General features: G+C 63.4%; 47 protein-coding genes and 2 tRNA genes (1 of these 49 running past the window's edge). 20 read left to right on the top strand and 29 right to left on the bottom strand.

The features are described from left to right. On the top strand, positions 1 to 1,325 hold the 3' portion of the coding sequence (locus WH303_RS05600; protein ID WP_339517334.1) for a sensor histidine kinase. 334 nt of this gene lie to the left of the window's left edge; only the last 1,325 of its 1,659 coding nucleotides appear in the window; its start codon lies off the left edge, out of view; its stop codon occupies positions 1,323 to 1,325. A gap of 297 nt (positions 1,326 to 1,622) precedes the next feature. On the opposite strand, the gene WH303_RS05595 is transcribed toward WH303_RS05600, so the two are convergent. Beyond that, on the bottom strand, positions 1,623 to 3,206 hold the full coding sequence (locus WH303_RS05595) for a THxN family PEP-CTERM protein (protein WP_339517333.1): 1,584 nt from the start codon (positions 3,204 to 3,206) through the stop codon (positions 1,623 to 1,625). Between the two features lie 353 nt (positions 3,207 to 3,559). Between WH303_RS05595 and WH303_RS05590 the strand changes: the two genes are divergently transcribed. The 3 genes from WH303_RS05590 to WH303_RS05580 all read left to right on the top strand — a co-directional run bounded on the left by WH303_RS05590 (position 3,560) and on the right by WH303_RS05580 (position 9,094). Then, positions 3,560 to 5,476, top strand: coding sequence for a DUF11 domain-containing protein (locus WH303_RS05590; protein WP_339517332.1), 1,917 nt, complete (start codon positions 3,560 to 3,562; stop codon positions 5,474 to 5,476). A gap of 854 nt (positions 5,477 to 6,330) precedes the next feature. Further along, entirely contained in the window at positions 6,331 to 7,695 is a 1,365-nt protein-coding gene (locus WH303_RS05585) for a DUF6923 family protein (RefSeq protein ID WP_445228256.1), read from the top strand. A 316-nt stretch (positions 7,696 to 8,011) separates the two neighbouring features. Then, the gene (locus WH303_RS05580; protein ID WP_339517331.1) at positions 8,012 to 9,094 is read left to right on the top strand and encodes a hypothetical protein; all 1,083 of its coding nucleotides are present in this window, start codon (positions 8,012 to 8,014) and stop codon (positions 9,092 to 9,094) included. A 182-nt stretch (positions 9,095 to 9,276) separates the two neighbouring features. On the opposite strand, the gene WH303_RS05575 is transcribed toward WH303_RS05580, so the two are convergent. Beyond that, positions 9,277 to 10,083: a sulfite exporter TauE/SafE family protein gene (locus tag WH303_RS05575; protein WP_339517330.1), complete on the bottom strand. Its 807-nt coding sequence runs from the start codon at positions 10,081 to 10,083 to the stop codon at positions 9,277 to 9,279. A 105-nt stretch (positions 10,084 to 10,188) separates the two neighbouring features. Here WH303_RS05575 and WH303_RS05570 point away from each other — a divergent pair, with 105 nt between their 5' ends. The 4 genes from WH303_RS05570 to WH303_RS05555 all read left to right on the top strand — a co-directional run bounded on the left by WH303_RS05570 (position 10,189) and on the right by WH303_RS05555 (position 15,217). Next, positions 10,189 to 10,977, top strand: a complete 789-nt coding sequence (locus WH303_RS05570) for an AraC family transcriptional regulator (protein ID WP_339517329.1) — start codon at positions 10,189 to 10,191, stop codon at positions 10,975 to 10,977. 114 nt (positions 10,978 to 11,091) lie between these two features. Further along, the gene (locus tag WH303_RS05565) at positions 11,092 to 11,391 is read left to right on the top strand and encodes a DUF705 domain-containing protein (RefSeq protein WP_339517328.1); all 300 of its coding nucleotides are present in this window, start codon (positions 11,092 to 11,094) and stop codon (positions 11,389 to 11,391) included. Between the two features lie 178 nt (positions 11,392 to 11,569). After that, positions 11,570 to 12,934, top strand: a complete 1,365-nt coding sequence (locus WH303_RS05560; RefSeq protein WP_339517327.1) for a chloride channel protein — start codon at positions 11,570 to 11,572, stop codon at positions 12,932 to 12,934. Between the two features lie 1,002 nt (positions 12,935 to 13,936). After that, entirely contained in the window at positions 13,937 to 15,217 is a 1,281-nt protein-coding gene (locus WH303_RS05555; protein ID WP_339517326.1) for an IPTL-CTERM sorting domain-containing protein, read from the top strand. A gap of 209 nt (positions 15,218 to 15,426) precedes the next feature. Here WH303_RS05555 and WH303_RS05550 read toward each other — a convergent pair whose 3' ends face one another. Continuing rightward, complete coding sequence (locus WH303_RS05550) at positions 15,427 to 15,774, bottom strand: PRC-barrel domain-containing protein (protein ID WP_021025362.1); 348 nt, start codon at positions 15,772 to 15,774, stop codon at positions 15,427 to 15,429. Between the two features lie 210 nt (positions 15,775 to 15,984). On the opposite strand from WH303_RS05550, the gene WH303_RS05545 reads away from it, so the two are divergent. Then, positions 15,985 to 16,635 carry an IPTL-CTERM sorting domain-containing protein gene (locus WH303_RS05545; protein ID WP_339517325.1) on the top strand — a complete coding sequence of 217 codons (651 nt, stop codon included), beginning with the start codon at positions 15,985 to 15,987 and terminating at the stop codon, positions 16,633 to 16,635. Between the two features lie 46 nt (positions 16,636 to 16,681). On the opposite strand, the gene WH303_RS05540 is transcribed toward WH303_RS05545, so the two are convergent. The 3 genes from WH303_RS05540 to WH303_RS05530 all read right to left on the bottom strand — a co-directional run bounded on the left by WH303_RS05540 (position 16,682) and on the right by WH303_RS05530 (position 18,078). Continuing rightward, a complete protein-coding gene (locus WH303_RS05540; protein ID WP_021025364.1) occupies positions 16,682 to 17,218 on the bottom strand; it encodes a Dps family protein in 537 nt (178 codons plus the stop codon). 240 nt (positions 17,219 to 17,458) lie between these two features. Then, entirely contained in the window at positions 17,459 to 17,668 is a 210-nt protein-coding gene (locus WH303_RS05535) for a helix-turn-helix transcriptional regulator (protein ID WP_021025365.1), read from the bottom strand. After that, positions 17,668 to 18,078 carry a hypothetical protein gene (locus tag WH303_RS05530; RefSeq protein WP_339517324.1) on the bottom strand — a complete coding sequence of 137 codons (411 nt, stop codon included), beginning with the start codon at positions 18,076 to 18,078 and terminating at the stop codon, positions 17,668 to 17,670. The genes WH303_RS05535 and WH303_RS05530 overlap by 1 nt, the downstream gene beginning before the upstream one ends. 284 nt (positions 18,079 to 18,362) lie before the next feature. Here WH303_RS05530 and WH303_RS05525 point away from each other — a divergent pair, with 284 nt between their 5' ends. Next, on the top strand, positions 18,363 to 19,562 hold the full coding sequence (locus tag WH303_RS05525; RefSeq protein WP_339517323.1) for an IPTL-CTERM sorting domain-containing protein: 1,200 nt from the start codon (positions 18,363 to 18,365) through the stop codon (positions 19,560 to 19,562). A 48-nt stretch (positions 19,563 to 19,610) separates the two neighbouring features. Here the strand turns inward: WH303_RS05525 and WH303_RS05520 are convergent, their stop codons facing one another. The 5 genes from WH303_RS05520 to WH303_RS05500 form a co-directional block, all read right to left on the bottom strand. Next, positions 19,611 to 21,014, bottom strand: coding sequence for a phospholipase D-like domain-containing protein (locus tag WH303_RS05520; protein WP_339517322.1), 1,404 nt, complete (start codon positions 21,012 to 21,014; stop codon positions 19,611 to 19,613). Between the two features lie 59 nt (positions 21,015 to 21,073). After that, positions 21,074 to 21,433 carry an arsenate reductase (glutaredoxin) gene (gene arsC, locus WH303_RS05515; protein WP_339517321.1) on the bottom strand — a complete coding sequence of 120 codons (360 nt, stop codon included), beginning with the start codon at positions 21,431 to 21,433 and terminating at the stop codon, positions 21,074 to 21,076. A 13-nt stretch (positions 21,434 to 21,446) separates the two neighbouring features. Next, entirely contained in the window at positions 21,447 to 21,851 is a 405-nt protein-coding gene (locus WH303_RS05510; protein WP_133855284.1) for a hypothetical protein, read from the bottom strand. 53 nt (positions 21,852 to 21,904) lie between these two features. Then, the gene (locus WH303_RS05505; protein WP_339517320.1) at positions 21,905 to 23,290 is read right to left on the bottom strand and encodes a phosphatase domain-containing putative toxin; all 1,386 of its coding nucleotides are present in this window, start codon (positions 23,288 to 23,290) and stop codon (positions 21,905 to 21,907) included. A 371-nt stretch (positions 23,291 to 23,661) separates the two neighbouring features. Continuing rightward, positions 23,662 to 25,296 carry an ABC transporter permease gene (locus WH303_RS05500; protein WP_339517319.1) on the bottom strand — a complete coding sequence of 545 codons (1,635 nt, stop codon included), beginning with the start codon at positions 25,294 to 25,296 and terminating at the stop codon, positions 23,662 to 23,664. Between the two features lie 253 nt (positions 25,297 to 25,549). On the opposite strand from WH303_RS05500, the gene WH303_RS05495 reads away from it, so the two are divergent. Continuing rightward, complete coding sequence (locus WH303_RS05495; RefSeq protein ID WP_339517318.1) at positions 25,550 to 26,593, top strand: ABC transporter ATP-binding protein; 1,044 nt, start codon at positions 25,550 to 25,552, stop codon at positions 26,591 to 26,593. A gap of 28 nt (positions 26,594 to 26,621) precedes the next feature. On the opposite strand, the gene WH303_RS05490 is transcribed toward WH303_RS05495, so the two are convergent. The 8 genes from WH303_RS05490 to WH303_RS05455 form a co-directional block, all read right to left on the bottom strand. Continuing rightward, a complete protein-coding gene (locus WH303_RS05490) occupies positions 26,622 to 27,377 on the bottom strand; it encodes a lysophospholipid acyltransferase family protein (RefSeq protein WP_339517317.1) in 756 nt (251 codons plus the stop codon). Positions 27,378 to 27,409: 32 nt separating this feature from the next. After that, entirely contained in the window at positions 27,410 to 27,859 is a 450-nt protein-coding gene (gene ruvX, locus WH303_RS05485) for a Holliday junction resolvase RuvX (protein ID WP_021027280.1), read from the bottom strand. After that, the gene (locus tag WH303_RS05480) at positions 27,856 to 28,464 is read right to left on the bottom strand and encodes a YqgE/AlgH family protein (protein ID WP_021027281.1); all 609 of its coding nucleotides are present in this window, start codon (positions 28,462 to 28,464) and stop codon (positions 27,856 to 27,858) included. The genes ruvX and WH303_RS05480 overlap by 4 nt, the downstream gene beginning before the upstream one ends. Positions 28,465 to 28,586: 122 nt before the next feature. Then, positions 28,587 to 34,874: a hybrid sensor histidine kinase/response regulator gene (locus tag WH303_RS05475; RefSeq protein WP_339517316.1), complete on the bottom strand. Its 6,288-nt coding sequence runs from the start codon at positions 34,872 to 34,874 to the stop codon at positions 28,587 to 28,589. Positions 34,875 to 35,040: 166 nt separating this feature from the next. Beyond that, positions 35,041 to 37,308 (bottom strand): methyl-accepting chemotaxis protein, encoded by a 2,268-nt coding sequence (locus WH303_RS05470; protein WP_021027283.1) that lies wholly within the window; start codon positions 37,306 to 37,308, stop codon positions 35,041 to 35,043. A gap of 38 nt (positions 37,309 to 37,346) precedes the next feature. After that, a complete protein-coding gene (locus tag WH303_RS05465) occupies positions 37,347 to 37,874 on the bottom strand; it encodes a chemotaxis protein CheW (RefSeq protein ID WP_021027284.1) in 528 nt (175 codons plus the stop codon). Between the two features lie 3 nt (positions 37,875 to 37,877). Beyond that, positions 37,878 to 38,243 carry a response regulator gene (locus WH303_RS05460; RefSeq protein ID WP_021027285.1) on the bottom strand — a complete coding sequence of 122 codons (366 nt, stop codon included), beginning with the start codon at positions 38,241 to 38,243 and terminating at the stop codon, positions 37,878 to 37,880. A 9-nt stretch (positions 38,244 to 38,252) separates the two neighbouring features. After that, entirely contained in the window at positions 38,253 to 38,639 is a 387-nt protein-coding gene (locus tag WH303_RS05455; RefSeq protein ID WP_021027286.1) for a response regulator, read from the bottom strand. A gap of 293 nt (positions 38,640 to 38,932) precedes the next feature. Here WH303_RS05455 and thiD point away from each other — a divergent pair, with 293 nt between their 5' ends. Then, a complete protein-coding gene (gene thiD, locus WH303_RS05450) occupies positions 38,933 to 39,859 on the top strand; it encodes a bifunctional hydroxymethylpyrimidine kinase/phosphomethylpyrimidine kinase (RefSeq protein ID WP_339517315.1) in 927 nt (308 codons plus the stop codon). 121 nt (positions 39,860 to 39,980) lie between these two features. Beyond that, a complete protein-coding gene (gene hemL / locus WH303_RS05445) occupies positions 39,981 to 41,276 on the top strand; it encodes a glutamate-1-semialdehyde 2,1-aminomutase (protein ID WP_339517456.1) in 1,296 nt (431 codons plus the stop codon). Positions 41,277 to 41,361: 85 nt separating this feature from the next. On the opposite strand, the gene WH303_RS05440 is transcribed toward hemL, so the two are convergent. From WH303_RS05440 to dusB, 5 genes are all read right to left on the bottom strand, one after another. Next, complete coding sequence (locus WH303_RS05440; RefSeq protein WP_312990270.1) at positions 41,362 to 42,072, bottom strand: Bax inhibitor-1/YccA family protein; 711 nt, start codon at positions 42,070 to 42,072, stop codon at positions 41,362 to 41,364. A gap of 146 nt (positions 42,073 to 42,218) precedes the next feature. Continuing rightward, positions 42,219 to 42,707: a c-type cytochrome gene (locus tag WH303_RS05435; RefSeq protein ID WP_339517314.1), complete on the bottom strand. Its 489-nt coding sequence runs from the start codon at positions 42,705 to 42,707 to the stop codon at positions 42,219 to 42,221. Positions 42,708 to 42,812: 105 nt separating this feature from the next. Then, positions 42,813 to 44,411: a bifunctional phosphoribosylaminoimidazolecarboxamide formyltransferase/IMP cyclohydrolase gene (gene purH, locus WH303_RS05430; protein ID WP_339517313.1), complete on the bottom strand. Its 1,599-nt coding sequence runs from the start codon at positions 44,409 to 44,411 to the stop codon at positions 42,813 to 42,815. 78 nt (positions 44,412 to 44,489) lie between these two features. Next, entirely contained in the window at positions 44,490 to 44,723 is a 234-nt protein-coding gene (locus WH303_RS05425; RefSeq protein ID WP_021027292.1) for a Fis family transcriptional regulator, read from the bottom strand. Next, positions 44,720 to 45,793 (bottom strand): tRNA dihydrouridine synthase DusB, encoded by a 1,074-nt coding sequence (gene dusB / locus WH303_RS05420; RefSeq protein ID WP_339517312.1) that lies wholly within the window; start codon positions 45,791 to 45,793, stop codon positions 44,720 to 44,722. The genes WH303_RS05425 and dusB overlap by 4 nt, the downstream gene beginning before the upstream one ends. 318 nt (positions 45,794 to 46,111) lie before the next feature. Between dusB and WH303_RS05415 the strand changes: the two genes are divergently transcribed. Further along, positions 46,112 to 46,645, top strand: a complete 534-nt coding sequence (locus WH303_RS05415; protein WP_339517311.1) for a YqaA family protein — start codon at positions 46,112 to 46,114, stop codon at positions 46,643 to 46,645. 34 nt (positions 46,646 to 46,679) lie between these two features. On the opposite strand, the gene WH303_RS05410 is transcribed toward WH303_RS05415, so the two are convergent. The 5 genes from WH303_RS05410 to WH303_RS05390 all read right to left on the bottom strand — a co-directional run bounded on the left by WH303_RS05410 (position 46,680) and on the right by WH303_RS05390 (position 52,039). Beyond that, a complete protein-coding gene (locus WH303_RS05410) occupies positions 46,680 to 47,672 on the bottom strand; it encodes a tripartite tricarboxylate transporter substrate binding protein (RefSeq protein WP_445228255.1) in 993 nt (330 codons plus the stop codon). A 50-nt stretch (positions 47,673 to 47,722) separates the two neighbouring features. Next, positions 47,723 to 48,592, bottom strand: coding sequence for a carboxylating nicotinate-nucleotide diphosphorylase (nadC, locus tag WH303_RS05405; RefSeq protein ID WP_339517310.1), 870 nt, complete (start codon positions 48,590 to 48,592; stop codon positions 47,723 to 47,725). 150 nt (positions 48,593 to 48,742) lie between these two features. Further along, positions 48,743 to 49,654 carry an NUDIX hydrolase gene (locus WH303_RS05400; protein WP_339517454.1) on the bottom strand — a complete coding sequence of 304 codons (912 nt, stop codon included), beginning with the start codon at positions 49,652 to 49,654 and terminating at the stop codon, positions 48,743 to 48,745. A 319-nt stretch (positions 49,655 to 49,973) separates the two neighbouring features. Then, a complete protein-coding gene (gene ychF / locus WH303_RS05395; RefSeq protein WP_339517309.1) occupies positions 49,974 to 51,068 on the bottom strand; it encodes a redox-regulated ATPase YchF in 1,095 nt (364 codons plus the stop codon). A gap of 89 nt (positions 51,069 to 51,157) precedes the next feature. Then, a complete protein-coding gene (locus WH303_RS05390) occupies positions 51,158 to 52,039 on the bottom strand; it encodes an MOSC domain-containing protein (RefSeq protein WP_339517308.1) in 882 nt (293 codons plus the stop codon). Between the two features lie 248 nt (positions 52,040 to 52,287). Between WH303_RS05390 and WH303_RS05385 the strand changes: the two genes are divergently transcribed. From WH303_RS05385 to WH303_RS05360, 6 genes are all read left to right on the top strand, one after another. Next, positions 52,288 to 53,445 (top strand): FAD-dependent monooxygenase, encoded by a 1,158-nt coding sequence (locus WH303_RS05385; RefSeq protein WP_339517307.1) that lies wholly within the window; start codon positions 52,288 to 52,290, stop codon positions 53,443 to 53,445. A 192-nt stretch (positions 53,446 to 53,637) separates the two neighbouring features. Beyond that, the gene (locus WH303_RS05380) at positions 53,638 to 54,351 is read left to right on the top strand and encodes a DsbC family protein (RefSeq protein ID WP_021027301.1); all 714 of its coding nucleotides are present in this window, start codon (positions 53,638 to 53,640) and stop codon (positions 54,349 to 54,351) included. A 110-nt stretch (positions 54,352 to 54,461) separates the two neighbouring features. Beyond that, positions 54,462 to 56,297 (top strand): M61 family metallopeptidase, encoded by a 1,836-nt coding sequence (locus WH303_RS05375; RefSeq protein WP_339517306.1) that lies wholly within the window; start codon positions 54,462 to 54,464, stop codon positions 56,295 to 56,297. Between the two features lie 148 nt (positions 56,298 to 56,445). Further along, positions 56,446 to 57,225 (top strand): enoyl-CoA hydratase, encoded by a 780-nt coding sequence (locus tag WH303_RS05370; protein WP_021025456.1) that lies wholly within the window; start codon positions 56,446 to 56,448, stop codon positions 57,223 to 57,225. A gap of 154 nt (positions 57,226 to 57,379) precedes the next feature. Then, a tRNA-Met gene (locus WH303_RS05365) sits at positions 57,380 to 57,456 on the top strand. 138 nt (positions 57,457 to 57,594) lie between these two features. Continuing rightward, positions 57,595 to 57,671: transfer RNA gene (locus WH303_RS05360), tRNA-Met, on the top strand.

Genomic DNA, 57,671 nt, shown 5'->3' with positions numbered 1-57,671 from the left:
ACTTTGACTACAACACGACGGCGCGTGTTTATAGCCATTGCGCAGCGCAAACGCTGATCGCATGGATGACGCTTCACACCCTCTTGGCAGTGGGTAAAGAGCGGGCCGAAGGCGTCAACCCCGAAGTGGTGGTGGTGACTGCACTGTTCTTGGTGGGGCATGGTGCTCGAATAGCCGGCACCGCATTCTTCCCCATGCCGCAAGATTTTCTGGCTGCAGGCAACTTCCAGACGCTGCTTGCCTTTGGGCTGATGCTGATTCACATCAATTACGCACTCGCGTTCGGGAACATGCACGCCTTCGCTCTGCAGGCAGATCTGAGCGCAGCGCTCGCAGCGACCAGGGCCAGCGACCGGCAGAAAGTCGAACTGCTGGGATACATCAGCCACGATTTACGTGCCCCTCTGGTCACCATCAGTGGGTACTCCAAACTGTTGCTCGCCGATGTGCCAGAAGCGCATAAAAAACCGCTCCAGACGATCCAGCGCAGTGTCAAATACCAGCTCGACCTGATCGATGAGTTGCTGGAATACACCAAGGGCGAGCTGCAGCCTTTGCGGGTGCAGCCGGCCACCATCGACCTTCCTCAACTGCTCGACGGTATTTCTGAATTCGCCGTTGCGCTGTGCGCGCAGCAGGACAACCGCTTCCGCTACCAGCCCTCGCATCGGCTCCCTCAGCAGATCGTGCTGGACGGCAAGCGCATGCAGCAGGTGCTGCTCAATCTGCTCTCCAATGCCGCCAAGTTCACGCACGGTGGCGTGGTCACCCTCTCCGTCACAGCCAAGCCCGTGGGTGATTTCTGCACACTGCACATCGCTGTCAGTGATACCGGAATAGGCATGGACCTCAACCAGGGCGTCGATATCTTTGGCGCCTTCCAGCAGATACAGGCCCAAAGCGGTAGCAACGGGCTGGGCCTGTTCATTGCGCAGCGTATTTTGGCGGCCATGGGTGGTACGTTGAGCGTGACCAGCAAGCCCGGCGAAGGTACGGAGTTCTCCTTCGCGTTGTCGGTGCCGGTGCTTCACACATCCGAATCGGAATGGCCCATCATCGTGCCAAGAGGCCCAGAGCGAGATCACACCTGCGTTGCGTCAGCATTGCCAGCAATCCCCATGCCCGATGATCCGGCTCTCGAGGAACTGGCCCACCTCGCCGTCCAAGGCCGTCTCACAGACATTGAAAACTGGATTGAACGCCATGGCCAAGATCCCCTCCATGTGCCGATGACGGCCCTCGTCAAAGACATGCTGGAGAATTTCGATTTTTCCGGCATACAAACGCTGGCATTGCAGCGTGGCGGGCATGCAAAGCATCCATAGACAGCGATAGAACACCTGCTTCGCCCCCGGCAAAGTCATGGCTCAAATGGCGTCAGACTTCATCGAAACAAGCCGGTTGCTGCCCGCAAAAAACCCTCAAGTGCTGCGCGGCACCTCGCCCATTTGAACTGCATTTTGGGATTGGTGAATCGGTCTGGACAGCGTTCATCCAGCGACTGCTCCTGGCCAACCGGCGGCTGTCGCAGACTGACCCATTGCCATGGCTCTAGACCCATCACCAGGGTTCGCAACGCCAGCGCACACCACGGTGCAGCCTCGCGGGCGGCCCTGCCGCGCTCATCGCATGCGGCCGCCTGCCACAAGCCGTGGCCGGCGCCACACCACAAGCCCCATCAAGGCCGCCAGCACCACCAGCGCAAAGCCTCCGAGACCAGGCACGGGCGTGGGGTTGCTGGGATTCGTAGGGTTGGTCGGCGTCGTGACCTGCGGGGCAACCGCCGCGCTCGATGCATTGTTGCCCGCCGCTGCATCGCCCCCGCCATTGCTGTCATTGTCCGCACCAGCCCCGCCCACCACCGTGATGCTGGCGTTGCCGGCCATCGTAAAGCTTAGTGTGCAGCTGAGCGTGCCATTGGGCGGCAGATCAGCGGGCGCACTGCAGACAGGTGTGGGGCTGCCGGGCAAGCTGGCGGCGTTGGGGATGGCGCAAAAAGCCTGCAGTGCCGTGCTGCTGCCGGTATTGGTACAGGTCGTTGTGCAGCTGACAGTGGCCCCCTCGGCTGCCGTGGCAGGGCTGCAGACGGTGGTGCTTTGCATGTCGGTCACTGCGCGCAGCGCAAACAGATTGCCGGTCGATCCATCGGACGGCACGCTGATGGCAATGCTCTGCGCAGCCGTGCTACCCGCCACGCTGGTGTCGAGCGCACCGGGCGCGCCACTCGCCCCGGTCGTGCCCTGTTGTGTATAGGCCGCTTGGTAGCCCGCGGGCGGCGTTGTCGTGATGGCGCAGTCCGCCCCGGCCGGTACATTCTCAAAACTGAAGCTGCCATCCGCTGCTGCATCGACCGGGCCTGCGCTGTAGTCGGGGCCTGTGCACAGCAAAGACACCGCCAGCGCCATACCGGCATCCACACTGTTGCCATCGTCTTGCGTGTTGGCGGGGTCGCTACCCTCTGCATATACCCGGCCCGAGACATTGGCCACCTGGGTCAGGTTCATCATGAAGGGGATCGCGTTGACCATGTTCTCCTGGGTGGTAAAGCCGATGCAGCCAACCTCCGCGCCTGCTGCCTCGCAAATCTCCGGATCCAGCGGAATGGCTGCAGGCTCAGGGAAAAAGCTGAAGGTGAACTCCTGGCCATCCATGACCACCGTGCGATTGACCGAGCCGTCCAGCACCCAGATATCGCTGCAAGGGTCTCCGCCTTTCACTACGCAGGCGGTCGGGTCACTGCCGTTCGGGGTTTCTGAAAACTTGATGGTGTAGACGAAGGTCTCATAGGTGTAGGGATCGCTACTGCCTTTGGCTTTGAGGCCGAGCGTGGTGCTGATCGTGGCGCTGGTCAGGGTCGCAAAGTTCAACGCCACCACGTTATTGGTATGGGTGTAGACATTGGCGTATTGCGCGGCGCCATTGGCCACCAAGGTGCCCGTCTGCGCACTGGCTGAGACACCGATGCCGCTGCGCCCCTCACCGGCAGGGCCACTGGGGCAAGCTCCCCAGGTGATATCGGTGGCGGAGACCAGTTCGCAGCCATTGTTGTTACCTGGGCCCGCGCCAATGAACGTGGTAGCGCCCGTGGTCGTCACAAACTCGGCCGTGACCGTGTAGTCCCATTCCAGGGGCGCGGCAGTGGCACTGCCGATGAACAAGGCGCCAAGCAAACCCAGGACGGTGACGCTTATGCTTCGATGCAACATATTGAACCCCGCAACGAACTGTAGATATTCATTTTTCAACGAAGAAAAACGAGTCAAGAAAATCTACATGCAATGTAGTGGCTTCGCCATCGGGATATGTTAATTTTTAAAAATTACAATCAGAAACACAACGCTATCAAACGAAATAATGGAGTATTGAAAGAAATATCAATAAATCCAAAAAATATTTAAATTAAGCAAAGATGCAGTTTGAAACCATCTGCTAGATTTCTCCCTGTTTTGCGGCTCACATATACACGATAGACGTAAGTTATACTAAATAATATTCAATTGATTTAGTTTATCTTGCGGGTGCGTATGGGATATTTTTCAATTGGGATGGAGTTTTCAGGATGAAATTAATTCACAGACAGGCTGCTCTTTTTGCAGTGTCGCTTGCAGGGCTGACGGCTGCCGCTGGCGTACAGGCTGCGACATTGGCTTGTGGTGCGCCCTTACGCATTCACACCGCTAAGGCGACCTGGTCAACGGATGCCCAATACGTAGCCCCTCCAAGTGGCACCGCCACAGGTGCGGCAGCCATTGTGGACGACTACCATTGGCGCGGCTGGTTTGATAAAGCGACTGCGGTGCATACCAGCGGTGCAGGCGATCTTGCAGGCACTCCGCTCCAAGGGGATTGGATTTCCTTTGGCGATGCCCAATACCCGACGGGTGCAGGTGCGACTACGGGTGTCGGACCCTATCCGGAAGTGAACGCGCGCGGTGTGGTGGCAAATGGCGCCTGGGTTGAAAATAGAATTACTTTCTACTACAACGAGCCTATTACTATTCCTAGCAATATCAAGCTTTCCAGTATCAAGATCATTGGTAGTGGAGGAGTGGATGACAGTTCGGAATTTGTTGTTCGCCCCGCTAGCCCGCCCTCTGGCAGCACGACCTGGTTGCAAATGCAGAATCTGGGCATGAGCTATGGCTCTCCAGGAACTATTAATCTGGACGGTAATAACAACGGTCTGGGTTTCTATTATGGCGACAACACCATCGGTTTTGTTGTATATAACACTGCGTCGACCACCGCCAGCTCTGGAAATCCAACCGGCCTCATCGCAGATTTTGAAATCACGGCCGACTGCCAGGAGGAGCCGCCCGCCCAACCCGCCACCATTCTGGCTTGCCCCGCTGGCAGCCAAGCGGGTGATGAAGTCCGTGTTGGCCCATTTACCACCAATGCCAGAGACTGGAAATGGACGCAGCGCATGAATGCGGCGGGCACCGCCCTGGAGAACGTCGAGCAGCCTCTGTTTGACAGCTACCGGTATCGCAGCTATTTCGATCCAGCATCGCTGGCAACGGCCACCGACGCCCGCTGGATCAGCCCAGGAACGACCAACCCTGCGAGCAGCGACATTCCTGGTGTGCCTTACCCAGCAGCTACCGGCCAGTCTCGTGGCATCCAGGACGGCTCCACGTTCGTAATGAACCAGCCTGTCAATATTGGCAGCAATGTCGATTTGGCCAGCATCAAGCTCACCGGGCGGTTTGCCTTTGATGACTACGGAAGCTCCGTTTATGTGAAGCCTGCAGCGGGTGCGGAATCTGCTGCTGGACCCACCTATCTTCCCAATGGCTATGGTGCATTCCAGACCTATACCACGTCTGCAGCGCTTGGTTTTGCACGCGGCAACAACACCGTGGGCTTCCGGCTGGATGGCGGGCAAGAAACCAACGACTGTAGCGGTGGAACATGTGCATTGGGCGCCATTGCCGAGTTCTATGTCACCGCAGCCTGCACGGGTGAGCCCCCAAGCGCCGACCTGTCCATCACCAACGCCAGTGCCGCTGCCAGCGTAGCACCCGGTGCCACGGTGACCTACACCGTCACCGCCAGCAATGCCGGCCCGGTGGAAGCCACGGGCGCCACGGTCACCAACACCCTGCCTGCCGCACTGACGGATGCCACCTGGACCTGTGTGGGCGCAGGCGGCGGTACCTGCAGCGCATCGGGCAGCGGCAATATCAATGACACGGTCAACCTGCCTATGGGCGCCAGCGTGACCTACACCGTCACGGCCAAGGTCGCTGCAAATGCCACCGGTTCGCTGGCCAGCACGGCAAGCATCGCGGCTCCAGCGGGCATTGATGACCCTACTCCGGCCAACAACAGCGCAACCGCCAACAGCGTCATCGCCACCGCTGGCCCTGCCACCCCAGTCCCTGCATTGGACCTGGCTGGCCTGGCGCTGCTGGGCGGATTGAGTGCCGGTATCGGTGCCTTGGCACTGCGCCGCCGCCAACGCAACCAGTGATGGCTAGAAGCCTCAGGGCTTGAAGACTTGCCGAGTTACTCACAATCGCCTCCAGCTGGAGGCGATTTTTTTATTCCAAGACCTTTCGAAAATGCAATACCCACAGCCGACTCGGCCATTGCTGACAGGCCGCCCCAACAAACCGGTATGACGAGCGGCATTTGCCAAGATATTGACCAAGCGCTTTAGCCAGACAAGACACCGCCCTCTTTGGGCTGCCTCTGCACAAGCCTCACCAAGCGCGACGGACACTGATCGGGATAAAACGCACAAGGCGCCCCTTAAAGGCGAACCGGAGGTATTGCCGAGAAAGACATGGGATTGGATCCCCCGAGAGCACGTTCAGACCATGGCAGGAAGTTGTGCAGAAGTTCCCAAGGCCCACAGCCTATATCACATCCCTGCCGTGAACCGGTATTCGGCACGCATCACGCAGCGGACCATCCATCTGCCTCAAAAAATAGCTGGATAACCCCATCCCCGCTGCACTGTGAAGCCGCACCGCCCCATCATTCGCACCCGCTTGGTTGAAAGGGGGTATTGACAATGCCAAATCCCAAGTTATCTATAAAAATCAAAAAATCAAAGGAAATTAAATAAAAACAAAGAAAATGGATAAAAAGCAAAGATTTTGAATTTGCATACCATCCGATTTGAAACAGCTAACAAAAAAATCCTACCCATGTCCACCTGCGCCTTGACCATGTTTTAGGTGTATGGCATTGTAAACAGCGTGACCGAGTGAATAGAAGGACATAGGGTTCCGCTATCGCGATCCGTCCCTCATTCACAGCCAAGAGAACTTGCATTTTTGTTTTATTACTGCATCCGCTTCAATTCAGTAAAGGGTGAATATGACCGATTCTAAGAAAATGCCGCCTGGCCCAGCCTTTCCAGCATTTTCGTCGCCGCTGACGAATTCTCCCGCCCATAAAAAGACATTCAAGCATCTGCTTATCTCGGCCGCTTTGGTATTGCCAGCCGTATCGATGGCACAAGTCGCCTGCGATGGCCGGCTTTTTCTGTCGCAAAACGCACCGACCTCGTTAAACAGCGTGTCTACGGATACCAATCCAATGGTGTTTACCGGCATTGGGGGGGCTTCTGCGGTTTCCTACAACGCCTTGGGTTATTCCCCCACCGATGGCCAGATCTATGCGATGCGGACCGATGCCAATGGCGATAATCTGCTCAGCGTCAACCAGAGCACCGGAGCTGTCACCGTTGTGGGCGCTGTGACGGGGCTGCCAGCGAGTCCCGCTTACAACTCGGGCACAGTGGGCAGCGATGGCACCTACTATGTCAAACCCTTTGGCAACACCTCGGTGATTTATGCCATTGATACGAGCGCACTGACCGCTACCACCATCACCTTGGATACAGCATTCACGGCCTCGGACATCGCCTGGGTCGGTGGCGCTTCCGGGGGCTTGTATTCGGTGTCCGACACAGGCCAGCTCTATGCCATCGATGTGGGTACTGGAGCCGTCTCGGCCATGGGTACGCCAGACGGCACCGGTGGTGTGCTGGGCGCGCAGTTCGGTGCCACCAACGGTATGTTTGGCTCGGCCAACAATGGCAGCGGTTTTTACCAGATCAACCTGCTCACCGGTGTCAAAACGCTCATTGCCGGCTCGCCCGGATCGGGCACCAACGATGGCGCCAACTGCCCGAATGCGCCCATCCAGTTCCCTGCGGATTTGAGCATCACCAAAACCAACGGCCAAACCACCTATGTGCCGGGCACCAATGTCGTCTACACCATTACCGTGCGCAACAACGGTCCGTTCACCGCCGTAGGCGCCAAGGTGACGGATGTATTGCCCAGCGGCATCAGCACCGCCTCTTGGTCCTGCAGCGCTTCGGCCGGCGGAAGCTGTGCTGCCAGTGGCACAGGCAGCATTGATGACACCATCAATCTTGCGGTGAATGCGACTGCGACCTATACGCTGACCATGGCCATCCCAGCCGGTTTCACGGGCAATCTGGTGAACACCGCCACGGTCGAAGCCGATGGCTCCAGCGCCAGCGCAGTCAATACCAATCCCGACCCGGACCCCTCCAACGACACGGCAACGGACACCGATACCCCTGCCACTGCTCCCCCCGTTGCTGCACCTACCCCCGTGCCCACGATGACTGCGCTGGGCCTGCTCATGCTCTCTCCATTAATGGGTTTGGCGGGCTTTATGGGCTTGTCTCGCCGTCGCAAGGTATGACCTCCGCATATGGGCGTACACGCTGATCCCAGCTGCGACAAAAGAGCTTCGTAAGTGCCTTATTGGCCCCAGCGAGGCTCTTTTTTTGGAGCTCGTGCAGCGGAAAGCGACAAGACCTTCGATCACGCAGCAACACCCCTGAGGGATTCTCTGCATCACCCTCGCTCAATGGGCCAGCCCTCTCCCATGCTTTCACTGGAAAAAAATGAAAAATCCAATACTCGCAAAGTTAGCAACCGTGGCCTGCTTCGGGGTTGCAGGCCACGCCATAGCCGCAGATTGCGTCAATGGCGTCAATGCAGCGGGGACCTGCACCGTGCCTGCAGGGGTAACCCACATCAGCTTTGAGGCCTGGGGTGGCGGCGGTGGCGGGGGCTCGAATGACCAGGGCTGGAACGGCATCGCAGGGGGCGGCAGCGGCGGCGGCGGCGGGGCCTATTGCAAAGCCCGTCTTGCCGTGACTGCAGGCAACGAGCTGCTGGTCATCGTCGCGGCCGGCGGCGCGGCTGGCTTGGTCAACAGCGCAGATTGGACAGCCACCGGGACGCACAGCACGGGAGGCGGGTTCTCCGCAGTGTCGGGCCCCGGTGTGCTCGGTGTCACGGCCCATGGCGGCGGTGGCGGCGGCGGCAGCACCGTGGACCTCAACTATTACGATGGCGCGCGCGGCTTACCAGGTCAAGGTGCGACAACGCACAGCGGCGGCACGGGGGGTGCTGGAGGTGCCAATTTCCTGGGGCGCCCTGGCGGCCTGGGCGGAGGCGGCGGCGCTGGATCCATTGGAGGATCGGGTGGTGCAGGTGGCAATGGCGCCAATGGAGTGGACGGAAGTAGCGCACCTGATTGGGATGGCAGCTGGGAAGGGAACGGCATAGACGGATCAAATGGGACGGACGGCGGCAATGGCGGGGATGGCGGCAACGGCGGTGACGGTGCGATAGCAGGGATAGGCGGCGCTGGCGGACAGGCGGGCTACGAAGGCCATGGTGGAAACGGTGGCTCGGGCTCTCCCGGCTATGGCTACGGAAACATAGGTACCAATGGCGTACCTGGAGTGCCCGGCATGCCGGGAGCAGACGGCCTGATCCTGACAGGCCCATTGGCCGTGGCAGCATGCGAAGGAGAAAGCATCGCAGGCGCCAATGGATCGGGGGCAAGCGGCGGCGCTGCCGGAGGACTCAACATCGGGGCCGGCGCTGGCGGCGACGGTGGGCAACCGGGGCAGGCCGGTATGGTCCGCATGACTTTTGTCGTGGAGCCGGATCCACCAACAACGCCCGTGGAGCCCGCTCCCGTGCCGACCCCTGTGCCCACGATGACAGCCTGGGGCCTGCTGGCGCTCTCGCCCATCATGGCGCTAGCCGGCTTCCTGGGATTCTCCAGGCGCCGCAAGGTCTAGGAACCCTTTGCAACACCGTCTGCTGTGGTCTGAACGCAGGCGCGGGCCATCCGCGCTGATCCGATGGGACAAGGGTCTGGCAGAAGATGCCAAGGAATAGACCGCTTTGGGGTTCTACCGCTGGTTTGCGCAACCCCATCGCTGCGCAAACCCTCTGCCGGCGCCCATTTATCCAGCGGCCGTCAATTCACCACCATGGCCAAGAGCACCGCACACAGCAAGGCGATATAGACCTTGGCATGGATACGGTCCGGGATCTTGCCAATCCAGCGCGACGCCAGCCGGATGCCCAACCAGGAGCCCGCCACCAGCACCAGGCAGGCGCGCACATCGATGTAGCCCAGATGCCATGCCCCCAACGGCGCCGTGTTGGACGCCAGCAGCGCGTAGGTGGCGGTGCCCACGATGGCCATCGGCAATGACAGCGGATTGGCTGCCGCAGTAGCGGCCGTCATGCTGGCGCCGCGCCGGCGCATCAGTGGGACGGTCATGACACTGCCGCCGACTCCCAGAAAAGCGGCAATTGCGCCGATAAAGAGCCCCAGCGCAGCGGCCGCTGGCCTGGCCAGAGGGCGCATGCTGCTGCTGCGCTCCTGGGTAAAACCGGGCCGCAGCAGGCTGTCGAGAATCGTCACCGCGAGATAGCCGACAAACGCCCAGCGGATCCAGCGGCCGCTCAGCATCAGCGCAGCCATCGCCCCAGGGACGGCCCCGAGCGCCACGTAGCCCAGCAGCGGCCGCACCTGGCCCCAGGGCACTGTGCCGGCCTGGTGGTGCCGCCAACTGGCCAGCCCCGCGCCAAAGACCATCACACAGGTGGATGTGGCCACCGCGATGTGCATGGCGGCAAGCCCCAGCGCACTGTCTGCGCCATACACCCCCACCAGCACCGCATACAGCACCGGAACGACGACAAAGCCGCCACCAAAACCAAACAGCACGGTGGTCACACCGGCCAGAACCCCAAAACACAGTAGCAGCAAATACATGGACAAGGACCATCAACGGTTGCAAAACGCCACGATAGAGCGCCAGACTGCGGCTGACTTTCGATAAAAAGCCAAGTACCCTTGCATTTGGGCCAAAATCGGCCGATGCACAACATCCCTCTCGCATCGGTAGATGCCGTGGCCCGGCCGCTCTTGGCCATCAGCACCGACTACGCACCTGGCACCCTGCTGGACACCCACAGCCACCGGCGCGCGCAGGTGCTGTACGGCATGAGCGGCCTGATGGAAGTGGAAACGGACGACGGCGCGTGGGTGATCCCGCCCTTTAGCGGTGTCTGGATTCCCGCTGGCAAGCCCCACCGGGTGCGCATGCAGGGCGTGAGCACACGCAGCCTGTATATCGAGCCCGCCGCTGCACCCCGCCAGGGCCGGCATTGCGAAGCGCTGGTGGTCAGCGCGCTGCTGCACCAGCTGCTGCTGGCCTCGATCACGATGGAGGCGCTGTATGACGAGCAAGGGCGCGACGGTGCCTTGGCCCAGTTGCTGATGCACGAAGTGCGCCAGGCGCCCACCATGCCCTTGTTCGCCCCCATCCCGCAAGACAGGGCGCTGGCTGCGTGCTGCCAGGCCTTCTTGAAGGCGCCACAGATCCAGGCTGCGCCTGAGGCATGGGCTGCGCAGCTGCACAAAAGCCTGCGCAGCTTTAACCGGCATTTTCGCCAGCAGACCGGCATGAGCTTTGGCGCCTGGCGGCAGCAAGCCTGCCTGCTCGCGGCCCTGCCCCGGCTGGCGGGTGGGCAGTCGGTCACCCAGGTCGCGCTTGATCTGGGCTATGACAGCCCCAGTGCTTTTTCCACCATGTTTCGCAAGCGCTTGGGCAGGGTGCCCAGTGGCTTTAGCAGGGCTTCGTCACCCAGCGGAAATGGGGAGTAGAACGCACGGGCTCTGGCTGATAGGGTGCGAATGCAAGCAGCGGTAAACGGGCTTATCCAGCGACCATGCCTTGGTCTAGGATGCAGGCTTCATCAACGCTTGAGCACCTGACCTATGCAGAAGAAAGTGGTATTTGTCGATGTCGACGACACCTTGGTGCGCACGGTCGGCACCAAGAGGATTCCTATGCCTTCGGTGATCAACCAGGTGCGGCGCCTTCATCAAGACGGTGCCGTCTCGTATCTCTGGAGTTCTGGCGGCGCAGACTATTGCCGCAATACCGCCGATGCGCTGGGAATTGCCCAGTGCTTTTCCGGCTTTCTGCCCAAACCCACCACCTATCTGGACGACCAGCCTGTGCAGGAATGGCGCGATTGCCAGCACTTCTATCCCATGCAGGCTTCGCAGGCCTAAGAAACTGTTCAAAGTCTCCTCGCGCCGCAGCAGGGCTGAATGACAAAGCCCCAAACGCGACAGACACAGGCACCTGCGGCGGCTCCAAAGCCTGAGCGTTATGGTCACGGGTTGGAGAGTAGCCTGACTGACCAAAGTCGAATTGACTAGACTGGCACCCTCACTCCATGAGGGCGCAATGCAGCAAGAACCCGATTTTGTACAGAACCTGAGGCAAGAATTCGGGGATGGATGGCGCTGGGTGGAGCGTTGCATTGTGCTGGCCTACGCAGCCGCAGCGGGCCTGTGCGTGGTCGGTTTCACGATGGTGGCTGAAAAGGCCTTTGACTGGTTCATGCACATCTACCACTGGCAAGGGGGCTGGGCGGTATTGCTGTGGACGCCATGCCTGACGGCAGCCATTGTCTGGGCCACACGCCGCTGGGCACCGGGCGCTGCGGGCTCGGGCATTCCGCAGGTCATGGCCGCGCAAGAGACGGCGCTCAATGACCAGCAGCGCAGCCGCTTTGTCTCGCTGTGGCTGTCCGCCTGCAAGATTGCGCTGGCAGGCCTGGGGTTTCTGGCGGGCCTGTCGATTGGCCGCGAAGGGCCGTCCGTGCAGGTGGCCGCCGGCGTCATGCACCATGCCAAGCGCTGGTTTGGTCCGCGCTCGGGCATCACCAGCCATGCGCTGCTGGTGGCAGGCGGTGCAGCGGGCATTGCAGCCGCCTTCAATGCACCGCTGGCGGGGATCGTTTTCGCCATCGAAGAGCTGTCCCGCAAGCTGGAGTCGCGCGCCAGCGGCCTGATCATTGCCGCCATTGTGCTGGCCGGTCTGATGGGCGTCTCCGCATTTGGCAACCTGAACTACTTCGGGCGCATCCAGGTGCCCAGCCTCAACTGGCACGCACTGCTGCCCGGCATCTGTGTCGCCTTGAGCTGCGGCGTCTTGGGGGGCCTGTTTGCCAAGCTGATGGCCGCGTCCCTGACCGGCGCGCCAGAGCGCCTCAACCGCTTGCGCGCGCAGTATCCCATCCGCTTTGCAGCTGCTGGCGGCTTGCTGATTGCCGTCATCGGCCTGGCCACCAGCGGCGCCACCTTTGGCGCCGGTTCGGAAGAAGTCAAGCACATGCTGGCGGGAGAGGCCGAGTTGCCTGCGCTGTATGTGACGCTCAAATTCATCGCCACCTGGCTGTCTGCCTGGGTGGGCGTGCCTGGCGGTATCTTCGCGCCCTCGCTGTCGATCGGCGCAGGTGTGGGCCACAACGTCTCGCTGATGATGGGCAGCGACATCGCCCCCGCCTTGATTGCGATGGGCATGGCCGCGTTCCTGGCCGCTGTCACGCAAGCGCCGCTCACGGCTTTCATCATCGTGATGGAGATGGTCGATGGGCACTCGATGGTGCTGAGCTTGATGGCCGCCGCGATGCTGGCCAGCCTGGTCTCGCGCATGATCGCCAGGCCGCTGTATGAGACCCTGGCCAACTACATGCTCAGCCAGGTACAGAGCACGCAGCCTCCACCAGCGGAACAGGCCGTGCAAAAGCCAGCCGCTTCATCCTGATCATCCAGATCGCACGCAGGTCCTGGCCAGTGGATAGCGCAGTCCCACCTACGAGGCCAAAGCGGCCAGCACCCGCGCTTTAACGCGACTCGCGCCAACGCGTGGATAGGGGCCAGCTGCGCCTTTGATAGGCGGGTACCCGTGTTGGCTCAGCCAAGCCAGGATGGCCGCACATCGCCCAGAGCCGATCAGCGGCTGACACCCTTTGCGCTTGCCAGCGGCCAACTATGCCCTTGGGTGGACAAGCTAACCCTGCTGTCACGCCCAGGGTCCTCTCTGTGATGGCTACCAGAGCACCCAGCAACCATCTCCGGCGGGCGTCAACGCTGAGAGCGAGCACGGGACCCACTGATGGTCAAACAGCACCGTACCTCGTTCACTCCAAAGGCATCGCGCAATTATTAACCAAGCATTATTAATTGTTTTGGTTTATCTCGCCACTCCATAAAAGATGCGCGCGATTGTGAACAATATAAATCTCTATCGCCATTTTCACCTTTACTATTTAAAAAAAATACAAATAACAAAGCTATTTTAATAAAACCAAAGACGTATACATGGCCTCGCGTTGTACAGTTCTAACTGTAATTTTTTGCTGCACAGCCAAGACCTTAGGAGTCAAACCGCTGATCACTCCACGCCCATCAGATTCAAATATTTTTTATATTTAGTCATTTGATTATTAACAGGGATCAGCAAATTATCTCCACAGGATTATCTGGGTGTACATATGACGCCCTGGTAAGCATGGCTGTCTTGAATCGATGGCAGGCATTTTCTCAACCAAGGCAAATCCTCGCCTCACCTAGAGAATGGAATTCAATCATGCGAAAACAAATGCTGACCCTTGCCGCTGTGCTTGCGATGGCGGTGCCCAGTTTGTCCAGCGCCGCGTTTGTATCAGGCAGCGTTATCTATAACCAAAGCGCCATCTACTCTGGAACATCAGAAAATTTGAGATATGACGCTGACGGGACGTTGTACAGCGATGCCTCGGTACTTTTGATTTGCATCGATCACAGCACACAGCCACCCTTTGACTACAAAATCGATCCTGCTCTATTCGACACGGAAGCCGGCGCCAGCGCCATCAAGGGCGCCTCCGGTGCAGCAGGCGAGGCGGCAATCTACTGGCTGCTCGACAAGTACTACCTCAGCTATTACAAAAATGGCGACAACAATCATCGCCGCGCGCTCCAGTACGCGCTGTGGGAGCTTGGCAACGACTACGACGGAACTGCCGAGAGCATCAACATCAATGCAGGCTCCTCGCGTCCCGCTTTAGAGAACGTCCTTTTATATGGCGGCACGGACCAAGCCGTGTTTGTCAACGCCTACAACACCTTGTACGACGATATGAAGGCCAATCTGCCGACACTGCGTACCTCGTACCGCTCCAACACCTACACGATGGACCTGTTTCGCAATCGCGATCCGGCGTACCAGCACATGGTGGCCTTGATCGAACGCGCACCACCGAACACCGTACCCATTGCCGAGCCGACGATCACCGGCACACCGAAGGTCGGCTCCACCGTGACCGGCAGCTACAGCTATGCGGACAACAACAACGACATTGAAAACCCCAGCGGCACCACCTACCAGTTTGTAACCAGCCCCAACCCCAGCATCAGCAGCTCCAGCGACGGCACGGTGGTGGCGAGCGGCACCACCGGGGGGGCGAGCCAGACGCCCACCTACACCTTGCAGCCAGCGGACCAGGACAAAAACGTCTTTTTCTGCGTCAAGCCAGATGCCCAAACCGGCGCAACGCCAGGGCTGGAGGTCTGCACCAGCGCGCTGGGCCCGGTGACCGAGCTGCCTCCCAATGTGGTGCCCACTGCCGTCCCGGCCATCACCGGCACACCGCAGGTCGGCTCCACCGTGACCGGCAGCTACAGCTATGCCGACAACAACAGCGACGTTGAAAACCCCAGCGGCACCACCTACCAGTTTGTGACCAGCGCCAACCCCAGCATCAGCAGCTCCAGCGACGGCACGGTGGTGGCGAGCGGCACCACCGGGGGCGCAAGCCAGACGCCGACCTATACCCTGCAAGCCGCAGACCTGAACCAATATGTCTTCTTCTGCGTCAAGCCTGCCGCACAGACCGGTGCAAGCCCTGGGCTGGAGGTGTGCACCAGCCCTGTAGGGCCGGTCACCACCCGCGTGGTGCAGCAGGCGCCTACACCGGTGCCAGGCTTGGGCCCCTGGGCGCTCCTGGGCTTGACACCGCTGATCGCGCTGCTGGGGATCCGGCGCCAGCGCAAGCACATCGGCTAAATACCAACGCCGACCACGGATAGCCACCGCAAGGTGGCTTTTTCATGTCCACGCATGCTGGGCAGATGTGCCAGCGGCTGGGGTAGCCTGCATATCCGACTGGAGGCATGACCTGGTCGGGCACGGGTACCCCGGCGCAAAGACCACCAAGGCAAAAGCGCCGGCGCTGCCTTGCACAGCACACGGCGCTTTGCACGAGATGACTGAGATTAGGTCGTAGCCTTCGGGTACACAAATTGGGGCAGGCCCTGCAAGGTTTCCTTGCTGGCGTCTGGCAGCAGCAAGCCGTATTTGCCCAGCTTGAAGCGGGAGAACTCGATGGCCACGTCATAGGTGCCCAGGCCCATAAAGCCGCCGATGCCGACAATGGCAAAAATCAGATTGTCTTCCTTGCCGACGATCACATCATCTACGGTGCCAATTTCTTGGCCATTGGTGTCGTGCACCGGCTCACCGATGAACTCCTTTTTGACGCTCCATCCCGTTGCCAGCACCTCCGCCCCCCGGGGCGAGATCGCAAAAGGTGTATGGATGGTGACTGTTTCTTGGTTATCCATATATCCACCACAAAAAAATTGATGCAGGCTCAAACTGTAGCAATCTTTACCTGTGCCGATCCTCTCGCCAGCGCGGCTCTCAGCAAAAAGGCGTGGCGTCTGACAATGGCGCCTAACACAGCTTCAACGCGCATGAAATCCCCAGAATACGGGATAGTAAATACTTGCAAATGCGATACATTTGTTTGCATTCAACACATGGAGATTGCGATGAAGACATTGCTGTGCGCCAGCGCCCTGGCACTGGCCGTTGGAGGCTTTGCCTCGGCCGCGAACGCTGCCTTGGTGCAGTGGACCCTGACGGATGTGACGTTCGTCGATGGCGGCACCGCCTCTGGCTCCTATGTGTTTGATGCGACCACCCAGACCTTTAGCCAGATCAATGTGACCGCCACGGGCACGGAAGGCATACCGGCTGCCAGCTTCAGCAATACCTGCAATGGCTCCAACTGCGACGCCTACCTGTCCGATCCTGCACAGAACATGATCTTTGTGCCTGCTGACACCAGCGATCTGACGGGCAAACAAGTCATTTTGTTGGACTTGCAAAGCCCGATGACAGATGCCGGCGGCACGATTGCGATCAAGCCGCCTGAAGGAGAAGTGGAAGTCACGGTGGCACTACGGAACAAGGCCTTTTCTACCTTCTGCCCTGATGCCACCTGTTCAGGCCCGGGAGCCATGCGCTTTATCGCCTCGGGTGAGGTGGTGGGCCGTGCGGTGGTGGTGCCTGCCGTAGCTCCCACCCCGGTGCCCGCCATGGCTCCATGGGGTCTGGCCTTGCTGTCGCTGCTGCTGGCACCTCTGGGCTGGATGCAGCAACGCCGCCAACGCGTAGCGGCAAAGCCAGCGCGGGGCTGAGCCACGCAAGGTCCCCGGTTACTGAACCGGGGACAGCCTGGGGCGCTTAACCCGCGTTGCGGCTGGATTCAAACAGGAACCAGGTGCGGCGCTCGGTTTCGTCGATCCAGTTTTCCAGCAGGCTGGACGAGGCGATGTCGCGGTGCTCGTCGGTCACGTTATGGGCTTCGCGCAGGCGGGCCGCGAGCTGCTGGTTGTCCTCGCGCAGCTCGGCCAGCATGTCGAGCGGATCGACATAGTCGGCATCGTTGTCGCTGATGCGCTGCAGGCGCGCGATATGGCCGATGGAGCGCAAGGTGGTGCCGCCCACTTTGCGGATGCGCTCGGCAATCGCGTCGGTCATCGCATAGAGCTGGTCGGCCTGTTCATCGAGCAGCAGGTGGTAGTCACGGAAGTGCGGGCCGCTCATGTGCCAGTGGAAATTCTTGGTCTTCAGGTAGAGCGCAAACACATCGGCCAGGATGCCGTTGAGGGCCGCGCTGATGTCCTTGGTGGCTCCGGCATCGAGATCACTGGGGGTGAGCAACGGGGCCTTGCGGCGTGCCTTGATATCCGTTTTACTGCTGCGTTCAGATTTGGCCATGGTGCACCTTTCACATAAGGGTTGAAGACAAGCGAAGCGAGAGCGGGTGGCGCCACCAACAAGTATCCGGCCCGATGATGGCAGCCAGATTGCGGTGCGCATGTTGTTCAGCTCTCTTATTCAGAGAGCCACTAGCTTCATACCAAAGCAGAGAAAACCCTGTCAGCCAATGCCGACGATATGGGGCTATGCACGCCCGTGCTTGACGCAGATCAGCGATCTACGCCCGGCGCGCAACCGTCAGCCCGGCGCGCTGCGGTAAGGGTTCTGAAAGATCGCCTCGACTGGCAGCTCAAACACCACGCTGATGCGGTAGGCCAGGTCGAGCGAGGGATCGTGCTTGCCCGTCTCCAGCGCATTGACGGCCTGGCGCGATACCCCCAGGCGCTGCGCCAGATCGGCCTGGGTCCATTGGGCTTGGGCGCGCAGCGTGCGCAGATGGTTGTCCATCAGCCGCGCAGCCGCATCACGCCAGTGACGAGCCCCCAGACCAGCCAGAACAGCGGCACCACCAGCCAGGCAGGCGCATGGGGCGCTGCGGCATAGCTCTCGCCAAAACCCCAAACGCTGCACAGCATCAGCACCAGGCCGCAGGCGATCACCATACTGCGGATGGCCTGCGCGCGCTGGTACTCGTCCGCCGCCTGTATCCACTGCAAGGACGCCCGCAGCTGCGCGGCAATCGGCAGCGCAACGGCCAGCGCCAGCAGCCAGGCCGCTGGCGTGCCGAGGATGGCATCAAAAACGCCCACGATGACCAGCGCATGGATGGCGCAGTACAGGCCCATCCACAGCGCCGTCCGGAGGAGGTAGGCGCGCATGCTGGGGCTGGGGTAAGGGGGAGGAAGAGCGTTATGCATGAGGATAACCAAGAGAGATGTAAAGTAAACCTGACTTTAGCAAATGTCAGGTTTACTTGTCAATCTATACCTGCATCGCAGGCCAGGCCGTCGGCGCAGCGCCAAGCCACGCCCCGCTCCACCCTCCGCCGTCGACAGCCCCTCCGCAGGTGGCCTGCCCGCAGCGGAGCAGCAGCAAAATGCCACAACTCTGTGGACAATTATCAAAAGGCATCCCTGGGCAGCATTGGTAACAGACGCGGGCAATTCGATTTGAAATAATAAAAAATCAATTGAATTCTTGGATGCCATTTACGATGTTTTTCCAGTCCACACCACAGCCCCAAGCCTGGCTTGCCAGCTCGCTGCTGGCGACAGCCCTGGCCGTCTGTGCCCTGCCGGCGCAGGCCCAGAGCCCCGTCACCATCGACTGCAGCCCCAACTCGCTGGCGCAGCTCAACACCGGCCAGCCCAGCAGCACCAACCCGGCCATAGACAGCCGCTGGCGCTTCCAGTACCTGGCGGCCTACGCGGGCAGCTCGCCAGCCAACTGGGGCAGCTTTGGTGATGCGGCCATCGTCACCAGCCGCAACGCCAGCTGGACCAGCACGCCTGCCAACAGCACCACCGCGCAATGGATTGGCCTCAATGCCTGGGGCGGCCAGCCCTATGTGGATGGCGCCAACTTTGGCAATATCGATGCGCTGTTCCAGGTGCAGTTCAACCTCGACCCCAGCGTGTCTCTGGGCAGCTTTCAGCCCTCGATGACCTACAGCGCCGACAACTCCGTGGTGGACATCTTCATCAACGGCCAATCGCAGCTGGCACGCGGCGCGGGCACCTGGGGCCTGCCCCAGGCGGGCAGCGCCAACCAGTTTGGCTACAACGGCTTTGGGGGCTTTCGCTGGCTCACCATCGCGATGGCCTCGCCCGATTGGCAGGCAGGGGCCAACACCATCACGGTCTATGTCAAAAGCGGCAACCCCGCGATGGGCTTTGCCGCCGCCATCGCAGGCGCCAATGCCTGCACCGCCAATGAGGCGCCTAGCGCGATCCCTGCCGTCAATGGCCAGCCCGAGATCGGCCAGACGCTGACCGGCAGCTACAGCTATGCCGACACCGAAACCGACCCGGAAGACGGCAGCACGGCAGGTACGCGCTACCAATGGGTGCGCAGTGACAATGCCAGCCTCACCCAGGCGGCCCAGGGCACGGTGCTGCAGTCGGGCAACACGATGGGCGCATCAGGCACGGTGACCTACACCACGCAAGCGGCCGACGACAAGGCCTATCTGTATTACTGCGTCACCCCGGTGGCCCAGCGCGGAACCTTGGTGGGCGCCGAGGTCTGCAGTGCCGCCTTTGGTCCGGTCAAGACCACGACGCCGCCGCAACCGGTGACGCCCAAGGCAGTTCCGCTGCTCGATATCTGGGCCTTGCTCGGTCTGTCGGGCCTGGTGGCAGGATGGGGCCTGGCGCGGTCACGCAAACGCCCGCAGGCCTGATGCCAGCCACCTGCGGGTGGCTTTTTTGTAGCGCGGGTGCTGGGCGCCTCAGAGTTGAAAGGCGACTGCGCGCACCAGCCCCTCCCCTACATCGCGCCACCAGCCGGGCGCGCGGTAGGCGTAGGCAGAGCTTTGCGCCATCTGCTGCTCAGACCACTGCTGCAGCCAGGCAATGTCGGGGGCGCTGTAGAAGGCCGTCATCGCCTCGTAGTTCAGGAACAGGCTGCGCCCGTCGAGGTTGGCCGATCCGCACAGCCCCATGCTGTCGTCCACAATCACCACCTTGGCATGCACCATGTGGGGAGAGCAAAACACCTCAGCCCCCGCCAGTACCAAGGCGCGCAACGCGCGCTCGCGCGCCCAGTCGGCCAGGCGGTGGTTGGAGCGCTGGGGCACCACCACGCGCAGGTGCACGCCGCGCCGGCAGGCCAGGCACCAGGCTTCGAGCAGCGCGTCATCGGGCACAAAATACGGGCTCACCAAGGTGATGGAGGTCTGCGCATGGAAGGCGCTGGCCAGGTAGAGCGCATGCAAGCTGTCGTCGGCATGGTCGGGGCCGCTGGGCAGCCACTGCGCCCAGGCCTGGTCCCCCCCACCCAACGCCATTGCGGGCGATAGCCACACCGGGCGGCGCCGCCCTCGGGCCGCACGCCAGTCGGCCTCGAACTGCGCCGTCACCACGCCGGCCAAGGCCCCTTGCACATTGAAGCTCAGGTCCACCCAGGCCGGGTGCCCGGCGCTGCTGGGCAGAAAGTACTCATCGGCCAGATTGCGCCCCCCGCTCCAGACATGCACGCCATCGGCCACCGCCAGCTTGCGGTGGTTGCGCAGGTTGCTGCCGCCGCGAATGGGCTGCAGCATCGGCACCATGAAGCGGCGCACCAGCACGCCCGAGCGGCGCAACTGGCGCAGGCGCCCGGGCAGCAGGCGCCAGCAGCCCACGCCATCGAGCAGCAAGCGCACCTTGACGCCGCGCGCCGCTGCCTGCTGCAGCGCCGTGCCAATCTGGCGCCCGACCACATCGTCGGCAAACACATAGGTGCACAGGTCCAGATTGCGCTGGGCCTGCTCAATCAGCCGCAGCAACTGCTGCAGGGCCTGCAGACCATCCTGGTGGAACACCACCTCGGCATTGGGCTGGGCGGCATCGAGCTCCATGCTCGCCAGCAGCTGGCCGGCCCAGGCCGGCACCTGCCTGGGCACACTGCTGCGGCGCTGCCCGCTGTTGGGGATGACCGCATGCGCCGGGGGCCGGACTGCCTTGCGCGGCCCGAACACCAGAAACAGCGGCAAAAAGAGATAGGGAAAGGTGACCATGCCCAGCACCCAGCCGATGGCCGATGCCGGGTGACGGCGCTGGTGGCCGGCGCGGGTGACCAGCGTGTAGACCAGGAGTGCCACCATCACCGCAATCGTGTGGCCCAGGCCGGACAGGACGGTCACGCGCAGCATCTGCTAGCCCCCGTCTGCCGATACGGAGCTGCAGCTGGGCAACTGGGCGGCCGGGCCCATCAGAGCAGGTCGAGCACCCGCTCGGGCGGGCGGCACAAACGGGCCCCTTTGGCGCTCAGCACAATCGGCCGGTTGAGCAGCTGGGGGTGGGCGGCAATCTGCGCGATCAGCTCGGCATCGCTCAGGCCTTCGCGGCCCAGGTCCAGTTCCTGGTAGATGGCTTCCTTGCTGCGCATCACATCGCGCACCGGCACACCCAGCTGGGCGATCAGCGCCGTCAGATGCGCGGGGCTCAGCTGTGCGTGCAGGTAGTCGATGACCTGGGGCTGGATGCCACGCGCCTCAATCAGCGCCAGCGCGCCGCGCGAGTTGCTGCAGCGCGGGTTGTGGTAGATGGTGATCGTGTCTTCTTGGGCCATGGCCCCGATCTTATTACAGAGAGGCTTCGAGCTCGGGCATGATGATGCGCGCCTTGGTCAGCGCCATGCCCAGGTTGGCGGTGCGCCGGCAGACCAGCACGGCCACATACTCGGGGTTGGCCTTGCCGCGCATGAAGATGTGGATCAGGTTGTCGCTGTTGACGATGATCTCCTGGAAGTAGTGGTGGCCGTCGTCCTGCAGGCCACGCGACTTCTTGAACATGCGCTCGATCATCGAGACATTGGGACCGTTGAAAAGGTCGGCCGTTGCAGCGGCCACCAGGTCGATCACCTCGCGCGGGTGCGAATCCACCGTGCGAATGGCCAGCAGCATGCCGGTGGCCACATCGACATAGCCGGCAGCCAGGCATTCGGGCACAAAGGTGGCGACTTTCTGTAAAACGGTATCCATGGACATGAGTTGTGTTCCTTCAAAGTGGGTGGGTCAAGGGCCGACACGCCGGGCGGCGATCAGCCCATTTTTTCCAGCAGCATTTCCTCGTAGGCCAGCAGCGCCAGCTCTTGCTGCCTGGACTGCACGTACTGCGGCTCGATCTCGCGCACACGGCGCAGCGCTTCCTCGGCGGTGACGCCTTCAAACACCAGCCAGGCGGCCAGCACGGTGCCGGTGCGGCCCAGGCCTGCCAGGCAGTGCACGGCCAGCACATCGCCGGCCAGCAGCAGGCGCTTCATCTTGAGCATCAGCATCTGCAGCTGCGACACCGAGGGCGGCTCGCGGTCATGCACGGGCAGGTGCACATTGCGCAGGCCGTTGCGCGCCAGCGCCGCCTGGTCGATGTCGTTTTCGGTGAGCGACACCAGCACCGTGATGCCGCAGCGCTTCAAGGCCTGCATGTCCACATCGGTGTCGTTGACCACCCCTGGCAGCGGCGTGCCCGCCAGCTTGCCCGGCACCAGCCAGGCAAAGCCGCGCGGCCCGCGCGCGCCGGGCACAAAATGCTCGGCCGCCAGCACTGGGTTGGCGAGCACCAGATCGGGCAATACCGCGCGCTGGCTTTGGCGTGCGGCCTGGGCAGCGGTCGGCGCCGGCGCGGCGGCAGTGGCGGCAACTGGCTCTGCCTGCATCGCCTCTTGCACGGTCTGCTGCGGGGCCACCACCGCGCAGCTGCCGCTGCGCACAAACTGCTGGCCGGCGGGTGAATAAGGCGCGGAGAAAAAACGCTCGGCGCGGCTCGTCTCCTGCACCGCGCCGCCGGCCAGCAGCAGCACATGGTCGGCCACGCGCTGGGCGTGGCGCTGGTTGTGGGTCACCAGCAGCACGGCGCGCTCCTGGGCGATGCGCTTGAGCAGCTCCAGCAGCAGGTAGCTGTCGTAGTCCTGCAGGTCGGCGGTGGGCTCGTCGCACATCAGCAGCGCAGGCTCGGCCGCAGCCTCGCGCAAGATGGCAATGGCGCGCTGGTGCATCGCCGACAGCTCGATCGTGGTGCGCGCCAGCAACGGCTGGATATCGGCAAAGCCCATGCGCTCCAGATAGGCCTCGCACCAGGCACGCCGGTCCAGGCCGGAGAGCGGATGGCTGTGTTGCAGCAGTTCGGTCAGCGAATCGAGCACGCTCGATTGCATCAGGCGCACATGCTGGCGCACCAGCTGGGGCCGGTGCGTGCCTGCCAGCGGCTGGCCGCTGTAGCGCAGCTGCCCCCATTGCACAAAGCGCGGGTTCTCGTCATTGAGACCGGCCAGACTGCGCAGCGCCGTGGACTTGCCCCCACCCACCGGCCCCATCAGGGCAGTCACGGCGCAGGGCGCAATCTGCAGTTGCAGGCCGGAGAGGATGACCTTGTCGCCATAGGCCACGCCCCAGTTGTCTGTTTCCAGAACAGGTGTTGGTGTTTGCACGCGATGGGAGCCGCTGGGCGGCATTGGGAGGTGGACAAGGAGCCAAGCCGGGCACGAGCTCGGCACGCCAGCCATCCGACCGAGCGGATGGCGGCCATCCCCTTGATTCAAAAAACGAAACACCAATAGTCAATTAATGTTTCAAAAATGCAGTTTAGGGGGAAACCCGAAGCGCTTGTTTGATCCAGATCAAATGCGATATAGGTCAGCTATGGATCCGGCGAGAACACCACAGAATCGCCAATTATTGCGGCTAGGAGCCCGGCAAGCTGCGGCCACCGCGCGCCGATGGTGGACGGCAGATGGCAAGCGCATAGCCAGGACTGCCCGCTGCATCAGCAGGCAGGCAAAGGCATGGGCGCCGAGGATTCTCAGCGCGCGGCCGAGCTGCGCATGGTGCGGATCAGCAAGATGACCGGCACCAGCCCCACCAGCACCAGTGCCAGCGAAGGCAGCGCCGCCTCGCCCAGGCGCTCATCGCGTGCCAGCTGGTAGGCGACAACGGCCAAGGTGTCGCTGTTGAAGGGCCGCAGCACCATGGTGGCAGGCAGCTCCTTCATCACATCGACAAACACCAGCAAGGCAGCGGTCAAGGCCGAGCGGCGCAGCAGCGGGCCATGCACGCGGGCCAGCAGGCCGGCGCTGCCCACGCCCAGCATGCGCGCCGATTCATCGAGGCTTTTGGGAATGCGGGTGTAGCCGCTTTGCAAGGCCTGCAGCGCAATGGCGGTAAAGCGCACCAGGTAGGCCCAGATGATGCCGGTCGAGGTGGCCGTGATCAGCGCCGGAAAGCCCCACTGCGGCAGCGCCTGCTGCACCCAGCCAACGGGCAGCAGCAAGCCCACCACAATCACCGCGCCGGGCACCGCATAGCCCAGGCTGATAAGGCCCACGGTGCTGCGCGTGACCCAGTCCTGGCTGCGGCGTGCCGCGTAGGCGGCCAGCATCGCAATGGCCACCGCCAGCACGGCGGTGATGGCGCCAAAGCGGATGCTGTTGCCGGCCCACTGCACAAAGCGGTCCAGCGGAATCACCGACCAATCGGCCGCCAGGGGCCGCAGCATGAACATGACGGGCAGCACAAAGCCCAGCAGCACCGGCAGACCACAGACCAGCCAGGCGGCCAGACAGCGCGCGCCTTGCAGTCGGTGAGGCTGGGCCTCGGCCGATGAGGCGCGCCCCACCCCGCTGGTGACAAAGCGCATGCGCCGCTGCGCGCGCAGCTCCAGCTGCAGCACCACCAGTACCAGCACCAGCAGCATCGTGGCCAGCTGGGCTGCGGCACTGCGGTTTTCCATCGCCAACCAGGCCTTGTAGATGCCGGTGGTGAAGGTCTGGATGCCAAAGTAGCTCACCACGCCAAAATCGGCCAGGGTCTCCATCATCACCAGCGCCACCCCGGCCACCACGGCCGGCCGGGCCATCGGCAAGGCCACCGTCCAGATGCGGCGCGGCATCGAGGCGCCCAGCAGGCGCGCGGCCTCCATCAGGTGCGCGGCGCGCTCGCTCAGCGCCGTGCGCGCCAGCAGGTAGACATAGGGGTAGAGCGAGACCACAAACACCAGCACGGCGCCGCCCAGCGACCGCACCTCGGGCAGCAAGCGCCCTTCCCAGCCAAAGTTGGCACGCATCCACACCTGCAGCGGTCCGCTGAACTGCAGAAAGTCGGTATAGGCATAAGCCGTCACATAGGCCGGCATCGCCAGCGGCAGCAGCAGCAGCCACTCCAGGGTCTTGCGGCCGCGAAAATCGAACAAGGTCACCACGGCCGCGCACAAGCTGCCCAGCACCGCCGCGCCCAATGCCACCATCAGGCCCAGCGCCACCGTAGTGCGGATATAGCCGGGCAGCACCGTGGCAAACATCTCGCGCACCACGGCAAAGGCATCGGCGTCATTGCCCGCCCCGGGCAGCCAGGCGCTAAAGACCGTGAGCACCGGCAACACCAACACCAAGGCAATGGCTACGAGCAGCAGCTGACGACGGAAGCGGGCAAGGTTTTGCAAATGCGAATCACTGACGGGCCAAAAGCTGGCGATTCTACCTGCGCCCTTGCGAAGGATCCTCTGCATAAATCCCTGCCATGGCCTGAACGCGGTCTCGGGCGATCCGCTGCGTTGTCTCCCTTGTCAATAGCTACGGCTATTGACTGCAAAAGACGCCTTGCGGCTCATCCCGATCCGCGTCCATTCCATCGGGCGAGGGTTATGCAAAGCATCCTTATGCCCTTGCCATTGGGCGGCCCTCTACAATGCCGCCATGTTTCTTGAGGTCTCCCAACTGAATGTGCGCTACGCCGGGCGCCCCCAGCCTGCCGTGGCGCAGGTGTCCTTGCAGCTGCAAGCTGGCGATATCGGGGTGCTGATTGGTCCCTCGGGCTGCGGCAAGACCACCTTGCTGCGCGCCGTGGCCGGGCTGGAGCCCATCAGCGGCGGTGAGATCCGCCTGCAAGGCCAGGTGGTCAGCAGCACCAGCACCAGCCTGCCGCCCGAAAAGCGCCGCATCGGCATGGTGTTCCAGGACTACGCCCTCTTCCCGCATTTGAGCGTCGGCAAGAATGTGGCCTTTGGCATCCACCAGCGGCCCAAGGCCGAGCAACAAGCGCGCGTGCAAGAGGTGCTGCGCCTGGTGGGACTGGAGAACAGCGCTGCGCGCTACCCGCATGAGCTCTCGGGCGGCCAGCAGCAGCGCGTGGCGCTGGCCCGGGCGCTGGCACCCGAGCCGCAGCTGATGCTGCTCGACGAGCCCTTCTCCAATCTCGATGTGGACCTGCGCGAGCGCCTGGCCCATGAGCTGCGCGACATCCTCAAGGCCGCGCGGGCGACCGCCCTTTTCGTCACCCATGACCAGCTCGAAGCCTTTGCAATTGGCGACCAGATCGGCGTGATGGAAAGCGGCCATCTGCACCAATGGGCCGATGCCACGACCCTGTTCCAAAAGCCGGCGAGCCGCTTTGTGGCCAACTTTATCGGCCATGGCAGCCTGCTGCCGGCCAGCCCGCTGGCATCTGCGCAAGGCTGGCAGCTCGACACGCCCCTCGGTGCGATTGCGACGCCTGAGGCCCCAGAGGCCTGCGATGTGCTGCTGCGCGCCAGCGAGGTGGTGTTTGATGCGGACTCGCCCTACCGCGCGACCTTGCTGCGCAAATCTTTTCGGGGATCGCAGTTTTTGTACACCTTGCAGCTGCCCAGCCAGCAGCTGGTCTACGCCCAGGTCTCCAGCCAGCTGCAGCACACGGTGGGCGAGAGCATTGGCCTGCGCGCCCAGCCCGAGCACCTGGTCTGCTTCGCGCCCGAGCGCTGAGGCCCAAGCCCGAAGCGCTGATTCCTGATCAGCGCTGCACCTGGCGCAATTGGTCCACCGCCGCCTGCAGCTCGGCCGACCAGTCGCGCCGGTTGCGGCCTGCGCTGCTTTGCGGCTCGCCATAGTTGAGCTGGGCCACCAGCGGCGGGGCCGTCACCGTGCGCCAGATGGAGCCCAGCAGGCTCTCATCGCCGACATAGCTGGGGGCGCTGCTCATGCGGCCGCTGTGCTTGTCGTAAAAGCACAGGCCCAGCGGCAGCACCGGGGCCTCAGCGGCAATCGCCGATTGCAGCAAGTTTGCATGGAAGGGCAGCAGCTGCTGGCCATCACCGGTCGTGCCTTCGGGAAACACGGCCACCATATCGCCGTTGCGCATGGCCTCTTCCATACGGCTGACGGTGCGCATCGCATCGCGCCGGGAGTTGCGCTCGATGAACAAGGTGCCCGCAGCGCTGGCCAGCCCGCCAATCACCGGCCAGGCCTTGACATCGGACTTGGAAACAAAGCGGCAGTGCTTGGCCGCATGGATGGCCGGAATATCGAGCCAGGACAGGTGGTTGGCAACGATCAGCAAGGGGCCCTGCTGGGGTACGGTGCCCAGCACGCGCAGCTCGATACCGCTCAGCTGCAATAGCTTGCCGGCCCAGCGCTCCACCGCCCGGTTGCGCTCCGCATGGCCCAGGCGGCCAAACGTGCGCCAGATGGTGATGACACCGACAACGATATGCAGACCCAGCCGCGCCAGGCGTACCAGGCCAATAAAAGAACGGGTCAGTGCTTGCATGGGTGGGGTGTCGGAAGCTGTCTTGGCTGCTTTCAGGTCGTGGTGCCCAGATCGGGCACATCCAGACTGCGCATGAACTGTTCAAGAATGATGCAGGCCGAGGCCGCATCGGCATCGCGCGCGCCGTTGGCCAGCGCTTCGGTGGTGCTGTAGCGCTCGTCCACCTCAAACACCAGCAGGCCAAATCGCCCCCGCAGCTGGCGCGCAAAACGCAGCGCCAGCGCCGTGTTCTCATGGGCGGCGCCATCGGGGTGAAAGGGAATGCCGACCACCAGCGCATCGGGCTGCCACTGTGCGATCAGGCTCTCCATCGGGGTGAAGCGGGCCTTTCCTTCGGCGTTGATCGTCGGCAGCGGCCGGGCCGTGCCCAGCATGCGGGTGCCAAAGGCGGCACCGGTGCGCTTCATGCCAAAGTCAAAAGCGATAAAGCTTTGCATGCGCGCCGCCTCGGCCAGCAAAGGCTTGGTGGCCGCGTCCGTCATGCGCGGCCTGCGGCGGCAGACAGCGCCCAGGGCTGCACGCCCAGCAGCGCCAGCGCGGTGTCATAGCGCTCGGCCACGGGCGTGTCAAAAATCACGCCGGCATCGGCATGCACCGTGAGCCAGGCGTTTTCGGTGATCTCCGACTCCAGCTGGCCTTCGCCCCAGGTCGAATAGCCCAGCGAGACCAGCACCCGGTGCGGGCCGGCGCCGGTGGACAGCGCTTCGAGCACATCGCGCGAGGTGGTCATCTCCAGACCGCCAGGAATGGTCAGGGTGGCAGAGTACGCCGACTCATCGGCAGCACCCGACTCGATCACGATCCGGTCGTGCAGCACAAAGCCGCGCTCGGTGTGCACCGGGCCGCCCTGGAACACGGGCTCGAGCTCCAGGTCCTCGCGGCGCAGCGGCAGGTCGACCTTGTCAAACAGCTTGCCCATCGTGATGTCCGAGGGCTTGTTGATGATGATGCCCAGCGCGCCTTTTTCGCTGTGCTCACACACATAGACCACGCTGCGGCCAAACATCTCGTCTTGCATGCCAGGCATTGCAATCAGAAAGTGGTGAGTGAGGTTCATGGTCCCGGAAGTGTCAGTCTCAGCGCTCATGGGAACCATTGTACGGGCAGCCTGCCGCCCTTTTGTCTGCACAGCCCTCTGCATGCGCTGCCTGGCGCGCATAAAAAAGGGCTGCCCGCAGGCAGCCCTTCTGGCCGGAGCCCTCCACTCGATCAGTGCAGCGTGCCGGCGTCGGCCGCCTTGATCTCGTGGTCCAGCACGCACTGGCGTACCAGCGAGAGCAGCACCTCGTCGGCATAGGGCTTGCCCAGGTAGTGGTCCACGCCCAGGCTGGCGGCGTGCTCGCGGTGCTTGTCGGCAATGCGCGAGGTGATCATCACCACCGGCAGGTCCTTCATCGCCGCATCGGCACGGATCTCGCGCACCAGCTCGAAGCCGTCCATGCGCGGCATCTCGATGTCCGACAGCACCATGACCGGGCGCTCTTCGCGCAGACGGTCCAGTGCCTGCAGGCCATCGGCAGCCAGCGCCACGCGGTAGCCTTCGCGCTGCAGCAGGCGCTGCGTCACGCGGCGCACGGTGATGGAGTCGTCGACCACCAGCACCAACGGCGTCTGCACCACTTGCTCGGCCAGCTCGCGCACCGGCGCCTTGGCCACCTCGGGGCGCACGGCCGCCTGGGCAATGCGCTCGGCGATCTGATCGCCATAGACGGTGTACAAGGCCACCGGGTTGTAGATCAGCACAATCGCGCCCGATGCCAGCACCGACATGCCTGCCAGGCCTGGCAAACGCGCCAGCTGCGGGCCCAGGTTCTTGACCACGACTTCCTGGTTGCCCAGCACTTCATCGACGTGAACCGCCACGCGCTTGGTCGCCGAGCGCAGGATCACCACCGCACTGGTCTTCTCCGGCTCCTCGTTGCTGCGCAGGTTGCCCTGCAGCAGCGCGCCGGCAAAGTAGAACGGCAGCTCCTGCTCGTTGTCGGTGTAGATATTGTTGCCATGGGCCTGCTCGATCAGGGCCTTGGGCACGCGCCGCACATACTCCACCAGGTTGGCCGGTACGCCGAACTTGATGTCGCCCGCGCGCATCATCACCACCTGGGTGACGGCGGTGGTCAGCGGCATCACCATCTGGAAGCGCGTGCCCTTGCCCGTCTCTGAGGTGGTCACGATGTGGCCACCCAGAGACTGGATCTCGGTGCGCACCACGTCCATGCCGATACCGCGGCCCGAAAGCTCGGACACCTCAGAGGCGGTGGAGAAGCCCGGCGCAAAAATCAGCTGCGCGGCCTGGTCCACATCGAGCGGCTCGTCAGCCGTGATCAGGCCCGACTGCACCGCCTTGCGGCGAATCGCATCGAGCTGCAGGCCGGCGCCGTCGTCGTGGATGGACACGGCGATATCGTTGCCTTCCTGGCGCACATCGATGGCGATGATGCCTACCGGCTGCTTGCCCTGGGCCTTGCGCTCCTCGGGCGTCTCGATACCGTGCGCCACGCTGTTGCGCAGCAAGTGCTCGAACGCCGGGGTCACCCGGTCCAGAACGCCACGGTCGATCTCGATCGAGGCGCCGGTGATGTCGAGCTTGACCTGCTTGCCCAGCTCCTTGGAGATCTGGCGCACGATCGCATACAGACGCTCGGAGATGGAGTCGAATTCCACCATGCGCGTGCGCAACAGGTCGCGCTGCAGCTCACGGGCCTGGCGGCCCTGGGCAATCAGGTCGTCTTCGGCGCCTTCGGCCGTACGTTGCAGGTTGCGCTGCACCGTGCCCACGTCGTTGACCGACTCGGCCATCATGCGGGTAAGTTCCTGCACGCGGGTGAATCGGTCGAACTCCAGCGGGTCAAAGCCCGAGTCCGAATCCTTGGCCAGCGCCATGCGCGACTGCATCTGCGACTCGGCCTGCATCTCCACATCGCGCAGCAAGGTGCGCAAGCGCTCCAGGTTGCTTGACATGTCCTTGATGGACGAGCGGATGTTGCTCAGGCGCATATCGAGGCGCGAGCGCGCAATCAGCACCTCGCCCGCCTCGTTGACCAGGCGGTCGAGCAGCTGCGAGCGCACACGCACCGACTGGCCAGCAGCGGCACGCACCGGCGCCATGCGCAGCATCAGCGGCTTGTGCTGGACGCCAGCGCCTGCGTCGGCCGTATCCGCCGCTTGCGCAGCCTGCTCGGCACCAGCGCTTTCCTGCGCAGCGGGGGTGCTGGCGGCCACTTCGGCCACCACTTCGCCCATCTCGGTCGCAGCTGGCACCTGCTGGGGCAAGGCGCCTTCTGCCAGCACCTGGTTGCCGCGCTCTTGCAGGCCGACAAACTCATGCTGCAGGCCGTCGTAGCGCGCCAGCAGAATCTCGATGTCCTGGCTGGTCAGGTTTTCCGTGCCGATGTCCTCGACCTCGGACTCCATGCGGTGCGACATCTCGCCCAGGCGCATTGCGCCCGCCAGCCGTGCACTGCCCTTGAGGGTGTGCAGATGGCGCAGCACTTCGCCGCGTGGCGGCAGGTACTGCGGGTCGGCCGACCATTCCCGCAAGGCAGCGCCCAGCTTGGGCAGCAGCTCCTGCGCTTCTTCCTCGAAGATCAGGAACAGGTCCGGATCGATGACGTCGACCACTTCGATCGCATCGTCGTTGCGCAGCTCCAGCACATCAGGCAAGGCGGCCGTGGATACCGCGGCCACTGGCGCAAACGTGCGCACCGGCGCGGGCGCTGCGGCTGCGTGCTCGTGCAGCTCGGCCAGGCCCGAGGGCTCGGCGTCGAACTCGGCCAGGCCATAAGGCGGGTGCAGCTGCGAGTTGATTTCCTGGTTGGCGATATCGACCAGGTCCTGCACGACGATCTCGCTGGCGGGTTTGACAAAACCAGCCGCCAGTTGGTGCAGCAGCTTGCGAATCTCCGAGCCCGCCGCCTGGCAGGTATTGAGCCAGGAGACCTCCGGGTTGGAGAAGTTGTGGATATGGGAGAGCGCGTGCTCCAGCGCACGTGCCAGCTCGGACAGCGAGCCAAAGCCCACCGTGGACGAGCTGCCCGCCAGCGAATGGGCATAGGCGATCGCATCTTCGGGGAAGTTGCGGTTGGGCGCCTGGGCCCAGGCATACAGCACCTTCTCCAGGTTGTGCGACCAGTTCTCCGCTTCTGCCAGGTAGACATTGAAGAGCGCGGTACTCACGCCCAGCACATTGGCCACCTCGGCAGGCTCCTCGGTGTCTGCCACGGCCGGGGCTGCCGGGGCGGTCTCCTGCACCTGCACTGCTACCAAAGCTTCGGGCTGCACAGGCACTTCGGGTGCTTCCTGCGCTGCAGGCACTTCAGCAGGAGCTTCTGGTTCGGCGGGAGCTTCCAGGTCGGCGACGGCTTCGGGCTCCTGCACAGCGGCAGAGGCCAGCGCTTCGCCCAGGCTTTCTGCCGGGGTGTTCACGTGCTGCGCTTGCTCGGGCTCTGCAACGGGCGGGGTTTCCACCGCGTCCGTAGCCACCGCAGGCAGCACCAGGTCAGCGGGCACTTCCAGCAGGGTCTGGGGCTCGGCCACCGGCTCTTCGGGCAGCGCCTCCAGCTCGGGCAGCATGGTGTCTGCAAACTCTATGGAGTCAAAAGCGGTAGCGGCAGGCTGCGCCGGTGGCGCAGTTGGCTCGGGGACCAGGGGCAGCTCCACCAGGTCCAGTGACGGCAGCTCCAGCGGCAAGCGGGTCGGGGCGGGATCGAGCTTGGCCACCTCGTCCTCGGCCACAAACTCCAGGCCGGCATCCATCGAGACAAAGTCCAGCGCGCTGTCATGCGGCTGCAGCGACTCGGGCGCTTGCGCCTCGCTCGTCTTGGCCTCGGCACTGGCCATGGCCTGCGCAAACTCGGAGAAGTCCACTTCCTCGGCGCTCTCTGGCGCCATGGCCAGCGGCACCAGGCCCGAAGGCGTAGCGAGCGCGGGCGCAGGCTCCAGTGCAGCGGGCGGATCGAGCTCCAGGTCGATGCCGTCGAGCGGCCAGACCAGCGCAGGCGCTGCCTCGGCTTGGGCCACCGGCGCGGGGGCATCGCCCTCCGCGGGCAGCTCCAGCTCGGCCAGGGCCTGGGCAGTCTCTACCGCGTCAGGGGTGTCAGGGGCGTCATTGGCATCGGCCTCCAGCGCCATCTGCTGCGTATCGTGTGGCCATTCCTCGGCCTCGGCGGGCGCCTGGCCGGGCTCGGCGGGCACTACCAGTGGCAGGTGCAGGCCATCGATGCGCATGGCATCGGCCGAGATGCGGAAAATCTCGGGGTTCCAGGTGGACTGACGCTGCGCGCCAATGTCCTCGGCCCAGCGGCCAAAGCCGGTCAGTGCCTCGGCGCTCAACGCCAGCAGCGGTGCATTGGCCGGCTTGTGCTCGGCCAGCCAGCTATTGAGCACCTGCTCCATCGACCAGGCGGCATCGCCATACTGGACCAGCCCGACCATGCGGGAGCTGCCCTTGAGCGTGTGGAAGGCGCGGCGCAGGGTCGTCAAGGCATCGGCGTCGGCCGCATCGCGGCGCAAGGACTGCAGTGCTTGGCCGCCGGTCTGCACGACCGACTGGGCCTCTTCCAAGAAGATGTCCAGCAGCTCTTCGTCCAGCGATTCTTCCGAAACCTCTGGCTGTGCGGGCGCTGCCACCGGCGCTGCGGTTGCGGCGGCCGGTGCCGGGCTGGGCGCAAAAAACTGCAGATCGGGTGCGAGCACCGCAGGCGCCTTGGACGCCGGAGCGGGGCTGGCATCGAACAGCGGCGCCGGAATGGTGGGCGCAAAGTAGACGGAATCGTCTTCCGGCTCTTCGGGCACCGCAGGCGCTGCGACCGGCGCTGCTGCCACAGGCACGGGGGCAGGCGCGACATCGCCGGCCTTTTGCGTGCCCATCACAATGCGCAGCTCGCCACTGGTTGCATCAAACACAAAGAGCTTGCGCGCCAAGGTGCGCTGGTAGCCCAGCATGTCGAGCAGGAAACCCAGTGCGCCCAGGCTGTTGCCCAGCTTTTCGAACACGACCGGCTTGTCCTCGTCGGCCACCTGGCCGGCCGCAAGCTGGTCCACCACGGTGCGCAGGTGCTGCGTGGCAGCGACGGCCTGGTCCAGGCCCAGCACCGACAGCACGCCGCGCATCTGCGACAGCGAACCGGTGACGGTGCCCAGCATCGAGACATCGTCGGGGTTGCGGAAATACTGGTCCAGGTGCTTTTCGGCCTCGGCCAAGGTGGAGTGCAGTTCATCGACCACGCTGCCCATGGTCTGGTGGTCGCTGACGCGGCGGTACAGCTCCTCGACCCAGGTCTCCAGCGGCTCGGGCGGCTGGTCGGCCAGCACATGGTCTAGGCGCTGGGCCAGGCGGTCGGCGCGCTCTCGCATCAGCGCGGGCTTGACATCGAGCGACTCCAGATTGGCCTGCAGGTACAGCACGGCGGTGGCCACTTCCATGGCCATCGGCGTCGACGGTGGCGTGCTGGTGCTCACCAGCCGCTCGGTGACGCGGCCCAGCGCTGCACCCAGCTCGTCGGCGCCGATATGCAGCTTGTGCAGCGATTCGCGGATCAGGTGGAACTGGTCGGCCACCGGCTTGATCTTGTAGCGGTCGCCATCGGCGAGCGACGACCACAGCTCGGCAGCAGACTCCAGGCGCTTGCGCGCCTGCGCCAGCACGGCCGGGTCATACTGGCCAAAGCGCTCCTGGCCGTAGTTGACGCCTTGCAGCGCGTCGGTCTGCAGGCTGACACGCACGGCCTGCAGCACCGCGGCCTTGGCCTCATCGGGGCCCTGGGCCACGGCACAGAAAAAATTCAGCTCATGCTGCAGGCCCTGGTCCACATCGCTGCCACCCTTGGCATGCGCTGCGAACTGCATGATGACCCGCGACGCCGAGCGCTTCACATAGAGGTCGGGGTCGAGCAACTTGTACGCGAGCGCGTCAAAGAAGCCTGCGGCCACCTTCCAGAACAGTTTCAGCGGTCTTTGCGTCTGGCCCTGGGCCAGGCCCAGGCAGACGGCCGTCAAATCCTGCGCGGCGCGGCTGTCGGCAGACTTGATGATCTGCAGCATGTCCGAGTCCAGGCGCTCACGCGCGCTGCGGTCCAGCGGCAGTGCAGCGACTGCCGGGGTCAGCGGCTCCTGCTGCGCCTGGTCGCCATGCCACAGGTCGGCCGGGTGGACGCGCTCCACGCCGGCAAAGGCCTGCATCTCTTTGTATTGCGGAAACAAGGCCACAAAGGAGACATTGCGGCCCTTGAGCACATGGCTCAGGTACTCCAGCAGCGCAAACGAGGTCTTCTCCATCAGCGCCACCGATTTCTCGGTACACAGATGGGGCTTGGCCGCAAAGCGCTGCGCTGCCACTTCCATCAAACCCACCAGCTCGGCGGCCTGGTCGACACCCACCATCTGCAAGGCACCCTTGACCTGGTGCAGGTACTGCTTGGCCACGCGGATGCCGGTGTTGTCGATCGCCTCCAGATCCGATACCTTGGCCGCTTCCACATCCCGGCTGTAGCGAAGCAATGCCTTGACCGTGGATTCCAATGACCGGCGTACCTCGTCATTGATCCACGCCAATGGCCCGAGATCCCTCTCTTCTGTTGGCTGTGCGTTTTCCGCTTTATTTTCAATAGCTATAGACATGCAACAGTCCCCGATTGCGGGTCAAAATTAAACAGCAGGCATGGGGTCAGGCAATCTTGAACCGAGACACCGACTGGCGCAGTTCCTCGGCCATTTGCGACAGCTCACGCACCTGCTGCGCCGTGGTACGGGTGCCATCACTGGTCTGCTCCGTCACCGCAAAAATATGCTGGATATTCTCCGCCACATCATTGGCCTGAACGGCTTCATCGGACGCGGAACGCGAAATCTGTTGAATCAGATCTGCCAGCTCACGCGACACACGATCAATCTCCGCCAGTGCCGTACCGGCGCTGTCTGACAGACGGGCCCCTTCCACCACACCCTGGGTCGAGCGTTCCATAGCGGCCACCGCGTCCTGGGTGTCGGTCTGAATGGCCTTCACCAGCACCGAGATCTGGCGCGTTGCATCGGCAGAACGTTCAGCCAGGCGCTGCACTTCTTCGGCCACCACCGAGAAGCCGCGACCGGCTTCACCCGCGGACGCCGCCTGAATGGCCGCGTTCAACGCCAGCACGTTGGTCTGTTCGGTAATGTCCGAGATCAGGTCGGTAATTTCACCAATCTCCTGCGAGGACTCGCCCAGGCGCTTGATACGCTTGGATGTGTCCTGGATCTGGTCACGGATGGAGTTCATACCACCGATCGCATTTTCCACGGCCTGCAGACCGGACTCGGCAGCCATCAGCGACTTGCGCGCCACCGAGGCCGATTCCTGCGCCTGCGAGGACACGAGGTTAATACGGGTTGCCATGTCCAGAATGGACTTGCCGGTTTCGCGAATCTCGCGCAGCTGCTCGGTCGAGGCGGCCAGCAGTTCGGTCGAGGTGGAATCCACCGTCGACGTGGTTTGCGCCACGCGGGTCGCCGTGTTCTGCACGCTGCCCACCAGCATGCGCAGCTCTTCCACCGTGTAGTTCACCGAGTCGGCAATCGCGCCGGTGATGTCCTCGGTCACGGTCGCTTCCTGGGTCAGATCCCCTTCAGCGACGGACTGCAACTCGTTCATCAGGCGCAAAATAGCGGCCTGGTTGGCGTCGTTGAGGCGCTTGGCCTCCTGCTCCTGGCGCGTGGCTTCTTGCTGCAGCGATTCGGCAGAGCGGCGGCGGTTCAAGCTGTCTGCCAGCTGCAGACGCACCAGGCCCCAGACACCCAGGCCCACCAGCAAGGCGGCCAGCACAATGCCCACCAGGTACAGCCAGACGCGGTCGGACCAGCTGTTCAGGTCAGCCTGCAGCACTTCCAGGCCCTTGCGCAGCGGATCGCTGGCCGACTGGATCGAGACTTCGGCCTCACGGGCCTCCGAGATGCCCTTGAGGTTGCTCAGCACCGAGGAGCCGTCCTTCAGGGTGATGTCGTACTGGGCCGACAGCTCCAGCAGCTTGTCGCGCACGGCGCCGTCACGGGCAGGGCTCAGGCGCAGCTCGGCGCTGCCATTGAGCAGACCGGCAACGATTTCCTTGAAGGTGTTCAAGTCCTTGCCCAGCAGGAACACCGCTTCGGCGTTCGCACCCGAGGCGCTTTGGAAGTCGTTGGCCGACTTGCCGATACGCTGGGTCAGCATGGCCAGCTGGCTGGCGGCGGCAATTTCAGCGGTCGGTGCCGCTTGCTGCAGCTTCAGGCTCACCACCGCCTCGCTCAGCTCCAGCAGGGTCTGGGTGTTCTTGTGAATAGCCTGCAAGTCCTTGTTCATCGCGACCAGCGAGGCCTTTTGCTTGACCACCGCATCGCTCTTGCTGGCGGTGCGGTCCGAGGCTTCCACCAGCGGTGCCAGCACCTCGGCGTAGGAGCTGCCCAGCGCCTTGATGGCCGGGTCGTCCGAGCCCATGTTCAGGCCGTCGATGTTCTTTTTCAGAATCGACGAGGCTTCTGCCACTTCGACAAAGGCCTGCTCGTTACCGTTGACGGCCTGGCCCACCGATTTGGCCAGACGCTGCGACTGGGTCAGGGCCTGGCCGGTCGCGGCCAGCTGGCCACCGGTGGTGCGCGACTGCAAAATCGCCCACACCGCCAGGCCAAAGAAGACCACCAGACCGACGACCACGATGGTCAGCAAGGTCTTCTGGTGCTTGGCAGCCGGAGCAGCGCCCAGGATGGGCAAGGTCACCAGGTCTTCGCTGGCGGTATCGCCTTCGACCAGCTGGGCCATGTAATCGTCCTGCACCGCAGCGCCCGAGGCGCTTGCCGCCGTCTTGGCGGGCGGCAGGCCGTCGCCGGTCGAACCTTCGGAGAGCATCACCTGGTCACCATCTGGGAAGATGCTGACACCTGGGTCTGCCACGTCTTCTTTACGTTTGAATAGTTTGTTGAACATACAAATACCGAAAAGGATGAAGCCGCGGAAGCCCCGCACTAAACCGTGATATCGAGAAAATCGGGCGCATTGGCCAGCAGCTGCAGGTTGAGTTCCTGCCACTGCTCGCCATTGGCGGATAGGTAGAGCGCACCAAAAAATTCCGGCGCATCGGCCGGTTTGTCTTTGGATTGCGAGAAATCATTGCTGCCGCGCAAGCCTTCGAGCTGCTCGACAAACAGTGCGGCATTGACGCCCATCATGGGGTTGAGCGCGACCACCGAGGCCCCGGCAAACACCTGCTCACTGCGCGCGACGGGCAGGCCCAACATGCGGGCCAAATCCACCACCGTCAACAAAATACCCCGGATGCTGGTCACGCCAAGCATCCAGGGTTTGGTGTAGGGTACAGGCTCCACCCCGCTCCAGCCCAGCACTTCGCCAGACTGGCTCAAAGGCAGCAGAAAGTTCTTGCCACTGATCTTGACGGCCAACCACGAGGCACCTACTGCGGTCTGGTTGCGTGCCTGGCTCAAACGATCGGCCAGCCGGGTTTGCAGCTCTCGCAAGTCTTCGCGCTGTGCCATGCCTTATCCCAGTGCCTCGATCTTGGCCTTGAGCTCGGCCGGATCCACCGGCTTGGTCACATAGCCACGCGCGCCCTGGCGCATGCCCCAGACCCGGTCGGTTTCCTGGTTCTTGCTGGTGCACATGATGATCGGGATATCCGCATACTCGGGGCTGCGGGTGATCAGACGGGTCAGCTGAAAGCCGTTCTGTCCGGGCATCACCACGTCCATCAGAATCAGGTCAGGGCGGTCTTCCGACAGGCGCAGCATCGCCTCGTCCGAGTTTTGCGCAGTGCGCACCACCATACCCTGGCGAACAAGCAGATCGCTCAAAAACATCAATTCAGTTTTTGAGTCATCAACGATAAGAACTTTTTGAATAGGCACGACCCCTCCTTAACGCTCGGCAACGAAACGTCCGACGGTTTCCAGTAATTGATCTTTGGTAAATGGCTTGGTGAGGTAGTCTTCACACCCCACCATTCGTCCCCGGGCCTTGTCAAAGACGCCGTCCTTGGACGACAACATGACCACGGGTGTCGATGCAAAAGCATCATTGCGCTTGACGATGGCGCAGGTTTGGTAGCCGTCCAGTTTTGGCATCAGGATGTCGCAAAACACCATGTCCGGCTTGAAATCGTTGATTTTGGAGAGGGCGTCGAAGCCGTCTTCGGCAAGCAGCACCTCGTAGCCGCCCTGCTTCAGAAAAATCTCAGCACTTCTGCGAATGGTATTGCTATCGTCGACCACCAATACCTTGAAGTTGTCTGCGGAAACTGTCACCGGCCACCCTCCTCATTGCATGTCATGAAATGTGAATGCACGCGGCAGCCAAGGCTGACAAAGCCCCTCCCACCCGTTTGCATTGAACACATACGCCCTATGGCAATTTTTCTTTCGACGAATCCGCATGTGCTGGAGATGCATTTTGCACCACAGCGCGTACACTGCACCCGTCGTCCCTGCTCCTAATTTTGAAAAGCTTACAGAGGCTTTACATAGAATGCAACGATTGTAGCTTTTCAACACAGATTTAACGGTGATTCCCGTACCAATGTGCCCTATCTCGTTGACCTATGACATCCTCCTTGACAAACCAGCCAGAATCCAGCCCCAGTGAGAGCACATTGGCAGCCACCATCGATACCGCCAGTATCCTGTGCATCAATGCCAATGACCCCAGTGGCGCAGGCGGCACCAATGCCGATGCGCTGGCCGTGGCCTCGATGGGCGGGCACCCTTGCACCGTGGTGACCGGTGCCCTGATCCGTGACACCCTCGACACCATCGACTTTTACCCGCTGTCCGATGATGCGGTACAACAACAGGCACAGACGGTGTTACAGGACATTCCGATCCGCGCGATCAAATTGGGCTTTTTGGGCTCAATTGAAAATGTACGTGTGTGTGCAGAAGTAACCAACGACTACCCGGATGTACCGGTGGTGGCCTATGTCGCCGGCATGGCCTGGTGGGACAGCGAGCTGATCGACGACTACCTGGACGCCTACCAGGAGCTGCTGCTCCCCCAGGTGACCGTGCTGGTCGGGGCCTATGGACTGCTGTGGCGCTGGCTGCTGCCCGAGCGCACCTCCGAGCACCGCCCCAGCCCCCGCGACCTGGCCAAGGCTGCTGCCGACCATGGCGTGCCCTTTGTGCTGGTGACCGGCATCCCCACGCCTGACCAGCATGTGGAAAACGTGCTTGCCTCGGCCGACACCATCTATGGCAGCGGCGAGTTCGAGCTGTTCGAGACCGAATTCATCGGCGCGGGCGACACCCTGAGCGCCGCCCTCACGGCCTTGCTGGCCACCGAGGTGCCCCTGAGCGACGCCACGGCAGAAGCGATGACCTACCTGGACAAATGCCTCGAAGGCGGCCTGCGCCCCGGCATGGGCAAGACCGTGCCTGACCGATTGTTCTGGGTGCATGCCGATGATGAAGACGAAGACGAGAGCGAAGCGGGTGATGAAGGCGGCGGTATCGATACCCGCCCGCTCTAAAACCTGTTCAAAGAATCGGTTCAAAAGCCTGCGCATTCCAGTGCAGTGAATACCGGATTGACAGCCCCAAGCGCCCGCTTGGCCGACAATCCAAGGCCAGTGTAGATGTGAGCCCCTTATGATGATCGATAAAAACGCCCAGTTGTTTGAACGTGCCCGCCAGGTGATTCCCGGTGGCGTGAACTCGCCCGTGCGGGCCTTCAATGCGGTGGGCGGCACGCCGGCCTTCATTGCCCGCGCCCAGGGCGCGCACCTGTTTGATGCCAATGACAAGCAGTATGTGGACTACATCGGCTCCTGGGGCCCGATGATTCTGGGCCATGGCCATCCGCAGGTGCTGAGCGCCGTGCAGGCCGCGCTGCTCGAAGGCTTCTCCTTCGGCGCGCCGACCGAGCGCGAGATTGCGCTGTCCGAAGCCATCTTGAAGCTGATGCCGTCGATGGACATGGTGCGCCTGGTCAGCTCCGGCACCGAAGCGGGCATGAGTGCGATCCGCCTGGCGCGCGGCTTTACCGGCCGCAACAAGATCATCAAGTTCAACGGCTGCTACCACGGCCACGCCGATGCGCTGCTGGTCAAGGCCGGCTCGGGCCTGGCCACCTTTGGCGCCTCGTCCTCGGCAGGCGTGCCCGACCATGTGGTGCAGGACACCATCGTGCTGGAGTACAACGACATTGCCCAGCTCGAAGAGGCCTTTGCCAAGTACGACGGCCAGATCGCCTGCGTGATCATGGAGCCCATTGCCGGCAACATGAACTTTGTGCGCGCCAGCACCGCCTTTACCCGCCGCATCAGCGAGCTGACCAAGGAGCATGGCGCGCTGCTGATCTACGACGAGGTGATGACCGGTTTCCGCGTCGCCCTGGGCAGCGCGCAGAGCCTGTATGCGCAGCAGATCCCTGGCTTCAAGCCCGACATCACCGTGCTGGGCAAGGTGATTGGCGGCGGCATGCCGATGGCCGCCTTTGGCGCGCGCCGCGAGATCATGGAAAAGCTCTCGCCACTGGGCCCGGTCTACCAGGCCGGCACCCTGTCGGGCAACCCGATTGCCACCGCCTGCGGCCTGCAGACCCTGGCGCTGATCAGCCAGCCGGGCTTCCATGAAGCGCTGCATGCCAAGACCGGCCAGCTGATGGCCGGCCTCAAGGCCGAGGCCGATGCCGCCGGCGTGCCCTTCAGCGTGGACCACCAGGGCGGCCTGTTCGGCTTCTTCCTGCTGCCCGAGCTGCCCAGCCACTACGAGGCGGTGATGAAGAGCGACAAGCCGCTGTTCAACAAGTTCTTCCACGGCATGCTCGCGCGCGGCCACTACTTTGCGCCAGCGCTGTACGAGGCCGGCTTTGTCAGCAGCGCGCATACCGATGCCGACATCCAGGCCACGATCGAAGCGGCCCGCGAAGTCTTCAAGACCTTGTAAGCCACGCCCCCTCCTCCGCCAGCGCTTCTGGCGGGCATAAAAAAACCTCGGCATGCCGAGGTTTTTTGTGGTCTGTCGCAGGCGATCAGTCGTCGCTGCCACCCAGTTGCATGATCAGGCGCAGCACATACCAGAACAGCAGGGCCACCGATGCGAACAGGTGCAGGGCCGCGCCAGCGGGGCGGTCTGCGGGGTAGTGGCGCATGATCTGCGAGGTGTCATACAGCACGCAAGCGCCGGCAAACAGCACCATCGCGCCGGAGAACCAGATCCCCAGCTTGAAGCCGAACACGACGCCGGCCAGGATGATACCGATGGCCACCAGGCCGCCGATCTTCAAGAAGCCGCCCAGGAAGGAGAAGTCCTTCTTGCTGGTGAAGGCCGTGAAGGTCAGGCCCGCGACCAGTGCCAGCGTGGCAACCGATGCCGCCTGGATGGAGCCGGGGGCAATGATGCTGGCCATCGCCAGCATCGGCGCGAAAATGAGCGACTCGGCAAACACAAAGCCGCCCAGCGCCAGGTACTGCACGCCGGTGCTTTCCGAATTGTCCGCCGCGTTGGTGGCGAGCCAGCCCACCACCATGAAGGCGCCCATCACCGCAAGCCAGCCCCATTTGCTGACACCCAGCATCTTGAGCATCGCAAACGATGCGCCGCTGGCGTAGAGGCCAAACGACAGCACGGCAAAAGCCAAGATGGCTACGGCCAGATGGCTGTAGGCCGCCTTGATGAATTGGCCACGGCTGTTTGCTTCGGCCAGGCCACCGCCGTGTCCGGCGTATTCGGGAAAGTTCATGCGTCCTCCTTCAGGTCTATGTCGGAGCAGTATCGCAGATTTGCTTTACAAAGCTGGGCCTTTCCAGGCCCTGCCTACGGGCATTGCCACCGGGCACAAAAAAGCCCGCGTAGAAGCGGGCTCCAGGGCATCGCTGCAGCAGGCCATCAAGGCGGGCTGGCAGCGGGCGTCTTGGCGGGGCTGAGCGCCATCAGCCAACCGGCCATCAGCTCGGCCTGCTCCTGCGTGACCTGCGGGTGGCGCGGCATCACAATGCGGCCCCATTCGCCCACGCTGCCTTCGCGGATCTTGCCGGCCAGGTAGGGCACGGCATCGTCGCGGCCCGCATAGCGCTTGGCGATATTGCGAAAGCCGGGGCCCACCACATCGAGCTCCATCGTGTGGCAGCGCATGCAGTCGCTGCTGCGGGTGACCAGCTCACGCCCCTTTTGCAGCTGGGGGCTGGCCTCGATCAGGCGGTCAGCGGCCGTCACCTCAGGCTTGGGCCGGATGATCAGCCGCCCGATATTGAACATGCCCAGGCCCACCACCAGCGCAAATGCGACGATCAGCACGCCGAGCCAGCGCGAACGGCGTGGCGCTTCGTTGTCCTCATCGGGGTTGGGGGCGGGGTCAGGGTGCTGCGAATCGCTCATGCTGGAATCGGCCCGGGGGCCAGCGCTGGAAACGGGCCGGCGAACGCGCAGGTTCGCGGCCCTGGGTGAAAAGCGGCAGCGCCCTGGCAGGCGCCGCCTGTGCCATCAATGGCGGAAGTGGCGCACGCCGGTGAACACCATGGCCACGCCGCGCTCGTTGGCAGCATCGATCACTTCCTGGTCGCGCATCGAGCCACCAGGCTGGGCCACGCAGGTGGCACCGGCATCGACCACCACATCCAGGCCGTCACGGAAGGGGAAGAAGGCATCGGACGCCACCACAGTGTTCTGCAGCGACAGCTTGGCCGCTTCCGCCTTGATCGACGCGATTCGGGCCGAATCCAGGCGCGACATCTGGCCCGCGCCCACGCCCATGGTCATGCCGTTCTTGCAGAACACGATGGCATTGGACTTGACGAACTTGGCCACCTTCCAGGCGAACAGCAGGTCCTGCAGTTCTTGCGGGGTGGGCTGCTTGACGGTCACCACCTTCAGATCCGCCAGTTGCAGCTCGTGGTTGTCGGCCGATTGCAGCAGGATGCCCGAGCCCACGCGCTTGGACTCAATGGCGTTGCGGCCCTGCTCCCAGTCGCTGTTGCCGCCAGCGGGCAGTGCAATCTTCATCAGGCGCACATTGACCTTGGACTTGAAGATCTCCAGCGCCTCGGCGCTGAACTCAGGGGCCATCAGCACTTCGACGAACTGCTTGGACACGGCCTCGGCCGCAGCCTTGTCGACTGCGCGGTTGAAGGCGATGATGCCGCCAAAAGCGCTGGTCGGGTCGGTCTGGAAGGCCTTGGAGTAGGCTTCAAATGCATCGGCACCCACGGCCACGCCGCAGGGGTTGGCGTGCTTGACGATCACGCAGGCCGGCACCTCGAAGCTCTTGACGCATTCCCAGGCAGCATCGGCATCGGCGATGTTGTTGTAGCTCAGCTCCTTGCCTTGCAGCTGCACGCCCGTGGCCAGCGAGCCGGGTGCGGGGTACAGATCGCGGTACCAGGCCGCTTGCTGGTGGCTGTTTTCACCATAGCGCAGGTCCTGGATCTTGATGAACTGGCTGTTGCTCTGGCCGGGGAAGGCAGCGCGCTCGGGCACGTATTCTTCCGACAGCTTCTCGTCTTCGAAGGTAACCGACGACAGGTAGTTGCTGATCGCGCCGTCGTACTGGCTGATGCGGTTGAAAGCAGCCACCGACAGTGCAAAGCGCAGTTGGTTGCTCAGCTTGCCGCCGGCCTTCAGCTCGGCGAGCACGGCGTCGTACTGGTCGGCGGCGGTGATCACGCCCACATCCTTCCAGTTCTTGGCAGCCGAGCGCACCATCGCCGGGCCACCAATGTCGATGTTCTCGATGGCATCGGCCAGGGTGCAGCCGGCCTTGGCGACGGTCGCTTCAAAGGGGTAGAGGTTCACCACCAGCAGGTCGATGGTCTCGATGCCGTGTTCCTTCAGCGCAGCCATGTGCTCGGGCAGGTCGCGGCGGGCCAGCAGGCCGCCATGCACCATGGGGTGCAGGGTCTTGACGCGGCCGTCGAGCATCTCGGGGAAGCGGGTGACCTCGGCCACCTCGGTCACGGGCAGGCCCTTGTCGGCCAGCAGCTTGGCGGTGCCACCGGTGGACAGCAGCTGCACACCCAGCGCGTGCAGGGCTTGGGCGAACTCGACAATACCGGTTTTGTCGGAAACGGAAATCAGGGCTTTCATGTCAATCACTTCAAAGATAGAAACAGGCTTGTGCCGCATGCGCAGCGGGCGCAAGCAGCACTGAAATCAGGGCGCGAGTCAGAGCATCTTGTGCTCGACCAGCTTCTTGCGCAGCGTGTTGCGGTTCAGGCCCAGCCATTCGGCGGCCCGCGACTGGTTGTTGTCGGCGTGGTTCATCACCACCTCCAGCATCGGGCGCTCCACCATGCGCACCACCATCTCGTACACGCGGTCCGGCACCTCGCCTTCCAGATCCTGAAAATAGGTCTGCAGGCTGTCCCGCACGGACTGCTCAATCGTCGTCTTACTCATACAAAGTCATCACTCATTGTTGTTGCTTGGGCCATCGCACTCCCGCTGGCCTCTGGTGCTGGTGCCATGCCAGGCAGCCGGTCCATCTGTTGCCCCAGGGCTAACAGGTAATCGGCTACGGCCTGCCATTGCGCCGCACTGTTGTCAATCACATTCATCTCGCGCCGAAACGCATCGCCCCCCGGCAGATCGCGCACATACCAGGCAATGTGCTTGCGCGCCGAGCGCACGCCCGTGCTCTCGCCGTACAGCGCATAGTGGTCCTGCAGGTGCTCGAGCAGATGGCGGCGCAGCTCGGCCACCAAGGGGGGCGCAAGCAGCTCGCCGGTCTGCAGAAAATGCACGATCTCGCGAAAAATCCAGGGGCGGCCCTGGGCCGCCCGTCCCACCATCACCGCGTCCGCACCGGTAAAGGCCAGCACATCGCGTGCCTTGGCCGGGCTGGTGATATCGCCATTGGCAACCACCGGCACCGAGACCGCCTGCTTGACGGCACGGATCGTGTCGTACTCGGCCAGGCCCCGGTAGCCCTGCTCGCGCGTGCGGCCATGCACGGTAAGCATCTGGATGCCCGCCTGCTCGAACTGGCGCGCCAGCTGCACGGCATTCTTGTGGTCATCGCTCCAGCCGGTGCGCATCTTCAAGGTCACCGGCACGCCATGGGGGGCAGCAGCCGCCACCACGGTTGCAGCAATCTCGACGGCCAGCGGCTCGTTTTGCATCAGCGCCGAGCCGGCCCATTTGTTGCAGACCTTCTTGGCCGGGCAACCCATGTTGATGTCGATGATCTGCGCGCCGCGCTCGATGTTGTAGACCGCCGCCTCGGCCATCATCGGCGCGTCGGTTCCTGCGATCTGCACGGAGATCGGGCCAGGCTCGCCAGCATGGTTGGCGCGGCGGCTGGTCTTGAGGCTGTCCCACAGGTCCTTGCGGCTGGTCACCATCTCGCTGACCGCATACCCCGCCCCCAGCGCCTTGCACAGCTGACGAAAAGGCCGGTCCGTCACGCCCGCCATGGGCGCCACAAACACGTTGTTGGCCAGAGTATAGGGACCGATGTGGACGGACATGGAATGCAAAAAGCGAGCACTTCGCCACCGAAGTGCTGGTTGTTGTGGTGAGGGGAAGGGGCAGATTGTACTGCTTAAAAAAGTAGCAAACATCCAATCTACCCGCTTGACATTTGGGAATGCCCAAAAAATGGGCGACGGGGCGCCCACTGGCAACGCCCCAGAGACGCCCCAAAGGCGCGCTTGGCAGCCGCAGTGAGCGCTCCAGCGCCTCGGCCGCAAGCGCTTGTCCAGATGGCATTTTTCGGCCTCTTGGCTGACACGGCCGCAGCCCGCAGCGCCGCTGGCGGGCGGCCCCCAGCCGCTACACTGGCAGCCATGGAAGCTTGGATTCAACAGTTGCTGACATGGCTGGCCCTGCCGCAGTTCGGGCTCAGCACGGTCTTTATCGTGGCCCTGATCTCGGCCACCTTGCTGCCGCTCGGCTCCGAGCCCGCTGTGGCCGGCCTGCTACACCTCAACCCCGATCTGTTCTGGCAGGCCATCTTGGTGGCTACCGCCGGCAACACCCTGGGCGGCGCCATCAGCTGGTGGACCGGCGCGCTGGCCCGCACCGCCTGGTACAAGGCCCGCAGCCTGCGTAAGGTTGGGCTTGACCCCACCGACCCCAGCCAGCCCCCTGCCCCACCCAACAAGCAAAGCCGCCACCAGCGCATGGCCCGCATCTGGTTGCGCAAGTTTGGTGCCAAGGCCTGCCTGCTCAGTTGGCTGCCCATCGTCGGTGATCCGCTCTGCGCCGTGGCCGGCTGGCTGCGCCTGCCATTCTGGCCCTGCGTGTTCTATATGGCGGTGGGCAAGTTTTTGCGCTACCTGGTGATGACGGCCACCATTTTGCATTTCTGGCCTTCGTGAAGTCGCGCTGAGCCCGGCGCCCACCTCTGCCGCACTAATCCACCCGCAGGCCCAGCTGCTGCGCCACGGCCGCATAGCGGTCTATATCGCTGGCAATCACCCGCCCAAACTCAGCCGCACTCTGCTGCACCGGCGTGTAGCCTTGATCGCGCAGCCACTGCTGCATCGCAGGCTCGGCCAGGATCTGCGCCAGCTCCGCATGCATGTGCTGCACGACGGCATCGCTGGTGGCGGCAGGCGCCAACAGACCATGCCACTGCTCCACGCTGAAGCCGGCACTGCCCTGCTCGGCCACAGTGGCAACCTGGGGCCACTGCGCCAGGCGCTGGGGCGCAGTGATGGCAATGGCGCGCACGCGGCCGGCATCGATCAGCGGCGCTGCGCTGCTGGCGGTGACCATGCCCATGGCGACCTGGCCGGCGGCCACGGCGGTGATGGCCGGCCCGCAGCCCTTGTAGGGCACATGCTGCAAATGCAGCTGCGCGGCCTGGGCCAGCATCTCGCCGGCCAGGTGCTGTGGCGTGCCATTGCCGCAAGAGGCAAAGGGCAGCTGCAGCCGCTGCGCCGAGGCGCGCACATCGGCCAGGTTGTGCAGCGCGCTGGCCTGCGGCACCACCAGCACCGAGGCGATGGTGCCCACATTGAACACGGCCTTGAAGTCCTGGCGTGGGTCAAAATCCAGCTGGCGGTAAACGGCAGGGTTGATCGCGAACGAGCTGTTCACCATCAGCCAGCTGCTGCCATCGCCCGGAGCCTGCGCCACATGGCGCGCGCCAATATTGCCGCTGGCCCCGGGGCGGTTTTCCACCACCACGGTCTGGCCGCTGCGCTGCTGCAAGGCGGCGCCCAGTTTGCGCGCGAGCAGGTCGGTGCCGCCGCCGGGCGGAAAGGTCACGACGATGGTGATGGGCTTGTCAAAGCGGGCGGCGGCCATGCTGCTGCCGCCCAGCCACAGGCCAGCTGCAATGCAGGCCACAGTGGCGCTGGCGACCCACCACCAGGAAAAGCGTTGGAAAACTCGGGGCATCACAGGCCTCCTTCCAGGTTATGCCAGGTGTTCGGGGAAACAGGGCCGGCTCAGGCATCCAGGCCAATATCGAGCACCTTGGCGCTGTGCGTGAGCCAGCCCACTGCAATCTGGTCCACCCCGGTGGCGGCCACCTGGGGCGCCGTCTCGGGCGTGATGCGGCCCGAGGCCTCGGTGACGGCCTTGCCCCGGCACATGGCCACCGCCGTGCGCAGGGTCTCCAGGTCCATGTTGTCCAGCAGCACCACGTCCACCCCGAGCTGCAATGCCGCATCAAGCTGCGCGAGCGTGTCCACCTCGAGCTCGATCTTGACCATATGGCCGACGCCCGCCCGGGCGCGGCCCACGGCGGTGGCCACATCGCCAGCCAGCGCAATATGGTTGTCCTTGATCAGCACGGCGTCATCCAGTCCAAAGCGGTGGTTGCTGCCGCCGCCCACGCGCACGGCGTACTTTTGCAGCGCACGCAGGCCCGGCATGGTCTTGCGCGTGCAGGTCACCCGCGTGCCATAGGGCTGGATCGCCTGGGCGATCGAATAGGTGGCGCTGGCCACACCGCTCAAATGGCAGAGGTAGTTCAGCGCCGTGCGCTCCGCCGTCAGGATCGCCCGGCTCTTGCCGTGGATGCGGGCGATCTCCATGCCCGGCGCCAGCACCGTGCCATCACCGCACAGCGGCTCAAACACGAGACCGCTGTCGAGCAGATGAAAGGCCAGCCGCGCCAGATCCAGCCCTGCCAGCACGCCCGCTTGCCGCGCCACCAGGCGCAGGCTGTCCCTGGCATCTGCTGGCACGATGGTGTCGGTCGTCAGGTCGCCGGCGCGGCCCAGGTCTTCGAGCAGCGCCATGCGCACCAGCGGCTCCAGCATCACATCGGGCAAAGGAGGAACGGGCAGCGCAGCGGTTTGATTAATGCTCATTTTGAGTATTTATAGAGTAAAAAAAGGGGCGCACCAGCCTTGTAGCAGTCGCACGGGGATTTATGCTAAACCTGAGCATAAGTACTGTCAAGCGCTGAAGCCTGGGGACCTGTCACCTGCGCTCAGGCCTTCAAAGAGGGATTGGGGTGGTCAGCCGCGTGCCAGCGGCAGCTTGTTGCCCGCCACTGCCCGCTCCACCAGCACATTGCGGCGAAAGCGAAACAGCTTGGCAGGGCGGCCTGCGCCCTGGCTGCTGATCTCGCCGGTGTCCTCCACCAGCGCCTGCTGCTCGATCAGGCGGCGAAAGTTCTGCTTGTGCAGGCTGCGCCCGGCCAGTGCCTCCACGGTCTGCTGCAGCTGCAGCAACGAGAAACTGTCGGCCATCAGCTCGAACACCACCGGGCGGTACTTGATCTTGGCCCGCAGCCGCGCCATGCCGGTGGCCAGAATGCGGCGGTGGTCATTGCGCATCGCCATGCCCAGCAAGGTCTGGCCTTGGGGGGCCGCCATGCCATCGCGCCAGGCCTCAGCCACGAGGCCCGCTTCAAACAGCAGCTCGTAGCGCTGCAGCACCAGCTCTTCGTTCCAGTCGTTGCCGTCGAGGCCAAAGCTCACACAGGCCCGCTCCCATCTCGCGCTGGCCGCCGCCTTGTCCGCCGCCTGGCCACTCCAGGCCTGCAAGGCGGGTGCAATGCGCTGGCCCAGCATCGCCGGCGCGCCACTGCGCCAGTCCTCCCAGGGGAAATAGCGGTACCAGTCCTGCCAGCCCGGCTGGGCCTGGCCGGCATCGTCCAGCTCGCGCGTCAATGCCAGGTAGCTGATGGAGATGGCCCGCATACCCAGCTCCTGCGAGCGGTCGCGGTCGGCAAAGGTGTAGAGCTGCTCGACAAAGCCCAGCGGGTGGTGGGTCTGGGTCTCCACCCAGGCGCGCAGGCTGGCCTGCAGCGAGCGGTGGTTGGCGGTGAAAGGCCCCGCTGGCAGCGTCTCGCCCGCCTGCGTGGTCAATATGCGCGGCTGCCCGCCCGTCACCGCCACCAGCACCGCCACCAGATCGGCCTGCACCGAATGCTGCTCGCGCTCGGCGGCGCTTTGCGCAAGGGGCGCGGGCGCAGCAGTGGCTAGTGTGTTGGCGGCAGGTGGGGTCACCAAAGGGGGCTTTCAAGAATCGATGGACGGGGCTGCGCCTGCAGCGACCGCCAACGGGGCCACAGTCTGGCAAGCAGCGGCTATCTTATAACGGCTTGCCGCGCTGCTCTGCCATCCCGCTGCCACATGCGCATGAGCGCAAGGCGCCATGAAAAAACCCGCTGACAAAGCAGCGGGCTCCTGGGGTTCGCCAGCACGCAGCGAGTGCGCGCAGGCAGTGTCGTCGCCGAAACGGTCAGACGTTGAAGAGGAAGTTCAGCACATCGCCATCCTTGACGATGTATTCCTTGCCTTCGGCGCGCATCTTGCCGGCTTCCTTGGCGCCTTGCTCACCCTTGTACTGGATGTAGTCATCAAAGGCGATGGTCTGGGCGCGGATAAAGCCGCGCTCGAAGTCGCCGTGGATGACGCCAGCGGCCTGGGGCGCGGTGGCGCCCACGGGCACCGTCCAGGCGCGCACTTCCTTCACACCGGCGGTGAAGTAGGTTTGCAGACCCAGCAAGGTGAAACCAGCGCGGATCAGGCGGTTCAGGCCGGGCTCTTCCAGGCCCATTTCCTGCAGGAACATGTCGCGGTCTTCGTCGCCCATCTCGGACATTTCTGCCTCGATCTTGGCGCAGATGGCAACCACGGGTGCGCCCTGTGCTTCGGCATAGGCCTTAAGGCTGTCGAGCAGCGGGTTGTTCTCAAAGCCATCTTCGCTGACATTGCCGACAAACATCGCTGGCTTGGCGGTGATCAGGCAGAACTGCTTGAGCAGCGGCGCGTCTTCCTTGGACACGGGCACGATGCGGGCGGGCTTGCCCTCGTCGAGCACGGCCTGGATGGGGGTCAGCAGCGAGACCAGCTTGGCGGCTTCCTTGTCATTGCCCGACTTCGCCGCCTTGCTGTAGCGGTTCAGCGCCTTCTCCACGGTGGCCAGGTCGGCCAGGCACAGTTCGGTCTGGATCACTTCGATATCGGCGATCGGGTCCACCTTGTTGGCCACGTGGATCACGTTCGGGTCTTCGAAGCAGCGCACCACGTTGACGATGGCGTCGGTTTCGCGGATATGGGCCAGGAACTGGTTGCCCAGGCCTTCGCCCTTGGAGGCGCCTGCCACCAAGCCAGCGATGTCGACAAACTCCACGATGGCCGGAACAACGCGCTCGGGCTCTACTATCTTGGACAGCTGGTCCAGACGCGGATCAGGCACTTCCACCACGCCGGTATTGGGTTCGATCGTGCAGAAAGGATAGTTTTCGGCGGCAATCCCTGCCTTGGTCAACGCATTAAAAAGGGTGGACTTGCCAACATTGGGCAAACCGACGATGCCGCATTTGAGGCTCATGGCAGTGCTTTCTCTATTCTTTCGGACAAACCCGGTATTTTAAGCCGACTGCATGGCAATCGCGAATCCAGGCGTATTAACGGGGGGCCTCAGTCAAACTGCAGGGCGCCGCCGACAGCATCACCCACCCGCAGCACCCCGCCCGTGCCCGCTGGCACATAGGCGTTCATGCCAAAGGTCACGGCGCCATCCAGGCGCTCATCGTGGCGGTAGGTCTGCAAAGTGTCGGTCACGCTGGTACCGCTCGCAGCGGTGGCCGGGTCGATATCGGGGATGGGGCAGCGCGCGCAGGGCTTGACGAGGGGCAGATCGGCCCATAGCTGGCTACCCGGGCCGCCCTGCTGTACCGACAGGCTCTCGATGCGGTCTTCGTCATGCGACTGGAAACCGTCGACGACGATATTGGCGCGAAAGCGCTCAGCCACCACCGGCACCTCGCCCGCCTGGCGCAGGCGCTCATTGAGCTCATTGACCGAGGCCTGGCTGACGACCAGCACCGGAAAGCCATCGGCAAACTGCGTGGGCGCATCGGCCCCGCCCGTCCACTTCTTGCTCGCCAGGCGCAGCGCCTGCGGGGCCATGCGCACCAAAGTGCATTCCGTCTGCAAGAACGCGCTGAACCAGGCATTGACCGCATCGGGCGCCTGCAGGCCCGTCACCTGGTCGTCCCAGACGCGCACCGCGCGCTCGGGGCCGCTAAAGGCCATGTCCACCTGGAGCGGGTCCATGCCCGGGGCCGTGACCGTCATCACCCCATCGGCAATGGCCGGCTGCACCAGCACCATGCGGGCGATTTCGCGCTGCGAGATGAATTCGCCCCGCCCATCGACGAGCATGAAGGCCCGGTCATGCTCCAGGCCCGTGGCCAACAGGCGTGCGCTTTGCACCGCGATGCCGGCACAGGATTTGATGGGAAAAACCCACAATTGGCCAATATGGCCGGTGACATCAAAAAAATCGCTATTTGCCATGCTGCTCTGCGCCTGGGTTGATTCTGGGCAAACCACACTGTAACGAGTAAAAGGCCGCCCTGCACCTAGGGATGCTCAGCAAAACTCCCCTGCCATGGTCTGAATACGGGTCGGGCGATCCGCGCCCATCCCAAGTGGCGAGGGTTTTGCAAGGGATCCCGACTGCGCGCCCAACGGTGGCCAGCCCCCTGCGGCAAGTCGTACCTGCGCGCTGCACTGCCACGGTGCCCCACTACAATAGATCGCTTATGGCTTCTGAATTCGACGTTTGTATCCGTGGCGCGGGCATTGTGGGCCGCAGCTTGGCATTGTTGCTGGCGCGCGAGCGCATGCGTGTGGCGCTGGTGGACACGGCGCCTGCGCCCAGCAACAGCGGCCACGGCGATGTGCGCGCCTATGCGCTCAACCAGCTCTCGCGCGAGGTGCTGCAGTCGGTGCGCAGCTGGCCCGAGGCCCAGTACGCCACCCCGGTGACCCGCATGGATGTCTATGGCGACCAAGGCGGCGAGGTGCATTTTGATGCGGCGCAGCAGCATTCCGAGCCGCTGAACTGGATCGTCGATGTGCCTGCGCTGGAAGCGCAACTGGCCGCTGCCGTGCGCTACCAACCGATGGTCGAGACGGTAGGCAGCCCGGTCGATGCCGCGCTGACGGTGGTCTGCGAAGGCAAGCACAGCCGCACCCGCGAAGAATTTGGCGTGGAGTTCGCCACCATCCCCTACCACCAGACGGCTGTCGCCACCCGCCTGCGCTGCGAGCGCCCCCATGGCCAGGCCGCGCGCCAGTGGTTTTCGGCCGCTGGCGACATTCTGGCCTTTTTGCCGCTGGGCGGCCCGGACGGCCATGAGGTGGCCGTCGTCTGGTCGCTGCCGGTCAGCCAGGTCGAAGGCGTCAAGGCGCTGGACGATGCAGGCCTGGCGATGGCGCTGGAATCGGCCAGCCAGGGCATGCTGGGCCAGTTGACGGTTTGCGCCGAGCGCGCCGCCTGGCCGCTGCAGCAATCGGTTGCGCGCCAGTGGTGCGGCCCGATGCCCGGAAGCGCCCTGCAAGGTACCGCCCGGGCCCAAAGCTGGGTGCTGGCCGGCGACAGCGCCCACGCCGTGCACCCGCTGGCCGGCCAGGGCCTGAACCTGGGCATGGCCGATATCGCCGCGCTGGCCCGTTTGCTGACCAGCGAAGATGCGCGCTGGCGCCGCCTGTCGGACCTGCGCCTGTTGCGCCGCTATGAGCGCGAACGCAAGGCGCGCCTGGCCCCCATCGGCTTGGCAATGGACAGCATTCAACAATTGTTTACCAGGCCAGAGACACCTTTGCAGAGCCTGAGAAACTGGGGCATGCGCGGCTTTGAGAGCAGCGGCCCGCTGAAATCCTGGGTCACCCGCCAGGCCATGGGAGTGAACTTTTAGCGCCCATCTGGTACAAACCGTCGTTCGGCCAAAAGCCGCTTGCGGTACCAAAATGTTCATATTGACGGGGGTTTAGCGTTCAGGCGCAGTTCCTGCCCAGACGGACAGCGGTGCACCGCCAAGCGGCTTTCCCTGCGTTGGGGTCTCTCCAGCGCGCAGGCTTTCACCATCAAGATTCAAAAAAGGTTTCTCATGCGAATTCTCTCTACCGTATTGGCCAGTGCTGCCATCGCGGCCAGTTTCTCTGCCAGTGCGCAAGAAGACGCGATCCGCAAGGCGCTGGCAGAGCGTATCCCCCAACTGCAAAAGATTGACGAAGTCAGCGCCACGCCGATGCAGGGCCTCTATGAAGTGCGCGTGGGCACCGACCTGTTCTACAGCGACGCCAAGGGCAACTACCTGATCCAGGGCGAGCTGATCGACACCCAGGCGCACCGCAACCTGACCGAAGACCGCATGAACAAGCTGACGGCGGTGGACTTCAACAGCCTGAACCTGAAGGACGCGATCAAGACCGTCAAGGGCAATGGCTCGCGCAAGATTGCCGTCTTTGAAGACCCCAACTGCGGCTACTGCAAGCGCTTCGAGAAAGACCTGCAAAACGTCAAGGACGTGACGGTCTACACCTTCCTCTACCCGATCCTGAGCCCCGACTCGGTCGAGAAGTCGCGCAATATCTGGTGCGCCAAGGACCCGGCCAAGGAATGGGCCAGCCACATGCTCAAGGGCACCGATGCCCCCGCCGCCGCATCGAGCTGCGACGTGACCGCGCTGCAGCGCAACATGGAATTTGGCCGCAAGTACAAGATCACCGGCACGCCAACGATCTTCTTTGCCGATGGCTCGCGCGTTCCCGGCGCGATCGGCTCGGATGACCTGGAAAAACGCCTCAAGGCCGTCAAGTAAGCCTGGCAGCTTGCTGCCCGCATCCCATCAGGCCCTTCGGGGCCTTTTTTGCGTCCGTTGAATTCCTGGGTCGGCACGCGACCATGCAATTGGGGCTACGCTTGCAGGCTATGACCAAAAGCGCACCCGCCCTGGCACCGCACGCCATCCAGTACACCATCACGCCCATCGATCTGCATGCCCACCTCTACCAGGTCGTGCTCAACATCCCCCGGCCCAAGGCGATGCAGACCGTGTCGCTGCCGGTCTGGATTCCGGGCAGCTACCTGGTGCGCGAGTTCTCCAAATCGCTGCAGGGCCTCGGCGCCAGCCAGAACGGGCAGCTGGTCGATATCCAGCAGCAGAACAAGAACACCTGGGTGGTGGACTGCAGCGCAGCGGAACCCGTCACCCTGAGCTACCAGATCTGCGCCTACGACAGCTCGGTGCGCACCGCCTGGCTCGACAGCCAGCGCGGCTTCTTCAACGGCACCAGCGTATTTTTGCGTGTGCATGGCAGCGAGGCCTTGCTGCAGGTGCTGCACATCGAGCCGCCGGCCCAGCAGCCCCACTGGCAGGTGGCTACCGGCCTCTTGGCCGCGCAGACCAACCCCCAGGGCTTTGGCCGCTACCATGCCAGCAGCTACGACGAGCTGGTGGACTGCCCGGTGGAGATGGGGCCGTTCTGGAGCGCCGAGTTCAGCGCCCATGGCGTGGCGCACCGCTTTGTGGTGGCCGGCGCACCGCCCAGCTTTGATGGCGCACGCCTCATTGCCGATACGCAAAAGATCTGCGAGACCGAAATCCGGCTCTGGCACCCCCGTGGCAAGCCGCCCTTCGAGCGCTATGTGTTCATGCTCAACGCCATGGACGACAACTACGGCGGCCTGGAGCACAAGAACTCCACCGCCCTGATCTGCAGCCGGCGCGACCTGCCCCGCAAGGGCGAGGCCCAGGCCAGCAGCGGCTACATCACCTTGCTGGGCCTGATCAGCCACGAGTATTTCCACACCTGGAACGTCAAGCGCCTGCGCCCGATGGAGCTGGCCAGCTACGACTACGAGCGCGAGAACTACACCGAGCTGCTGTGGTTCTTCGAGGGCTTTACCAGCTACTACGACGACCTGGTCCTGCGCCGCGCCGGCCTGCTGGACAACAGCCAGTACCTCAAGCTGCTCAACAAGACCTTGAACCAGGTGCTGCAGACGCCGGGCCGCCATCTGCAAAGCGTGGCCGAGGCGAGCTATGACGCCTGGGTCAAGTACTACCGCCAGGACGAGAACACGCCCAACGCCACCGTCAGCTACTACACCAAGGGATCGCTGGTGGCGCTGTGCCTGGACCTGAGCCTGCGCCGCGCAGGCCACAGCGGGCTGGACGTGGTGATGCGGGCACTGTACCGGCGCTGCAAGGCCGGCCCGATGCGCGAGCAGGACCTGCTCGATGTGCTGCACGAGCTGACGGGCCGCAGCTGGGCCGCCGACATCAGCGCCTGGGTGCATGGCAAGCTCGATCTGCCCGTGGCCGCCCTGCTCCAGGCCCATGGCGTGGATTGCCAGCCCGACAAGCCCCAGATTGCCCAGCAGCTGGGCCTGCGCGTGGCCGAAGGCGCTGCGGGCATCAGCATCAAGGTGGTGCTGCGCGGCGGCGCGGCCGAGGCCGCGGGCATGATGGCGGGCGACGAATGGCTGGGCATCGAACCGCTGCAGGCCAGCGCCCAGAGCGGTGGCTGGCGCCTGCACAAGCTCGACGACCTGCCGCTGTACGCCGGGGATGCCCAGCAGGTGCTGGCCCTGGTGGCCCGCGACAAACGCCTGCTGCGCCTGCCGCTGGCCTTGCCCGAGCGCGCCGCCAGCGCCGCAGCCAAAGGCCGCAAGAAGCCTCCAAAAACTGCCAGCCAGAGTGATACGGTCACCTTGGCTGTCACCGATGTGAATCTGGTCAATCTCTGGCTGGATGGGCGCTGATCGCCGATAGCGGCGCGCCCACCTGCACCCAAAAAGCGCCATCTTGGGCAGGCTGCTGCGCCGCAACAGCCCGCTTGGTGTAGGATGCCTGTCGACCATGCGGGCGCCAGCAGGCCGCTGCTGCCCCACAAACCCAAGGAGATAGACCGTGGCCTATGAAATGATCGAAGTGCGCGTCGAAGCCGAAAAGGTGGGCATCATCACGCTCAACCGCCCCAAGGCGCTGAACGCGCTGAACGACCAGCTGATGAATGAGCTGGGGGAGGCGCTCAAGGCCTTTGACGCCGACAAGAACATTGGCTGCATGATCATCACCGGCAGCGAAAAAGCCTTTGCCGCAGGTGCCGACATTGGCGCCATGGCCAAGTACAGCTTTGCCGATGCCTATGGCGGCGACTACATCACCCGCAACTGGGAAGCGATCCGCAGCATCCGCAAGCCCGTCATTGCCGCCGTCAGCGGCTACGCACTGGGTGGCGGCTGCGAGCTGGCCATGATGTGCGACTTCATCATCGCCGCCGACAACGCCCGCTTTGGCCAGCCCGAGATCAAGCTGGGCGTCATCCCCGGCGCCGGCGGCACGCAGCGCCTGCCCCGCGCCGTGGGCAAGGCCAAGGCCATGGACCTGGCCCTCACCGGCCGCATGATGAACGCCGACGAGGCCGAGCGTGCCAGCCTGGTCAGCCGCGTGGTGCCTGTGGACAAGCTGATGGAAGAGGCGCTGGGCGCAGCCATCATCATCAGCGGCTTCTCGCAGCTGGCCGTGATGGCCGCCAAGGAATCGGTGAACCGCGCGTTCGAGGGCAGCCTCAACGACGGGGTGATGTTCGAGCGGCGCCTGTTCCACGCGCTGTTCGCGACCAATGACCAGAAGGAAGGCATGGACGCCTTCGTCAACAAGCGCCCGGCCCAGTTCAGCAACAGCTGATCGGCGTTGCGGTGCCGTTGGCGCCAGGCCAATGGGTACAGGCACGGCCGGTACAGGCACGGCCGGCGCCCGCCACGCCAAATGGCCGAATTTTGACAAAACCTGGCGACATTGATCGCCGGCCCAAATTTTCGGTATATAATTTCGTTCTGCCGGTCGTATAGCTCAGTTGGTTAGAGCGCAGCATTCATAATGCTGATGTCGTAGGTTCAAGTCCCACTACGACCACCAGGTTTCAAGCCGCAGTGATTGCATGATCACTGCGGCTTTTCTCTTTGGCGCATCCGTTTTGATGGCTGCAAGTCCTGCCGAAAAAGTCGCGGCCAGCGCGCGGCTTCGCAGCCATCCGCCCCTACAATGGAGCTCGTCGGTCGTATAGCTCAGTTGGTTAGAGCGCAGCATTCATAATGCTGATGTCGTAGGTTCAAGTCCCACTACGACCACCA

Source organism: Comamonas sp. MYb69 (assembly GCF_037479315.1).
Taxonomy (GTDB): Bacteria; Pseudomonadota; Gammaproteobacteria; order Burkholderiales; family Burkholderiaceae_C; genus Comamonas.
The sequence above is the reverse complement of the archived record's forward strand: the minus strand, read 5'-3'. Positions and strand labels throughout refer to the sequence as shown.

What these genes read in the sequence shown, in the direction of transcription:
- WH303_RS05595 (WP_339517333.1), bottom strand. Translation starts at nt 3,206, where the DNA reads ATGTTGCATCGAAGCATAAGCGTCACCGTCCTGGGTTTGCTTGGCGCC.
- WH303_RS05560 (WP_339517327.1), top strand. Translation starts at nt 11,570, where the DNA reads ATGCAGCAAGAACCCGATTTTGTACAGAACCTGAGGCAAGAATTCGGG.
- WH303_RS05385 (WP_339517307.1), top strand. Translation starts at nt 52,288, where the DNA reads ATGGCTTCTGAATTCGACGTTTGTATCCGTGGCGCGGGCATTGTGGGC.
- WH303_RS05410 (WP_445228255.1), bottom strand. Translation starts at nt 47,672, where the DNA reads ATGCCCCGAGTTTTCCAACGCTTTTCCTGGTGGTGGGTCGCCAGCGCC.
- hemL (WP_339517456.1), top strand. Translation starts at nt 39,981, where the DNA reads ATGATCGATAAAAACGCCCAGTTGTTTGAACGTGCCCGCCAGGTGATT.
- WH303_RS05520 (WP_339517322.1), bottom strand. Translation starts at nt 21,014, where the DNA reads ATGCTGCGCGTGACCGTCCTGTCCGGCCTGGGCCACACGATTGCGGTG.
- WH303_RS05535 (WP_021025365.1), bottom strand. Translation starts at nt 17,668, where the DNA reads ATGGACAACCATCTGCGCACGCTGCGCGCCCAAGCCCAATGGACCCAG.
- ruvX (WP_021027280.1), bottom strand. Translation starts at nt 27,859, where the DNA reads ATGACGGACGCGGCCACCAAGCCTTTGCTGGCCGAGGCGGCGCGCATG.
- purH (WP_339517313.1), bottom strand. Translation starts at nt 44,411, where the DNA reads ATGAAAGCCCTGATTTCCGTTTCCGACAAAACCGGTATTGTCGAGTTC.
- WH303_RS05570 (WP_339517329.1), top strand. Translation starts at nt 10,189, where the DNA reads ATGCACAACATCCCTCTCGCATCGGTAGATGCCGTGGCCCGGCCGCTC.
- WH303_RS05510 (WP_133855284.1), bottom strand. Translation starts at nt 21,851, where the DNA reads ATGTCCATGGATACCGTTTTACAGAAAGTCGCCACCTTTGTGCCCGAA.
- WH303_RS05425 (WP_021027292.1), bottom strand. Translation starts at nt 44,723, where the DNA reads ATGAGTAAGACGACGATTGAGCAGTCCGTGCGGGACAGCCTGCAGACC.
- WH303_RS05495 (WP_339517318.1), top strand. Translation starts at nt 25,550, where the DNA reads ATGTTTCTTGAGGTCTCCCAACTGAATGTGCGCTACGCCGGGCGCCCC.
- WH303_RS05540 (WP_021025364.1), bottom strand. Translation starts at nt 17,218, where the DNA reads ATGGCCAAATCTGAACGCAGCAGTAAAACGGATATCAAGGCACGCCGC.
- WH303_RS05375 (WP_339517306.1), top strand. Translation starts at nt 54,462, where the DNA reads ATGACCAAAAGCGCACCCGCCCTGGCACCGCACGCCATCCAGTACACC.
- arsC (WP_339517321.1), bottom strand. Translation starts at nt 21,433, where the DNA reads ATGGCCCAAGAAGACACGATCACCATCTACCACAACCCGCGCTGCAGC.
- dusB (WP_339517312.1), bottom strand. Translation starts at nt 45,793, where the DNA reads ATGTCCGTCCACATCGGTCCCTATACTCTGGCCAACAACGTGTTTGTG.
- WH303_RS05470 (WP_021027283.1), bottom strand. Translation starts at nt 37,308, where the DNA reads ATGTTCAACAAACTATTCAAACGTAAAGAAGACGTGGCAGACCCAGGT.
- WH303_RS05545 (WP_339517325.1), top strand. Translation starts at nt 15,985, where the DNA reads ATGAAGACATTGCTGTGCGCCAGCGCCCTGGCACTGGCCGTTGGAGGC.
- WH303_RS05525 (WP_339517323.1), top strand. Translation starts at nt 18,363, where the DNA reads ATGCCATTTACGATGTTTTTCCAGTCCACACCACAGCCCCAAGCCTGG.
- WH303_RS05380 (WP_021027301.1), top strand. Translation starts at nt 53,638, where the DNA reads ATGCGAATTCTCTCTACCGTATTGGCCAGTGCTGCCATCGCGGCCAGT.
- WH303_RS05550 (WP_021025362.1), bottom strand. Translation starts at nt 15,774, where the DNA reads ATGGATAACCAAGAAACAGTCACCATCCATACACCTTTTGCGATCTCG.
- WH303_RS05440 (WP_312990270.1), bottom strand. Translation starts at nt 42,072, where the DNA reads ATGAACTTTCCCGAATACGCCGGACACGGCGGTGGCCTGGCCGAAGCA.
- WH303_RS05465 (WP_021027284.1), bottom strand. Translation starts at nt 37,874, where the DNA reads ATGGCACAGCGCGAAGACTTGCGAGAGCTGCAAACCCGGCTGGCCGAT.
- WH303_RS05490 (WP_339517317.1), bottom strand. Translation starts at nt 27,377, where the DNA reads ATGCAAGCACTGACCCGTTCTTTTATTGGCCTGGTACGCCTGGCGCGG.
- ychF (WP_339517309.1), bottom strand. Translation starts at nt 51,068, where the DNA reads ATGAGCCTCAAATGCGGCATCGTCGGTTTGCCCAATGTTGGCAAGTCC.
- WH303_RS05435 (WP_339517314.1), bottom strand. Translation starts at nt 42,707, where the DNA reads ATGAGCGATTCGCAGCACCCTGACCCCGCCCCCAACCCCGATGAGGAC.
- WH303_RS05390 (WP_339517308.1), bottom strand. Translation starts at nt 52,039, where the DNA reads ATGGCAAATAGCGATTTTTTTGATGTCACCGGCCATATTGGCCAATTG.
- WH303_RS05530 (WP_339517324.1), bottom strand. Translation starts at nt 18,078, where the DNA reads ATGCATAACGCTCTTCCTCCCCCTTACCCCAGCCCCAGCATGCGCGCC.
- nadC (WP_339517310.1), bottom strand. Translation starts at nt 48,592, where the DNA reads ATGAGCATTAATCAAACCGCTGCGCTGCCCGTTCCTCCTTTGCCCGAT.
- WH303_RS05585 (WP_445228256.1), top strand. Translation starts at nt 6,331, where the DNA reads ATGACCGATTCTAAGAAAATGCCGCCTGGCCCAGCCTTTCCAGCATTT.
- WH303_RS05565 (WP_339517328.1), top strand. Translation starts at nt 11,092, where the DNA reads ATGCAGAAGAAAGTGGTATTTGTCGATGTCGACGACACCTTGGTGCGC.
- thiD (WP_339517315.1), top strand. Translation starts at nt 38,933, where the DNA reads ATGACATCCTCCTTGACAAACCAGCCAGAATCCAGCCCCAGTGAGAGC.
- WH303_RS05415 (WP_339517311.1), top strand. Translation starts at nt 46,112, where the DNA reads ATGGAAGCTTGGATTCAACAGTTGCTGACATGGCTGGCCCTGCCGCAG.
- WH303_RS05590 (WP_339517332.1), top strand. Translation starts at nt 3,560, where the DNA reads ATGAAATTAATTCACAGACAGGCTGCTCTTTTTGCAGTGTCGCTTGCA.
- WH303_RS05575 (WP_339517330.1), bottom strand. Translation starts at nt 10,083, where the DNA reads ATGTATTTGCTGCTACTGTGTTTTGGGGTTCTGGCCGGTGTGACCACC.
- WH303_RS05480 (WP_021027281.1), bottom strand. Translation starts at nt 28,464, where the DNA reads ATGAGCGCTGAGACTGACACTTCCGGGACCATGAACCTCACTCACCAC.